At 65.4% G+C, this 56,726-nt stretch carries 52 protein-coding genes (2 of these 52 cut by a window edge); 22 read left to right on the top strand and 30 right to left on the bottom strand.

The annotated features are described in order from the left end of the window. On the bottom strand, positions 1-158 hold the start of the coding sequence (locus AB3X99_RS07800; protein ID WP_368616579.1) for a carbon starvation CstA family protein. 1,930 nt of this gene lie to the left of the window's left edge; 158 of the gene's 2,088 nt are visible here — the first part of the coding sequence; the start codon lies at positions 156-158; the stop codon falls past the left edge of the window. 340 nt (positions 159-498) lie between these two features. On the opposite strand from AB3X99_RS07800, the gene AB3X99_RS07795 reads away from it, so the two are divergent. Next, positions 499-2,001 (top strand): cache domain-containing protein, encoded by a 1,503-nt coding sequence (locus AB3X99_RS07795; protein WP_368616578.1) that lies wholly within the window; start codon positions 499-501, stop codon positions 1,999-2,001. A 2-nt stretch (positions 2,002-2,003) separates the two neighbouring features. Continuing rightward, positions 2,004-2,669 carry a response regulator transcription factor gene (locus AB3X99_RS07790; RefSeq protein ID WP_069261870.1) on the top strand — a complete coding sequence of 222 codons (666 nt, stop codon included), beginning with the start codon at positions 2,004-2,006 and terminating at the stop codon, positions 2,667-2,669. A gap of 67 nt (positions 2,670-2,736) precedes the next feature. Here the strand turns inward: AB3X99_RS07790 and AB3X99_RS07785 are convergent, their stop codons facing one another. Further along, positions 2,737-3,345 (bottom strand): phospholipid-binding protein MlaC, encoded by a 609-nt coding sequence (locus AB3X99_RS07785; protein ID WP_368616577.1) that lies wholly within the window; start codon positions 3,343-3,345, stop codon positions 2,737-2,739. Positions 3,346-3,588: 243 nt separating this feature from the next. On the opposite strand from AB3X99_RS07785, the gene AB3X99_RS07780 reads away from it, so the two are divergent. Next, complete coding sequence (locus tag AB3X99_RS07780) at positions 3,589-6,216, top strand: MMPL family transporter (RefSeq protein WP_342946836.1); 2,628 nt, start codon at positions 3,589-3,591, stop codon at positions 6,214-6,216. Then, the gene (locus tag AB3X99_RS07775) at positions 6,213-7,259 is read left to right on the top strand and encodes a VacJ family lipoprotein (protein WP_368616576.1); all 1,047 of its coding nucleotides are present in this window, start codon (positions 6,213-6,215) and stop codon (positions 7,257-7,259) included. Before AB3X99_RS07780 ends, AB3X99_RS07775 begins: the two co-directional genes overlap by 4 nt. A 103-nt stretch (positions 7,260-7,362) precedes the next feature. Here AB3X99_RS07775 and AB3X99_RS07770 read toward each other — a convergent pair whose 3' ends face one another. The 8 genes from AB3X99_RS07770 to AB3X99_RS07735 all read right to left on the bottom strand — a co-directional run bounded on the left by AB3X99_RS07770 (position 7,363) and on the right by AB3X99_RS07735 (position 15,025). After that, positions 7,363-7,848: an acyl-CoA thioesterase gene (locus AB3X99_RS07770; protein ID WP_069261559.1), complete on the bottom strand. Its 486-nt coding sequence runs from the start codon at positions 7,846-7,848 to the stop codon at positions 7,363-7,365. Positions 7,849-7,965: 117 nt separating this feature from the next. Beyond that, positions 7,966-8,631, bottom strand: coding sequence for a phosphorylase (locus AB3X99_RS07765; RefSeq protein ID WP_342947166.1), 666 nt, complete (start codon positions 8,629-8,631; stop codon positions 7,966-7,968). Between the two features lie 53 nt (positions 8,632-8,684). Next, the gene (gene shc / locus AB3X99_RS07760) at positions 8,685-10,652 is read right to left on the bottom strand and encodes a squalene--hopene cyclase (RefSeq protein WP_368616727.1); all 1,968 of its coding nucleotides are present in this window, start codon (positions 10,650-10,652) and stop codon (positions 8,685-8,687) included. A gap of 47 nt (positions 10,653-10,699) precedes the next feature. After that, positions 10,700-11,968 (bottom strand): hydroxysqualene dehydroxylase HpnE, encoded by a 1,269-nt coding sequence (hpnE, locus tag AB3X99_RS07755; RefSeq protein WP_069261558.1) that lies wholly within the window; start codon positions 11,966-11,968, stop codon positions 10,700-10,702. Beyond that, the gene (hpnD, locus tag AB3X99_RS07750) at positions 11,968-12,819 is read right to left on the bottom strand and encodes a presqualene diphosphate synthase HpnD (RefSeq protein WP_069261557.1); all 852 of its coding nucleotides are present in this window, start codon (positions 12,817-12,819) and stop codon (positions 11,968-11,970) included. Before hpnD ends, hpnE begins: the two co-directional genes overlap by 1 nt. A gap of 280 nt (positions 12,820-13,099) precedes the next feature. Next, positions 13,100-14,044, bottom strand: a complete 945-nt coding sequence (locus tag AB3X99_RS07745) for a diguanylate cyclase (protein ID WP_368616575.1) — start codon at positions 14,042-14,044, stop codon at positions 13,100-13,102. Next, positions 14,041-14,664: a chemotaxis protein CheC gene (locus AB3X99_RS07740; protein ID WP_069261555.1), complete on the bottom strand. Its 624-nt coding sequence runs from the start codon at positions 14,662-14,664 to the stop codon at positions 14,041-14,043. Before AB3X99_RS07740 ends, AB3X99_RS07745 begins: the two co-directional genes overlap by 4 nt. After that, positions 14,657-15,025 carry a response regulator gene (locus tag AB3X99_RS07735; RefSeq protein WP_028202798.1) on the bottom strand — a complete coding sequence of 123 codons (369 nt, stop codon included), beginning with the start codon at positions 15,023-15,025 and terminating at the stop codon, positions 14,657-14,659. The genes AB3X99_RS07740 and AB3X99_RS07735 overlap by 8 nt, the downstream gene beginning before the upstream one ends. A gap of 616 nt (positions 15,026-15,641) precedes the next feature. On the opposite strand from AB3X99_RS07735, the gene AB3X99_RS07730 reads away from it, so the two are divergent. Both AB3X99_RS07730 and AB3X99_RS07725 read left to right on the top strand, forming a co-directional pair. Then, positions 15,642-17,921: an ATP-binding protein gene (locus AB3X99_RS07730; protein ID WP_368616574.1), complete on the top strand. Its 2,280-nt coding sequence runs from the start codon at positions 15,642-15,644 to the stop codon at positions 17,919-17,921. A 165-nt stretch (positions 17,922-18,086) separates the two neighbouring features. Continuing rightward, the gene (locus AB3X99_RS07725; RefSeq protein WP_342946841.1) at positions 18,087-18,806 is read left to right on the top strand and encodes a hypothetical protein; all 720 of its coding nucleotides are present in this window, start codon (positions 18,087-18,089) and stop codon (positions 18,804-18,806) included. Between the two features lie 40 nt (positions 18,807-18,846). On the opposite strand, the gene AB3X99_RS07720 is transcribed toward AB3X99_RS07725, so the two are convergent. Together AB3X99_RS07720 and arsC are read right to left on the bottom strand one after the other, a co-directional pair. Continuing rightward, complete coding sequence (locus AB3X99_RS07720; protein WP_069261867.1) at positions 18,847-19,401, bottom strand: NADPH-dependent FMN reductase; 555 nt, start codon at positions 19,399-19,401, stop codon at positions 18,847-18,849. A gap of 356 nt (positions 19,402-19,757) precedes the next feature. Next, entirely contained in the window at positions 19,758-20,111 is a 354-nt protein-coding gene (arsC, locus tag AB3X99_RS07715) for an arsenate reductase (glutaredoxin) (protein WP_342946842.1), read from the bottom strand. A gap of 491 nt (positions 20,112-20,602) precedes the next feature. Between arsC and parA the strand changes: the two genes are divergently transcribed. Both parA and AB3X99_RS07705 read left to right on the top strand, forming a co-directional pair. Next, positions 20,603-21,265 carry a ParA family partition ATPase gene (parA, locus tag AB3X99_RS07710; RefSeq protein WP_042271984.1) on the top strand — a complete coding sequence of 221 codons (663 nt, stop codon included), beginning with the start codon at positions 20,603-20,605 and terminating at the stop codon, positions 21,263-21,265. Between the two features lie 24 nt (positions 21,266-21,289). After that, positions 21,290-22,369: a ParB/RepB/Spo0J family partition protein gene (locus AB3X99_RS07705; protein WP_069261551.1), complete on the top strand. Its 1,080-nt coding sequence runs from the start codon at positions 21,290-21,292 to the stop codon at positions 22,367-22,369. Positions 22,370-22,506: 137 nt separating this feature from the next. Here AB3X99_RS07705 and AB3X99_RS07700 read toward each other — a convergent pair whose 3' ends face one another. After that, the gene (locus AB3X99_RS07700) at positions 22,507-23,865 is read right to left on the bottom strand and encodes a replication initiation protein (protein ID WP_069261550.1); all 1,359 of its coding nucleotides are present in this window, start codon (positions 23,863-23,865) and stop codon (positions 22,507-22,509) included. 41 nt (positions 23,866-23,906) lie between these two features. Here AB3X99_RS07700 and AB3X99_RS07695 point away from each other — a divergent pair, with 41 nt between their 5' ends. Further along, complete coding sequence (locus AB3X99_RS07695; protein ID WP_368616573.1) at positions 23,907-24,191, top strand: hypothetical protein; 285 nt, start codon at positions 23,907-23,909, stop codon at positions 24,189-24,191. Positions 24,192-25,740: 1,549 nt separating this feature from the next. Then, on the top strand, positions 25,741-26,943 hold the full coding sequence (locus AB3X99_RS07690; protein ID WP_342946844.1) for a DNA-binding protein: 1,203 nt from the start codon (positions 25,741-25,743) through the stop codon (positions 26,941-26,943). A gap of 65 nt (positions 26,944-27,008) precedes the next feature. Here the strand turns inward: AB3X99_RS07690 and AB3X99_RS07685 are convergent, their stop codons facing one another. The 3 genes from AB3X99_RS07685 to AB3X99_RS07675 form a co-directional block, all read right to left on the bottom strand. Continuing rightward, positions 27,009-28,001: a tyrosine-type recombinase/integrase gene (locus AB3X99_RS07685; RefSeq protein ID WP_368616572.1), complete on the bottom strand. Its 993-nt coding sequence runs from the start codon at positions 27,999-28,001 to the stop codon at positions 27,009-27,011. Positions 28,002-28,054: 53 nt separating this feature from the next. After that, on the bottom strand, positions 28,055-28,462 hold the full coding sequence (locus tag AB3X99_RS07680; protein WP_069261548.1) for a DUF2471 family protein: 408 nt from the start codon (positions 28,460-28,462) through the stop codon (positions 28,055-28,057). Between the two features lie 98 nt (positions 28,463-28,560). After that, complete coding sequence (locus AB3X99_RS07675) at positions 28,561-29,214, bottom strand: helix-turn-helix domain-containing protein (protein ID WP_368616571.1); 654 nt, start codon at positions 29,212-29,214, stop codon at positions 28,561-28,563. A 163-nt stretch (positions 29,215-29,377) separates the two neighbouring features. Here AB3X99_RS07675 and AB3X99_RS07670 point away from each other — a divergent pair, with 163 nt between their 5' ends. After that, positions 29,378-30,577 carry a glycine C-acetyltransferase gene (locus tag AB3X99_RS07670; protein ID WP_069261546.1) on the top strand — a complete coding sequence of 400 codons (1,200 nt, stop codon included), beginning with the start codon at positions 29,378-29,380 and terminating at the stop codon, positions 30,575-30,577. A 17-nt stretch (positions 30,578-30,594) separates the two neighbouring features. Further along, complete coding sequence (gene tdh / locus AB3X99_RS07665; RefSeq protein ID WP_368606524.1) at positions 30,595-31,626, top strand: L-threonine 3-dehydrogenase; 1,032 nt, start codon at positions 30,595-30,597, stop codon at positions 31,624-31,626. 24 nt (positions 31,627-31,650) lie between these two features. Here tdh and AB3X99_RS07660 read toward each other — a convergent pair whose 3' ends face one another. Then, positions 31,651-32,328: a YceI family protein gene (locus AB3X99_RS07660; protein WP_368616570.1), complete on the bottom strand. Its 678-nt coding sequence runs from the start codon at positions 32,326-32,328 to the stop codon at positions 31,651-31,653. A gap of 201 nt (positions 32,329-32,529) precedes the next feature. Here AB3X99_RS07660 and AB3X99_RS07655 point away from each other — a divergent pair, with 201 nt between their 5' ends. The 6 genes from AB3X99_RS07655 (at position 32,530) to AB3X99_RS07630 (ending at position 37,237) form a co-directional block, all read left to right on the top strand. After that, on the top strand, positions 32,530-33,375 hold the full coding sequence (locus AB3X99_RS07655; RefSeq protein WP_368616569.1) for an AraC family transcriptional regulator: 846 nt from the start codon (positions 32,530-32,532) through the stop codon (positions 33,373-33,375). Between the two features lie 67 nt (positions 33,376-33,442). Beyond that, on the top strand, positions 33,443-34,417 hold the full coding sequence (locus AB3X99_RS07650) for a DMT family transporter (RefSeq protein ID WP_083244992.1): 975 nt from the start codon (positions 33,443-33,445) through the stop codon (positions 34,415-34,417). Between the two features lie 98 nt (positions 34,418-34,515). After that, complete coding sequence (locus AB3X99_RS07645; RefSeq protein WP_368606527.1) at positions 34,516-35,238, top strand: TetR/AcrR family transcriptional regulator; 723 nt, start codon at positions 34,516-34,518, stop codon at positions 35,236-35,238. Next, entirely contained in the window at positions 35,231-35,710 is a 480-nt protein-coding gene (locus AB3X99_RS07640) for a nuclear transport factor 2 family protein (protein WP_069261541.1), read from the top strand. Before AB3X99_RS07645 ends, AB3X99_RS07640 begins: the two co-directional genes overlap by 8 nt. A 187-nt stretch (positions 35,711-35,897) precedes the next feature. Further along, positions 35,898-36,470, top strand: a complete 573-nt coding sequence (locus AB3X99_RS07635) for a hypothetical protein (RefSeq protein ID WP_368606528.1) — start codon at positions 35,898-35,900, stop codon at positions 36,468-36,470. A 170-nt stretch (positions 36,471-36,640) separates the two neighbouring features. Next, the gene (locus tag AB3X99_RS07630) at positions 36,641-37,237 is read left to right on the top strand and encodes a thioredoxin fold domain-containing protein (RefSeq protein ID WP_368616568.1); all 597 of its coding nucleotides are present in this window, start codon (positions 36,641-36,643) and stop codon (positions 37,235-37,237) included. A gap of 128 nt (positions 37,238-37,365) precedes the next feature. On the opposite strand, the gene AB3X99_RS07625 is transcribed toward AB3X99_RS07630, so the two are convergent. From AB3X99_RS07625 to AB3X99_RS07580, 10 genes are all read right to left on the bottom strand, one after another. After that, complete coding sequence (locus AB3X99_RS07625) at positions 37,366-38,259, bottom strand: DUF1571 domain-containing protein (protein WP_368616567.1); 894 nt, start codon at positions 38,257-38,259, stop codon at positions 37,366-37,368. A 112-nt stretch (positions 38,260-38,371) separates the two neighbouring features. Continuing rightward, positions 38,372-39,418: an alpha/beta fold hydrolase gene (locus AB3X99_RS07620; protein WP_368616566.1), complete on the bottom strand. Its 1,047-nt coding sequence runs from the start codon at positions 39,416-39,418 to the stop codon at positions 38,372-38,374. Continuing rightward, on the bottom strand, positions 39,415-40,305 hold the full coding sequence (locus AB3X99_RS07615) for an alpha/beta fold hydrolase (protein ID WP_368616726.1): 891 nt from the start codon (positions 40,303-40,305) through the stop codon (positions 39,415-39,417). The genes AB3X99_RS07620 and AB3X99_RS07615 overlap by 4 nt, the downstream gene beginning before the upstream one ends. An 8-nt stretch (positions 40,306-40,313) precedes the next feature. Then, complete coding sequence (locus AB3X99_RS07610) at positions 40,314-41,213, bottom strand: metal-dependent hydrolase (RefSeq protein WP_368616565.1); 900 nt, start codon at positions 41,211-41,213, stop codon at positions 40,314-40,316. Positions 41,214-41,245: 32 nt separating this feature from the next. After that, positions 41,246-42,130: an SDR family NAD(P)-dependent oxidoreductase gene (locus AB3X99_RS07605; RefSeq protein ID WP_368616564.1), complete on the bottom strand. Its 885-nt coding sequence runs from the start codon at positions 42,128-42,130 to the stop codon at positions 41,246-41,248. Positions 42,131-42,162: 32 nt separating this feature from the next. Then, a complete protein-coding gene (locus AB3X99_RS07600) occupies positions 42,163-43,707 on the bottom strand; it encodes a flavin-containing monooxygenase (protein ID WP_368616563.1) in 1,545 nt (514 codons plus the stop codon). A gap of 214 nt (positions 43,708-43,921) precedes the next feature. Further along, entirely contained in the window at positions 43,922-44,869 is a 948-nt protein-coding gene (locus AB3X99_RS07595) for a MerR family transcriptional regulator (RefSeq protein ID WP_368616562.1), read from the bottom strand. 123 nt (positions 44,870-44,992) lie between these two features. After that, positions 44,993-45,817 (bottom strand): OmpW family protein, encoded by an 825-nt coding sequence (locus tag AB3X99_RS07590; protein WP_141710540.1) that lies wholly within the window; start codon positions 45,815-45,817, stop codon positions 44,993-44,995. Positions 45,818-46,025: 208 nt separating this feature from the next. Beyond that, positions 46,026-47,291: a DUF2957 domain-containing protein gene (locus AB3X99_RS07585; protein ID WP_342946856.1), complete on the bottom strand. Its 1,266-nt coding sequence runs from the start codon at positions 47,289-47,291 to the stop codon at positions 46,026-46,028. A 105-nt stretch (positions 47,292-47,396) separates the two neighbouring features. Further along, the gene (locus AB3X99_RS07580; protein WP_368616561.1) at positions 47,397-48,806 is read right to left on the bottom strand and encodes a DUF2957 domain-containing protein; all 1,410 of its coding nucleotides are present in this window, start codon (positions 48,804-48,806) and stop codon (positions 47,397-47,399) included. A 747-nt stretch (positions 48,807-49,553) separates the two neighbouring features. Between AB3X99_RS07580 and AB3X99_RS07575 the strand changes: the two genes are divergently transcribed. Then, positions 49,554-50,576, top strand: coding sequence for a hypothetical protein (locus AB3X99_RS07575; RefSeq protein WP_368616560.1), 1,023 nt, complete (start codon positions 49,554-49,556; stop codon positions 50,574-50,576). A gap of 414 nt (positions 50,577-50,990) precedes the next feature. Here AB3X99_RS07575 and AB3X99_RS07570 read toward each other — a convergent pair whose 3' ends face one another. Further along, positions 50,991-52,823, bottom strand: coding sequence for an ATP-binding cassette domain-containing protein (locus tag AB3X99_RS07570; RefSeq protein WP_256094448.1), 1,833 nt, complete (start codon positions 52,821-52,823; stop codon positions 50,991-50,993). A 32-nt stretch (positions 52,824-52,855) separates the two neighbouring features. Continuing rightward, the gene (locus tag AB3X99_RS07565; RefSeq protein ID WP_256094471.1) at positions 52,856-53,701 is read right to left on the bottom strand and encodes an extracellular solute-binding protein; all 846 of its coding nucleotides are present in this window, start codon (positions 53,699-53,701) and stop codon (positions 52,856-52,858) included. Positions 53,702-53,923: 222 nt separating this feature from the next. On the opposite strand from AB3X99_RS07565, the gene AB3X99_RS07560 reads away from it, so the two are divergent. The 3 genes from AB3X99_RS07560 (at position 53,924) to AB3X99_RS07550 (ending at position 55,446) form a co-directional block, all read left to right on the top strand. Beyond that, positions 53,924-54,352 (top strand): molybdopterin-binding protein, encoded by a 429-nt coding sequence (locus AB3X99_RS07560; protein ID WP_069261529.1) that lies wholly within the window; start codon positions 53,924-53,926, stop codon positions 54,350-54,352. 25 nt (positions 54,353-54,377) lie between these two features. After that, complete coding sequence (locus AB3X99_RS07555; protein WP_368616559.1) at positions 54,378-54,983, top strand: nitrogen fixation protein NifQ; 606 nt, start codon at positions 54,378-54,380, stop codon at positions 54,981-54,983. Between the two features lie 139 nt (positions 54,984-55,122). Continuing rightward, complete coding sequence (locus AB3X99_RS07550) at positions 55,123-55,446, top strand: winged helix-turn-helix domain-containing protein (RefSeq protein ID WP_069261862.1); 324 nt, start codon at positions 55,123-55,125, stop codon at positions 55,444-55,446. 52 nt (positions 55,447-55,498) lie between these two features. Here the strand turns inward: AB3X99_RS07550 and AB3X99_RS07545 are convergent, their stop codons facing one another. Continuing rightward, positions 55,499-56,726, bottom strand: partial view of a DUF2325 domain-containing protein gene (locus AB3X99_RS07545; RefSeq protein ID WP_368616558.1) — the 3' portion only. 92 nt of this gene lie beyond the right edge of the window; 1,228 of the gene's 1,320 nt are visible here — the last part of the coding sequence; its start codon lies off the right edge, out of view — the gene reads right to left on this strand; the stop codon is at positions 55,499-55,501.

Genomic DNA, 56,726 nt, shown 5'->3' with positions numbered 1-56,726 from the left:
CTATAGAAGCGATACGCGATCAGATAGACGCACACGGCGCAGATCACGATCCACAGTGCGCTGATTCGCTCGCCGTGCGCGAGCGCGATGGTACCGAACGCGAACGCGCCAAGCAGCGCGACCAGCGTCCAGACGACAAAACTGGATGTCCGACTCATGCGGTGTCTCCGTTATGTTTTTAGCTTTGTGTCCGGCATCGGAACCGGACCCTTGCGCGCCGTCCACAGCATCGTGGCGATGGCGGCGCATGCATGACGCATTACGCCATGTCGTGGGCGGTAGTATTCGCTTTCAGACCGTCAGCCACAACCGGACAACTACGTAAGCGCGCTACGTAGAACTACGTAGGGAAGGCAACAATTCGTTGCGCGCGCAACGATAATCGCGGGCCGCCGTGCAGGGTGTCGCGCAAGGACACTCTCTCGCGCGGCGCGTGAATTTGGCGCCTGCGCCGCGCGCGCCCGGTTATGCTTGCAGACTCAGCTTCCGAACACCGTCATGCCCGCCCCATTTTTCTTTGCCGACCGCCGCCTGAAGACGAAAATCTTCCTGCTCGCCGTCGTGCCGTTCCTCGCAGCGATTGCCGGCATCGGGATCGGTGTGCGCCAACAGGCCACGCAGCTCGCGCAAACGCAGCACGCGACGATGCAGAGCGCGTATATGTCGAGCAAGGAAATCGAGCTGCGCCACTACGTGGAGCTGGCCACGAGCGCCATCGCGCCGCTCTATGCGCCCGAGGAAAGCGCCAGCGACGCGTTGCCCGCACCCGATAGCGAAGCCGACCGCCAGCTGGCCGCGCTAGCCGTGCTGCAGAAGATGGACTTCGGCCCTGATGGCTATTTCTTCGTCTACGACATGCACGGTCGCTCGCTCATGCATCCGCGCGAGCCAGCGCTCGTCGGGCAGGATCTCTGGAATCTGCGCGACCCGCAGGGCGCGCTCACGATCCAGCAACTGATTGCCGCGGCCCAGCGCGGCGGCGGCTATGTGCGCTATATGTGGCACCGGCCGTCCACGGGCAGGCTCGCGCCCAAGCTCGGCTATGTCGTGCCGCTGCCGCGCTGGGGCTGGATGATCGGCACGGGCATCTATCTCGACGACGTCGATTCGACGCTCGCGCACATCGACGAGCGCGCCTCCGCGAATATCGAGCACACCATTCAGTGGCTCGGCGCGATCGCACTCGCGGGCGTGCTCGTGATCGCGCTCGGTGCGCTCGTGCTCAACGTGAGCGAGCACCGCAGCACCGACGCCAAACTCAAGCGCCTTGCGCAACAGGTGGTCGAGTCTCAGGAGCAGGAGCGGGCGCGGCTTTCGCGCGAACTGCACGATGGCATCAGCCAGATGCTCGTTTCGGTGAAGCTGCTGCTGGAGTCGGCGCTGGCTCGCTTCGAGCGCGGCGAAACGCGCGTGCCCGCCGCCGAAGCGTCGCTCGCCACCGGCCTCTCACGGCTGTCCGACACGCTGCGCGAAGTGCGCAGCATCTCGCACGCCCTGCGCCCCTCGATGCTCGACGACCTGGGCCTCGCCGCCGCACTGGAGCAACTCACGCGCGAGATGGCAGAGCAAACGGGCATCGAGATCGCCTTCACGCAAACCGCGCCGAAACCGGCGAGCAAAAAGGCGCAAGTTCCCGCGCTGCCGGACGCCGTCAACACCGTGCTCTTTCGCATTGCTCAGGAAGCGCTCACCAACATCGTGCGGCATGCGCAAGCGGCGCGCGCCGCGCTCACGCTGGAGGTCGCCGCGAGCGGCGTGACACTCGGCATTGCCGACAACGGCCGCGGCTTCGACGTGGCGCACGCGCTGGCCGACCCGCGCGCGGGTCTGGGCCTGCGCAACATGCGCGAGCGCCTGGAGTCGCTCGGCGGGCGCCTCGACATCACCTCGCAGCCCGGCCATACGCTCGTCACCGCGTGGGTGCCTATTGCGTCCAATGCAGCGTCCAATGCGGCGTCCAATGCAGCATCCAAAGCCGCTGTATCAGGAACACCGAAATGACGATGACGAATGCAAACGTGAACCATTCGACCAGCCCGGGCGCCAAACCCGCGCGGCTCGTCCTCGTGGACGACCATCCTCTCGTGCGCGACGGCCTGCGCGCACGGCTCGAAGCCGTGCCGGGATTCGAGGTGGCGGGCGAAGCCGGCAACGCCGATGAGGCCATCGCGCTCGCCGCGTCGCTCGAACCCGATCTCGTGCTGATGGACGTGGGCATGGCCGGCGTGAACGGCATTGCGCTCGCGGGCATTTTCCACGAGCGCTTTCCGGCCATCCGCGTGTTGATGCTGTCGATGCACGACAACGTCGAATACGTGACCGAGGCGGTGCGCGCGGGCGCAAGCGGCTACGTGCTCAAGGATTCGCCGGCCACCGAGATCATCCGCGCGATCGAGGCGGTGCTGGCCGGGCGTACGTATTTCAGCGCGGGCTTGAGTGCGCGCATGATCCAGGCGTCGGCGCGCAGCACACCCGTCGAGCGTCTCACGCCGCGCGAGCGGGACATTCTCGACGCGCTCGCGCAAGGACTCTCGAGCAAGCAGATCGCGCAGCGCGAGGGACTTTCGGTGCGCACGGTGGAAACGCACCGGCTCAACCTCAAGCGCAAGCTGGAGATCGAAGGGCAGGCGGAGTTGATCAAGTTCGCGGTGGAGCACCGCAGAAAGTGAAACGGGCGCTCCGGCTTACCCGGAGTGCCCGTCAATGCGCAATGCGTGTACAACCACCGATCGACGATCAGCTGCGCGCGTTGTGGTCGACGAGGAACTTGATGAGGCCGTCGATGCCGCCCTTGGCGATCTGGTCGGCAAATTGCGTCTGGTAGACCTGGATCAGCCAGGCGCCCATCATGTTGATGTCGTAAATCTTCCAGCCGTTGGGTGTTTGCGTGAGACGGTAGTCGATGGCGTCGTCGCCGCCGTTGCTGATCACGTGCGACTGCACCACGGTGTCTTTCGCGCCGGCACCCGTGTTCGACGGTGCGAACTTGAAGGTCACCTGGGTATCGCGAAGTTGCGACAGCGACGAGGCATACGTCTTCACGAGCAGGAGTTGAAATTGCTCATACAGCTTCTGCTGCTGTTCGGGCGTGGCCGTCGCCCAGGGTTTGCCAACGGCGATCCGCGTGGTGCGTTTGAAGTCGGTGGCGGGAACGAAATGGGTCTCGACCACCTGGGTGATCTTGTTCATGTCGCCGCCGCGGGCCTGCGGGTCGGCCTGCATCGCCTTCACGGTGCCTTCCACGGCGGCCTTGACGATGGCGTCCGGCGTGGTCTGCGCGAACGCGGCGCCCGAGACGCCCGAGAAACAGGCGGCGACGAAAAATGCGGTCAGGTAACGTTTCATACGCTCTTCTGGAACAGTGAAATTCAGGCGCCGGTACAGTGCGACTCAGTGCGTGCGGTTAAGTGCAAGTGCAATCACGTAACCTTCGCGCCGCCGGCTGAGCCAGTATAACGGCTTTGGCAGATGCGCTGCCGGGGCGCCGCCTCGAGCCCAGGTGTGCAAGACCCGCGCCGGGACGGGCGGGGCCGGTATACTTGTGCGTTTCGCGTCAAAGAACCTAATTGACAGGGCCCCCTCGCCTGTATGCTGAAGCCATTCATCATTAGCCTCGTCGCCTGGTCGGTGCGCCGCGCGGCGTGGGTGATCACATTTGCAATCGTGCTTGCCGTGCTCTCCGGCGTATACGTCGCGAGGCATTTCAAGATCAATACCGACGTCAGCGGTCTCGTCGAGAACACGGCCGAATGGGCCGCGTTGAGCGAAGCCAAGGACAAGGCGTTCCCGCAGCGCGCGAGCTCGCTGCTCGTGGTCGTCGAAGCCGACGCGCCCGAGCTCGCCGACGCCGCCGCCGACAAGCTCGCGCAAGCGCTCAAGGCCGACTCGCGCGAATTCAGCGCCGTCTCGCAGCCCGCGGGCGGCCCGTTCTTCCAGCACAACGGCCTGCTGTTCCCGTCCACGGCCACGGTGCTCTCGACCACGGGCCAGCTCGTGCAGGCGCGCCCGCTCGTGAACCAGCTCGCGAAGGATCCGAGTCTCGCGGGTCTGGCCGGCACGCTCACGACCACGCTGCAACTGCCGCTCACGATCGGCCAGATCAAGTTGCCGCAAATGGCGAATCTGCTCGGCAGCGCCGCCACCGTCGTCGACGAGGTGCTCGCCGGCAAGCCCGCGGCGTTCTCGTGGCGCGCGCTCGTCGACAAGGACGCGGCGACGAAGCCGGCGTTCGCCTTCATCACCGTGCAGCCGGTGCTTAACTTCGGCGCGCTCAAGGCAGGCGCAAACGCGTCGGAGGCGATCCGCGCGACCGCCGCCTCGCTTCATCTCGACAGCGAATTCGGCGCGCGCGTGCGCCTCACGGGCGAACAGCCGCTCGCCGACGACGAATTCGCCTCGGTGCAGGACGGCGCCGCGCTCAACGGCGTGATCACGATCATCGTCGTGCTCGCCATCCTGTGGCTCGCGCTGCGCTCGGGCAAGCTGATCGGCGCAACGCTCATCACACTCGTGGTCGGTCTGGTCATCACGGCCGCGCTCGGCCTCATGATGATCGGCTCGTTCAACATGCTCTCGGTCGCCTTCATGGTGCTGTTCGTGGGGCTAGGCGTCGACTTCGGCGTGCAGTTCGGCGTGAAGTATCGCGAGGAGCGCTTCCAGGACGAGCGGCTCGACGCCGCGCTCCTCAAGACCGCGCGGACCATCGGCGTGCCGCTCACGCTCGCGGCGATCGCCGTGGCCGAAAGTTTCTTTTCCTTCCTGCCGACCGCCTACAAGGGCCTCTCGGAACTCGGGCAGATCGCGGGCGTGGGCATGTTCGTGGCATACGTGTGCAACATGACAGTGCTGCCGGCGCTCATCCGCGTGTTCAATCCCAGGGGCGAGCGCGCCTCGCCGGGCTTCGCGTTCCTCGCGCCCGTCGACAAATGGCTCGCCGAGCATCGCAAGCCCGTGCTGATCACCACGCTCATTATCGTGGTGGGCGCGACGCCGTTGCTGCTGCATCTGCGCTTCGACTTCAATCCGTTGCATCTTAAGGATCCGCATACCGAGTCGATGGCGACGCTGCTGGCGCTCAAGAACTCGCCCGTCATCTCGATCAACGATGTGAGCGTGCTCGCGCCGTCGCTCGAAGAAGCCGACAAGATCGCCGCGCGGCTCTCGAAGCTGCCCGAAGTCGCTCGCGCCACCACGCTCAGTTCGCTGATTCCCGACGATCAGCAGCAAAAGCTCATGCTGATCTCGAGCGCCGCGCAGCAGCTTCTGCCCGCGCTCACGCAGCAGCCGTCCTCGCCCGTAACCGACGAAGTGCGCGTACAGACGCTCAAGCGCGCGGCCAACCAGCTTTCGCTCGCCGCGAGCGACCACCCGGGGCCGGGCGCGGCCGAGGCGAACCATCTGTCCGACTCGCTCAACAAACTCGCGAACGCGAGCCCGGCCACGCGCGACCGCGCGGAAACCGCCTTCAGCCTCACGCTCAGGCTCGCCTTCGCGCAGCTCGCGCGCCTGTTGCAGCCCTCGGAGATCACGCGGGAAAACCTGCCGCCCGAGATGGCGCGCGACTGGGTGGCGCCGACCGGCCAGGCGATCGTGGACGTCGCGCCGCGCGTGCCGCCGGGCGTCGATCCCAACGACGATGTGATGCTCGCGCGCTTCGCACACGCGGTGAAGGCGGCGGAGCCGAACGCGATCGGCGGCCCGATCTCGATCCTGCACTCGGCGAACGTGATCATCCTCGCGTTCTTCCAGGCAGCGGGGTGGTCGGTGCTGCTCATCACGGCGCTGCTCTGGATCACGTTGCGCAATTTCGGCGACGTGCTGCGCACGATCATTCCTCTACTGGTATCGGCGCTCGTTACGCTCGAATTGTGCGTCGTCTTCGGAATTCAGCTAAATTTCGCCAACATCATCGCGCTTCCCCTGATGCTCGGCGTCGGCGTCGCGTTCAAAATCTACTTCGTGATGGCCTGGCGCGCGGGGCAGACCGGCCTCCTGCATTCGAGCCTCACACACGCGGTGCTTTTTTCCGCCGCGACCACCGCCACGGCGTTCGGGAGCCTGTGGCTATCGCATCATCCGGGCACGTCGAGCATGGGCAAGCTGCTCGCGCTGTCCTTGTTCTGTACGCTGATAGGCGCCGTGGTCTTCCAGCCGGTGCTGATGGGCAAGCCGCGCGCAAAACGCGCGAGATCGGAAACTCAGGGGATCGACCAATGAAGAAGAATCAAGCCGCGCTCACCATGGCGGCGGCGAGCCTGGCGCTCCTCGTGACGTCGGGTTGCGCCACGGGCCCCGACCGCAAACCGGGCGATCCGTTCGAGCCCGCGAATCGCGCAATTTTCACGTTCAACGACAAACTCGATACCTACGTCGCGCAGCCGGTTGCCAAGGGCTACCAGAAGGTGACGCCGCAGCCGCTGCGTCAGGCGATCACGAACTTCTTCTCGAACATCGGGGACGTCGACAACTTCGCAAACAACGTGCTGCAGCTGAAGATCACCGACGCCGTCCAGGATCTGATGCGCATCGCGATGAACACGACCTTCGGTCTGGGCGGCCTGATCGACTTCGCGACGTTGGCGGGGCTGCCCAAGCACCATCAGGACTTCGGCCTCACGATGGGCCACTACGGCATGCCGGCCGGCCCGTATCTCGTGCTGCCGCTGTTCGGGCCCAGTTCGGTGCGCGACGGCATCGGCATGGCCGTGGACGTGAAATTCAACGTCATCAACTACTTCGAGCCGGCGGTGCGCAACCCGATGTATCTTGCGCAGTTCATCAGCGCGCGTGCGGACCTGCTCGGCGCAACCGACCTGCTCAAGCAGGCGGCACTCGACCCGTATTCGTTCGTGCGCGACGCCTACCGCCAGCAGCGCGAATCGCTGATCCGCGGCTCGCGGGGCAACAATGCGCCGCTGCCCGATTACGGCGAGCCGGGCGGCGAGGCCGCACCGAACGAGAACGGGGCACCCCATTACGAAGACCCGGGCGAGTCGGGCGGTGCAGGTGGCACGGCGGCCCCCGGCGCTTCGAACAATGGTCTGCCGAATTACGAGGATCCTGGCGAGGGGAGCGCGACGGGCGCTACCGGGGCTGCTACGACGGGTGCGGCCGCGGCTGGCGCGGGTCCGGGTGCTGCTGCGGCGGCCGGCACGGCGGGTGTAGCCGCGGCGGCCGCTTCCGCACCGGCGGGCGCATCGGCGCCTGTCGCGGCTTCGGGTGCGACGGCAGCGCCTGCGAAGCCCGCATCGGCGCCCTGAACGCAACAAAGGGCCCCCCGTTTGCGGGCGGGCGGCGTATCAATGCAAAAAACCCGGCAACCTTTCGAGGTTGCCGGGTTTTTTATCGTGTCGCGAGCACCGCTCAATGCACCGAAGCGTCCTCGCTCTCGGCCTGGCGTTCGGCCTCGTTCGCCGCCGCCAGCGCCGTGGCATCCGCCGTCGTCTGCACGGTCTGGCGATAGCGCTCGTAGGCTTCGTCGGCGTAACGGATACGCTCGCGGCCGTGCGGGGCCGGCACGCCGTCGGCGCCGAGGTTCACGAACACCATCTTTTCGATCGTCAGGATGCTCTTGCGCGTGATCTTGTTGCGCACTTCGGCGCGCAGCGTGATCGACGTCCGGCCGAAATCCGTGGCCGTGATGCCGAGCTCGATGATGTCGCCCTGACGCGCCGAGCTCACGAAGTTGATCTCCGACATGAACTTGGTCACCACGCGTTGATTGTCGAGCTGGCAGATCGCGTAGATCGCCGCTTCTTCGTCGATCCAGCGCAGCAGGCTGCCGCCGAACAGCGTGCCGTTCGGATTCAGGTCTTCAGGCTTGACCCACTTGCGAGTATGAAAATTCATGGCTGGTCACTCCCCGATATGTGATTTGTCCCCAGCTCGCAGGAACGAACCTAGGGTTAACACTCAGATGTTACCAGAGATAGGGGTTTACCCTAGTTTTTCAATAACCCGGCAGGATCATTTCGGGAAAAAAGCGCCGGCGGCCGTCAACACTTGCCGCGCGGCGCTGAGCGACTGGCGTGCCGCTTTCGCGTCCGCGGCCACGCGCAGCAGGCCGCCCAGTTGGGCCGGGTCGCGCGCCAGTTCGCGCAGGACCGGGAGCACCGCCGTCGTGCCGTCATCGCGCAAGCCGGCCATGGCCGCTTTCGGCAGGCTGCGCCACGCCGGATCGACGATCGCGCGGCACACTGCGAACGGCACGCCATGCGCGGCCGCGGCGGCGGCGGCCAGGTGCGATTCCATATCGACGGCGAGCGCTCCGCACGCGCTGAACAGCGCGGCCTTGTCCGCCGCACCGGTGAGCGGCGCGGCAACGGCTGCCTCCACGCCGCGCCGGGTTTTCGCGGCGAGCGGCGAGGCCATCAGCGCGTCGGCCATGCGTGCGCTCCAGGCGGCGTCGGTCGCGACGCGCCCGAACGGCCCTTCGATCGCTTGCGCGATCACCAGCGTGCCAGGCTCGAGATCGGGTGCAAGACCGCCCGCCGTGCCGAAGCTGACGATGGCCGCCGCGCCGTCCTCGAGCGCCGCCGCAAGCGCGCTCTGCAGCAGATCGGCGCGCGCGGCATAGACGGCGCGTACGCCATCCTGGCCTTTGCCCGCGGCAATGCTCGCCTCGAAGGCCATGCCCGTTACTGCGATCACGGGCAGGGCGCGCGCCTTGATACCAGCCGCCGCGCTCACAGACCGACCGTGACGCGCGTCACGCCCGCGCGCTTGAGGTTGCGGTAGCGCGCGAGCGCCCACAACGGGAAGAACTTGCGATAGCCGTGGTAGCGCAGATAGAACACGCGCGGAAAGCCCGTGGCCGTGAAGCGCGTTTCGTCCCAGAGGCCGTGTTCCTGCTGCGTTGTCTGCAGATACTCGATGCCGCGTGCCACCGCCGGATGATCGACCGCGCCCGCCGCCATCAGGCCGAGCAGCGCCCAGGCCGTTTGCGAAGCCGTGCTGGTGGCGCTCTCATAGCCGCGGTATTCGAGCTTGTAGCTCGTGCCGTCTTCGCCCCAGCCGCCGTCGTCGTTCTGGATCTGCACGAGCCATTGCACCGCGCGCTTCATGCGCGGGTCGTCGTGACTGAGACCGGCCGCGTTGAGCGCGCACAGCGCCGTCCACGTGCCGTAGATGTAGTTCATGCCCCAGCGACCGTACCAGCTGCCATCGGCTTCCTGCTCTTCGAGCAGATAGTTGTACGCGCGGCGCGCGTGCTCGCTCGCGGCCGGCAGCTCGCCGAGCTGCGCGAGCATCGAGAGGCAGCGGCCCGAGACGTCGGCGGTCGGCGGATCGAGCAGTGCGCCATGGTCCGAGAACGGGATGTTGTTCAGGTAGTACTGCGTGTTCTCCGGCTCGAACGCGCCCCAGCCGCCGTTGCTGCTTTGCATGCCGACCACCCATTCGCGCGCGCGGGCGATCGGGGCGTCGTAGGCATTCGTGTTGTCGAGCTTGTCCACGCGGTCCATCGCGGCCACGACCACGGCCGTGTCGTCGACATCGGGGTAGTGCGGGTTCGCGTACTGGAACGCCCAGCCGCCCGGACGCACCGCCTCGCGGCGCGAGATCCAGTCGCCGCGCACGTCGAGAATCTGCAGCGGACGCAGCCATTCGAGGCCGCGGCGCGCGGCTTCCTCCGCGCGGGCGTCGCCGGTCTCCAGCAGGGCGTGCGCCGCCAGCGACGTGTCCCACACCGGCGACAGGCAGGGCTGGACGTACGCTTCCTCCGTGTGGACCGTCACCAGCTTTTCGAGCGACTGGCGTGCGATCGCGCGGTGCGGATGATCGGCGGGATAGCCCAGCACGTCGTACATCATCACGGCGTTGGCCATGGCCGGGAAGATCGCGCCCAGACCGTCCTCGCCGTTCAGGCGCTCGTCGACGAACGCCACCGCGGCGTCGATCGCGCGCTGGCGCAGGTAGGTCGGAAAGAGCGGATCGGTCACGCGCAGCACGCCGTCCACGGCGCGGAAGAAACCGAACCAGCCCTTGCTCTGATGCGGGGAGCGGGCGTTCAGGCCCACGCTCACCGGCGCGCCGCGGAACAGCTCGTCGATGCGCACGCCGCGCGGGTTGCGCGCCACCGGGCGCTTCGCGCCCAGCACGAGCAGCGGCACGATCACCGTGCGCGCCCAGTACGACACCTTCGACAGATGGAACGGGATCCACTGCGGCAGCAACGTGATCTCGACGGGCATCATCGGGACTGCGTACCACGTCACCACGCCAAACAACGCGAGCAGGATGCGCGTGAACACGTTGACCTGCTCGGCGCCGCCCGCCGCGAGAATCGCCTCGCGCGCCCGCACCATGTGTTCGGCGTCTTCGGCGTCGCCGATCATCTTGAGTGCGAAGTAAGCCTTCACGCTTGCGCTCACGTCCATCGCGCCGTCGGTGAAGAGCGGCCAGCCGCCGTCCGGCAGCTGGATGCGGCGCAAGTAGCGCGCGATCTTCTGTTCGAGTTCGAGGTTCGCGGTTTCGCCCAGGTAATGCACGAGCAGCACGTATTCGGCCGGGATCGTGGCGTCCGCTTCGAGTTCGTAGACCCAATGGCCATCGGCGCGCTGGTCGGCGAGGATCGCATCGGTCGCGCGCACGACGGCGGCGTCGAGCATGGCGAGCGGTGCGGCCGTCTCTTCGGCAAACGTGGGGGTGGGCATCGCCACGCCCGGCGTGGCGACGCCGAGCGTGTCCTGGGATAAATCGTTCATCTACGTTCCAAATTTTCGGTCAGGAGCAGCTCGGCGGCCTTGCGGCCCGAGCGGATCGCTCCTTCGATCGTCGCGGGCAGACCGGTAGCCGTCCAGTCGCCTGCAAGCATCAGATTGTTCCAGCGCGTGCGCGTCGCGGGCCGGCGCCATTCCTCGTCGGGCACCGCGGCGAAGGTCGCGCGCGCGTCGGCGCACACGCGCCAGGCAGGCATCGGCTCGAGCGGCAGCGAGGCCGCCTCGGCCACGTCGGTCCACACGCGGCGCGCGATCTCCTCGGGGTCGAGGTCGAGCACGCCGTGCGCGTCGTGGATCGTCGCCGACAGGCGCCCCTCGGCCGTGCACAGCCAGTGGGCCGTGCCGTTGACGAGCGCCATCGGCGTCACGAGGCCCGGCGGCGCCGGCACCGCGTAGTGCACGGTGACGATCGCATTGTGGCGCTGCGGCGCCTGCAGCGCCGGCACGAGCGCCGCGGCGGCCGCGCCGGGCACGGCCAGCACCACCGCCTCGTCGGCTGCGAGCGTGATGCGCCCGTCTGGAAAATCGAGTGCGGAGACGCGGCCCGCCGCGTCGTCGTACTCAATCTCCCTGAGCGGCGAGTCGAGGCGGATCGCCGCGCCGCCGTGCTGAAGCATGCGCAAGGCCGGATCGACGAATGCGCTGGAAAGGCCCCCGCGCGCCGCCAGCGGCCGGAACGACTCGCCGCCCGCCGCGAGCGACTCGCGCAGCATCGCGCCCGCCAGCTCCGCGCTGCCCACGCGCGGCTCGACATTGAGCGCCGTGAGAAAGAACGGGTGCAGCAGCCGGTCCCACAGCACGCCTTCGCAGCGCATGGTCTGCGCCATCGTGCGGCCCGGCTTGGCGAACAGGAGCGGCAGCAGCCCCAGATAGTCCGCGGCGCGCGTACCCGGTACTCGCGAGCGCGAGTCGCCGATCCAGAACGGCATGCGCGAACGCGAGAAGCGCACCGTCCAGCGCGAGCCCGCGGCGATATCCATGAACGCGAAGCCCGGCTCGGTGGGACCGGAGAGCGCGTCGCCGGCGCCGATCGTGCGCACGTACTCCAGCGTGCGCGCATGTCCCGCCAGCACCAGATGATTGCCCGTGTCGAGCGTCGCCGAAAGCGTGCGGTCGTAGTACGAGCGGCAGCGTCCACCTGCCTGGCTGGCGGCCTCGTAGAGCGCCACCTGCACGCCGCGCCGCTGAAGCCGCACGGCCGTCGCGAGGCCCGCAAGCCCAGCGCCGATGACGTGGACTAGCCGAGGCATCAGAACAGCGCGTAACGCGCGACGATCCACATGAGCCGTGCGCGCGGCTTGCTGACTTTCGTGCGCGGCAGGTCGAAGCCGCGATCCACGGTGCGCTCGAGCAGCACGCGGTAGACGCCCGACATGATGCGCGGCGCTTTCACCTGCGCGCGCGGCGCGGCGTCCATGATCGCGTCGGCCTGCGCGAAGTGCGCGCGGGCGCGCTGCACGAGCGTCTCGCACACACGCGGCAGCGACGGATCGGCGGCGATCGTGTGCGGATTGCCCGCCGCGATCCCTTCGCGCGCGAGCAGTTCGCGCGGCAGATAGCAGCGGTTGATGTCCGCGTCTTCGTCGATGTCGCGCAGGATGTTGGTGAGCTGCAGCGCGCGCCCCAGATGGTGCGACAGCAAGCGGCCCGGCTCCTCCTGCATCCCGAAAATTCTCACCGACAGCCGGCCTGCGGCGCTCGCCACGCGGTCGCAATACAGGTCGAGCGTGTCCTCGTCGGGGGCGCAGATGTCCTCGGCGGCGTCCATGGCCATGCCGTCGATCATCGCGTGAAAATCTGCGCGCTGCAGCCCGAACGTATGGATATGGCGCGTGAGCGCCGCGAGCGAGGCGCGCGGCGTGCCCGCATAGCACGCGTCGATGTCGGCGCGCCATTGGTCGAGCCCCGCCGCGCGCTCGGCGCGGGGCAGGTCGCTGTCGGCGATGTCGTCGACAGCGCGGCAGAAGGCGTAGACCTGATACATGGCGTCGCGCTGCGCGGGGGGCAGGATCCGCATCGCCAGATAAAACGAGCTGCCCGACGAAGCGGCGGCAGCGTCGGTTTGTTGTGTATCGTCCACGACGAGATTGGAAACAGCCAAGACGATCTCCGCTGGGGGCGCCCTCACCGGGCGTTCGACTCTATTCGGGCCCGCATTGCCGCGGGTCGCCCGCGCGCGCGGACACGCGCGAGGCACCCGACCCTTAAATTGCTTGCCGGGAGGCGTGCAAGGCCGGAAACGGGCAAAAGTATATCAACCTTTGGGCAACCCGCGCAGGGCCGTCAGCGCCTGGGGACCGCAGTGGAGGCATGGCCGCGCAGCCCCGGAGCATGGGGCGATGAGCCGGATTGAGGCGGGAGCCGTTTGCGCCCGACTCGGATCAGGCGAGCGCGACCGAGCGGTTGCGCCCCTGGCGCTTCGCCGTGTAGAGGGCGGCGTCCGCCTCGTTGATCATGCCTTCGTAGTCGGGCGCACCCGTGCGCGCCGTCGCGGCGCCGACGCTGGCCGTCACGGGCACGATCACGCCTTGCACCTCGATCGGCTCGTCGCCGATCGTGCGGCGGATCTTCTCCGCGACGTAGAGCGCGTCGTCGAGCGGCGTGCACGGCAGGAGCAGCGCGAATTCCTCGCCGCCGAAGCGGCCGAACACATCCTGCTTGCGCACCACGCCCGACACGCGCTGCGCCATCGAGCGCAGCACCGTGTCGCCGGCCACATGGCCGAATTCGTCGTTGATGCGCTTGAAGTGGTCGAGGTCGAACAGCAGCATCGACAGCTCGCCGCCGTAACGCTGCCAGCGCAGGAATTCGTCGGCGAGGCGCGTTTCGAAAAAGCGCCGGTTCGCGATGCCGGTGAGACCGTCGCGGTCGGCGTATTCGCGCAGCTTCGCCACGGCGTCCTCGCGCTCGCGCTGCATGACGCTCACGTGGGTGACATCGGAGATGGTCACGCACACGGCTACTACGTCGCGCCCGCGCATGAGCGGCATGAAGGTGCAGTCTTGCTGCATGTAGTCCACACCGCCCGTGATCGGCCGGTCATGGTCGAACTGGAACAGATACGGGCGCTGCTCCCACGAGCTGAACGCAAAGCTGCCCAGCTGGAACACGCTTTCCACCTTGCGCGTGAGCCACGCGCGCGGCAGGTCCGGGAAGCGTTCGAAGATGGAGCGGCCGATCACGTCCTCGGCGGTCACGCCGCTGTGATCCTGCATGAAGCGGTTCCAGCTCAGCACGTTCATGTCGCGATCGACCACGAATATGCCGAAGCCCACCCGTTCGACAACGAGGTCCGCTAGTGTTGGCAACCCGGCTGGCTCGTTCATAGGCTATGTAACAACGCGTCGATGGCCCGGCTCACGACATGGATCGACTCCTCGGCCATCAGCATGACGAGGTGGGCGCGAAAGCGCTGGTCTTCCAGCGCGAAATTGACTTCGACGAGCAGCGCGACGTCCCAGGCGAGCAGGCCCGGCTGGAACACCTCGTCGAGCATGATCGCCTCGCCGAGCAGGCCCGGCTGCGAAAACACCGGCATGCGCCCGAGCTGGTCGAGCATCGACGACACGCACGCGCCCGTGAGCGCGTTGGCGACGTCGAACATCAGCTCTTCCTCGGTGAGGGCATCGTCGCCGATCGTCGCGTAAGGTCCGCCGACCAGGCTGCCAAGTTCGGCGATCTCGCCGCTTCGGCAGATCACCAGCGCCTCGCCCTTGATTTCCGAGCGAAAGCCCTGGCGCACGGCCGCAACCGGGCCGTCGATACCGGTCATCTCGCGTAGCGCCGCCGCGGCCTCGGAGACGGCGACCACGCGCACGCGCGGCACCGACAACTCGATGAAGGCGTTGAGCAGCGCCGACAGACGCGTCGCGGCCTGCCCCATGCCGAGATTGGCGATCTCCTGCAGCGCGTCGCGCTGGAGTTCCGTGAACACTCGATCAGGCATACAACCCGTACTCCTTCAGGATGGGCAGCAGCGCCTCCTGGGTTACCGGCTTTGCGACGAACGCCGCCGCGCCGAGTGCCTGCACGCGCTCGCGGGCACGAGGCTGGACGTCCGCGGAAACGACGATCACGAACGTGTTCAGGTCTTCGTGCTGCAACGCTTCGAGGACCTGGAAGCCCGTCAGGTCGGGCATCGTGAGGTCGAGGAACATCACAGCCGCACGACCGGCGCGGTAATGGGCAAGCGCTTCGTGTCCGTTCGACGCGTACGAAATCGCCACGTCCCAGTCCTCGGGCAGCGCCTTCGTGAGCACCTTGCGGGCTAACAGCGAGTCATCGGCGATCACGATGGGCAAGGACATGGATATGCTGAATGAGTGTGCGTTGGACGGAGTGCGTTTCGACGGATTAACGGCGGCGCGGGCAATTACTTTAGGGAGACTTCGAAGAAAAATGCAAACCGGGCCGAATAATTCGTAACGCATAAACGGACCCGCGCGGTGGCGCGACGACGCAACGCGCATGGCTGCGCCGTTGCCCAATGGCTACCGGCAACCCGTGCGCCGGTGTGAAGGCCCTCGTCTGCATGCCTGCAGCCACCCCGTAGCATGGCCATCCGCCGTAATGGCGAGCGTGGCGTTCATGCGAATGCGTTATTTATCGTGTCCGGGATTCTCGAATCAAATTGAATCAAATGCAACTCGCCGTTAATCATTCGACGAACAAAATCGACTCATTCTGGCTAATTTATGGAAATAAATTATCCATCCCTTAAATAAAGAACGTTGATTATCCCTTTGTGGTACGTTTGCGCTTCGCCGATTTTCGCGAATTCGGCATTCAGCGAGAGACAACCCCTGGCGGCCTGCCTGACCGACGATGCTTGCGGCGCACCGGGTATGCGCTGGCCGTCGGGGCGTCATCGCGGTCGTTTATCATGTCGACTGCCCCGCCGCCTTTTCCCTGCTTTTCCGTACGATGATTGCTGACCGGCCCGAGCGGCCAGACGAACGCATACCCCAGCCACCCCCTGCCGACGACGCGCCGTTTCCGGCCGCGCCGGGCCACGACTTCACGGTACGCCGGCGCACGCTGCTCGCGCTGCTCGTCGCGGCGATCGTGCTGCCGTGCCTCTACGTCGCCGCCATGGCGTACAACGACTTGCGCGCGCGCGAAGCCGACGCCACCGACACCACGCTGCGCACCGTGCGCGTGGCCGAAGAGCACGCGCTCAAGGTGTTCGACATGAACGAGGCGCTCGATGCTCGCGTAGTCGACCTCGTGCGCGATCTGAACGACGACGGCATCCGCGCCAGCGAGCCGCAGATCCACGAGAAACTCGATGCCATCGGCGGCGGTTATCCGCAAGTGGCTGCGGTGTCGATTTTCGGCACTAACGGCGACCTGCTCGCGAGCAGCCGCTATTCGCCGCCGCCGACCATGTCGATCGCCTCGCGCGACGACTTCGCCGGCATCCGCGACGGCCGCGTGCTCGACCACGTCTCGCGCGTGATGCAGGGCCAGGTGAGCGGCGAGACCGTGTTCAACATGGGCGTGGCGCGCCTCGACGAAGCCGGCGGATTCGCGGGTCTCGTCTCGGTCGCCTTGCGCCCCGGCTATTTCAGCTCGTTCTACCGCGACCTGCTCGGCTCCGGCTCGCCGATGTCGCTCGGCCTCGTGCGCAGCGACGGCACGATCCTCGCCTTCGATCCGCCCCCGCGCGTGGACGGGCCCACGATCACGCCGCACTCGCCGCTGGGCGCCGCGCTCCAGCGCGGCACGGAGTCCGGTGTCGTGCGCATGCATTCCGCGCTGCTCGGCAGCAACGTGATCCTCGCGTTCCGGCGCGTGGGCGCGTACCCCGTCTATGTGACCTGCGCGTATCGCACGCCCGCGATCTGGGCGGCGTGGTACCGGCACCTGAGCGTGCTCATCATCTCGATGTTCGTCCCGTCGATTGCCCTCTGGTGCGTGATCTGGCTGTCGCTGCGGCGCCTCGCCGCCGAAGAGGAGGCGTGGGAGCGCTGGCAGGCCGAAGCCTCGATGCGCCGCTCGATCGAATCCGCCTACCGGCAGTCGCGCAAGATGGAAGCGCTCGGCAACCTCGTGGGCAGCGTCGCGCACGACTTCAACAACCTGCTGATGATCGTCTCGGCCAACGTGCAGATCGCGCGGCGGCGCGGCGCGGCGGGTTTGGAGCGCGAACTCTCGGCGGTCGAGCGCGCGCTCAAGAGCGGCCAGTCGCTCACGCGCCAACTGCTCGGCGTGGCGCGCAAGCAGCCGCTGCGCAACGAGACGATCCACGTCGGGCGCTGGCTGCCGGCGGCCCGCGAACTGCTGCGCGCGTCGCTGGGCGCGAAAGTGTCGCTCATCGTCGAAGTCGACGACGACGTGTGGCCCGTGCTCGTCGATGTGGCCGAATTCGAGCTCGCGCTCATCAATCTCGCGGTGAACGCGCGCGACGCGATGCCCAACGGCGGCCGCTTCACGGTGCGCGCGCGCAACATCAGCTTCCGGCCCGACGAAGGCTTCCCGCTCGACGGCGACTTCGTGCACGTCACCCTCGAAGACACCGGCACCGGCATGCCGCCGGACGTGCTCGCGCGCGCGTTCGAGCCGCTCTACACGACCAAGTCGAAGGGCACGGGCACCGGCCTCGGACTGCCGCAGGTGTTTGCGTTCTGCGAGCGCACCGGCGGACTCGCCGCGATCGACAGTGCGATCGGCGCGGGCACGACGGTGCATCTGTATCTGCCGCGCTCGCTCGCCGAGCCGCCCGCGCCGCGTCCGAGCGAGCCGCGCGAGGAGAGCGCCGAGGTGCAGCATGGGCTGAACGTGCTGCTCGTGGAGGACAACGACGAAGTCGCCGCCGGCACCGAGGCGCTCCTGCAGATGATGGGCCACCGCGTGACCTGCGCGAGCGACGCGGCGAGTGCGCTGGAACGCGTCGAAGCGCCGCCTGCCGAGGGCGAGCCCACGCCGCGCTTCGACCTCGTGCTTTCCGACATCCACATGCCGGGGACGATGAACGGCATCGATCTGGCCGAGGCGCTGCAGGGGCTCGAGCCGGACCTGCCCGTGATCCTCGTGACAGGCTATGCGGAGGAGCTCGAGCGCACGCGCAATGCCGATGTGCGTGTGCTATCGAAGCCGTTCGACATCGCGCTGCTGGAGAAGATGCTCGAGGCGATTCGCGAGGACCGCCAGGCGCGCGCGAAGCGCGAACACGATGCGACGCTCCCGAGCCCGCGAGCATGACAAGTCGCAGGAACACGCTTCGCGGCACGAGGCTTGCGACAGCCAGCACGACCCGCAGAATCAGGCGGTTAGACGTCGCGCGCAGCATGCGCCAACCGATGCACGAGCAAAGCACAATCGGCGCATGATGTAAGCAGGCGTCGCCATCTGGCGAAGGAGGCTGCCATGAAACAGACCGTGACCGGCGTTTTCCAAACCTACGAGGAAGCACGCCACGCGCAGGACGCGCTGCTGCAGCGCGGCTTCGCGGCGGGCGACATCGACCTGCCGGCGCGCACCGAGGGTGTGCTGGCCGGCATCGAGCGGCTCGTGGGAAGTTTTTTCTCGTCGACGGGCGATGCGCGTCGCACCACCGAGGCCCAGACGGGCATGACGCCGCCGCCGGGCGAAGCGGTGCGCATCGGCGTGCATGTGAGCGACGAGGCGCACGCCAACCTCGCGTACGAGACGCTGCGCGAAGAGCATGCGACGGAAGTCGCGCTACGCGGCACGCCGTGGGCATGGCCCGCGACGGACCGTCCGGTCGCGCGCGAGCACTCGGCGCTCGACGAACTGGGTCTCTCCGAATTCGCCGATGCCATGCGCCGCCGTGCCGCGCAGACCGAAGCCGCGCGCGAACAAGCCTCCGTTGACCCGACCGTCGAACCCACTGTCGAACCGATGCGGCCGACGAGCGAGGCCGAAGCGACCGTGCTCACATCGGCCAGTGCACCGGGCGCTGGTGCGGTGATGGGCGCGCATCATGTGGACGTTCCTGGCGCACCCGAAGCGACGCGACCCGCAGCAGGCGTCGCGCCGCAAATTCCGGACGAATTCCTCGAATACGAGGAAGATACGCCCGAGCACCACAAGGACATGCCGGGGCAGCGCCGAACGTTGCACTGAAGCCCCTCGCGCAAATGCCGCGTGGGTTGCGTTTCAGGCGTCAGCGGCCGAGCTGGCGCTTGACCCAGGCCACGTACGTATCGACGAAGCCCTGCAGGAACTTGCGGGTGTCCTCGTTGACGATCTCGCCTTTCTCGTTAACGCGGCTCGGGTCGTGCTTGATGAACATCTCGGGCTGACCGAGCAGCGGGACGTCGAGATAGGCGAGCACGTTACGCAGATGTTGCTGCGAGAGCGCTGTGCCCGTTGCCCCCACCGACGTGCCGAGCACCGCGCCCGGCTTGCCGCGCCACGAATTCGTGCCCCACGGCCGCGAACCCCAGTCGAGTGCGTTTTTCAACCCGCCCGGAATCGAGCGGTTGTATTCGGGCGTGACGAACAGCAGGGCGTCGACCGCTTCGATCTGTTGCTTGAAGCGGCGCGCCACCTCGGGATAGTCGGCGTCGTAATCCTGGCTGTAGAGCGGCAGCACGCCGATGTCGAGATACTCGAAAGTAAAATCGGCGGGTGCGAGCGAAGTCACCGCGTGTGCGAGTTGCCGGTTGAATGAATCCTTGCGCAGACTGCCGACTACCACTGCGATCTTGTAGGCCATTTCGGTTTCCTCGGAAGCGCGCGCGAAGCGCAATGGAAGGAAACGTCATCATAGACGTATGCGCCTTCCGGCGATGCGCAGACGCTCGCTCGGGTCAGCCCGATATCGGGATCGGCGAGGCGTTGTGGATAACCGTGGGTAACGCGAATTTATCCACAGATTTTGGGCATAAGCTTGTGGACAACTTGCGCGAAGAGCCGATGAACACGGGCCTCGCGTCGGATTCGTCTGCAGGTTAGCAAAGATGCAATTTCCATGCGTGCATGGCAGGGATTGCACCTCGTCCATGCACGCGGGCGCTCGCGATTCGCTCGCTTTTGGCGCCTGAGTACCCCAACGCATGCATCCCGGCGATGTCAGCCAAACAGTGCGGCAATGTTTTCGGTCGGGCGCCCGATCACGGCGCGGCCATCGCGCACGACGATGGGTCGCTGCAGCAGAATCGGATGCCGCACAATTGCTTCGTAGAGCTGATCATCTGTAACGCCAGGCGCATCGAGGCCGAGCTCTGCGTACTCGGTTTCGCCGGTGCGAATCATGTCGAGCAGCGGGCAGCCCAGCATCGCGTGCAGCGCTTTGAGTTGGTCGACGGTGAGCGGTTGTGTCAGGTATTCAATTACCTTGACTGACTCGTTTGCCGTTGCAGTGGATACCCGTTCGTAAGCCGCGCGGGACTTGGAGCAGCGGGGGTTGTGGTAGATCGTGATCATGACGTCGCAATTGCGAGAGAGGAGTGGTGGTGGGTGAGCCTCGGTGAGACTGGGGCCTCGCTGCGATTTTACCGGGGGGCGCGCTGGCACGCGTAGGCCGCTTCTGCGGACCATTCCTGACTCTTGGTGCCGAGGTTTGCTGCCATGGGGGCGCATGTGGATTCGCGGCGAGATTTTCCGGTCGCGCTTTGTGTGCGACGGGGATAGCGATGGAGTGAGGCGCGGACTTTATGCGCATAAAGCCGTGAGTTGCGCCGATGTCATCGTCCGGTGTGCCCGTTAGCAGATCGACGCCATGCATCGAAGGCATTGCCGAGGCAGATTTCAGTGCCGCGCGCAAACGCTAGCGGCGTTCCCACGCCCCTGTGCGAGCTTTATGCGCATAAACCTTGTCCGAATGGCTAATTCGACTGCAAATTACGTCAAAAATCATTGAACTGAAAAACATTCCAGGTAAAATCCCAAGCTAATAGCAAAAAGGAGAATACCAATTGGCAGCAGAGATAATCGCAGTCACGCAGCAAAAGGGCGGGGTCGGCAAAAGCACGATCGCGATGCATCTCGGCGCGGCCTTTCACGAAAAGGGGAAGCGGGTTCTCGTCGTGGATGCCGACGGCCAAAACACGCTGGTCCATTGGGCCAGTGCGTCAGCCGATGGTGACACCGGCATCCCGTTCCCGGTCGTCAATCTTTCCGAAGCCGGTGGCCAAATCCATCGGGAGATCAAGAAGTTCGTCAACGACTACGACGTGATCGTCGTGGACTGTCCGCCGTCGATCACGGAAAAGGTCTCGGGTGTGGTGTTGCTCGCTGCGACCGTCGCCGTCATTCCGACTTCGTCTTCTCCGGCTGACTACTGGTCCAGTGTTGGTCTCGTGAAGCTCATCCAGCAGGCTCAGGTCATGAACGAAGATCTGCGCGCGGTATTTCTGCTGAACAAGACCGAGGAGAAGCGCATGCTCACCCGCGAGCTGAAGCGCGCCCTCGAAGAGCTTGGTTTCCCTCTGCTCAGAACGCAGATTCCCACACGTGAGGCGTACAAGCAGGCGATGGCCTTGGGCCAGACCGTTCTGCAAATGAACGATCGCGGCGCTCGCCTCGCCGCGGTGGAAGTGCGCGCATGCGCCGACGAGATCGCGGCCATGCTTCCCTGACTTTATGCGCATAAAGGACCCTGAATGAAACCCTCCCAATTCGCCAAAGGCTTTCAGGCTCGTCCGGATACGACGAGCAGCGAGAAGCGCACTGCGCTCGACCGTCTCAACGCCATCGACGGCCTCGTCCAGGACAAGCCAAAAACGCGCGAAGTTGCTGGGCGCTCGAGTCAGCCTGCGCTTGTGACCGGCCTTGAACCTGCCGTCGAGCCGATTCTCGACGATGCGCCTGGCCTCGAAAATGAATCGGTCGAATACCGCACCTGGCGCATCGCTCAAGGCTACCGTCCGGGGCAGATCATCGAGTTGCCGCTCAAGGACATCAAGCCGAGCCCCTTCAATCCGCGTCACTTCTATCTGAAGGCATCGATCGCTGAACTCGCTGTCAATCTTGCGAAGCAAGGGCAACAGCAGGCGATCCATGTCATTCCCGACTATGCGGCGCCGGGCAGCTACTACGTGAGCGATGGCGGCCGTCGCGTGCGGGCACTGAAAGAAGCGAACAAGGAAGTCGTCAAGGCAATCGTCGTCGACCTGCCGATCGGCATTCAGAGCTATAAACTCGGTTACGACCTGAACGTCCAGCGAGATTCGCAGACCGTTTTCGATAACGCGGTGGTGTGGAAGCGATTCATCGACGAAAAGCATTTTCTGAGTCAACGTGAACTTGCCGACCACCTCGGCCTCGACGAATCGACGGTGGCCGTTGCGCTATCGATCGGCAAGTTGCCGGAATCGGTCATGCAGGAAATGGTGGCACGCCCGGACCGCTTCGGCTCGAACATGGCCTATCAGGTCGGGCGCTATCACGGCGCGCGCGGCACCGATGCCACGCTGCGTCTCATCAACCGCATCGTGGCCGACGACCTCAGCACGCGTCAGGTAGCGGATATCGTGAAAGGCCGGGCGAGCGCGCAGGAAAGCCCGAAACCGGCTGGGCGGCAACGCTACGCACAACGGCTGGAGATCAAGCTGGACGGTGTCGCCGTGGGCGACTTGAAGTCTTATGGCGACGACCGGCTCGAGTTGCGCCTGAAGGGACTCACCAAAGATCGACGGGACGCGATTCTTCAGCAGATCGAACAGATCCTGAAAACGAAATAACCTTGGAAAATGTGTCGACGGCTGCCACGCACTGGCGGACCGTCGACGATTGAGGCACGATCGTTTCATGCCTCACAATCGCCCGAACGGTCACACCCTCACCGCCCCGCATTGCACGGACCGGCCATAACTGATGCTCAGGCAGCGCGCGTTTGGCTCAGCGTGAACGCGAGCAGATCGCCGTCGGTCGGTTCGCCCCAGGTCTTGCGCGCGAGCCAGTCGAAGAACGCCGTATCGGCCAGTTTCGATTCCAGCCCGCGACGACGCCAGTCGTCGCGCAAATGCGATCCCAGTCCCGGCAGTTCATCCGTCTCAAACGACTGACGCGCCAGTTCGCGCTCCATGTCGCCCTGCTCTTCATAGAGCGAGCGCGCTTCCTTGCGCCGATACGCCGCGTATTCATCGAGCAGCCGCGCCTTCGGATCGTCGGCTGAGACCGCTGCCGCCGCACCGCGGCCAACGGCCGGTGTGGCGCCTGCCGCGGTCTCGACCGGCGGCGCATAGCCCTTCTTCAACGCGTCCTTGAAAAGCGCCGCGGCGCTGCGCACCGGCGGCAAGCTCGTACTGCGCATGCGCTGTTCGGTCAGCTGCAACGCTGCGCGAATGCGGTTTTCCTCGCTGTCGGCGTAAAGCGACTGCGCTTCCTTGAGCGGAATTCCGATCTTGACCATGCGGTCGACGAGCGTGCTGTCGAATACATTCGGATGCTCGTCGAGCGCGAGCATCGGCTGTTTGCGCTCGGTCACGCGAAACTGGATCTCGGCGACACGGCGCCCTTCGCGATGCTCGATCAACTCGACGAAGATGTTCGTCACCGCGTTGACTTCGGCAATTGCGGGCCGCAGATAATCGCGCTTGAAATACTTGTACTCGCGTTTGGCTTCGTCGCCGGCTTCGGTGTCCGGGGTACCGGAAAGGATTGGGCGCCACCACTCCCAGGTCTCGCGCATCGTCAGATGGCTGGGGTTGGTCAGATAGCGCACGCAGATCTCGTAGAGCGCCAGCCCCGCGCTGCTGCGCAACTGACTCTGGAACTGCAGGCTCAGGCGGGCGTACTGGACCGGATCCAGCAGCTTCTTTTTGATCTTCGGCGCGAACGAGAACTCCACCCAGACGCGACGAGTTTGCGGATCCTCGAGAATTTCCGCGTCCGCAATCAGCGTGGAGATGCCCCACTTGCGGCCGGGCTTCTGGCTCGACGTGCCCTGGCTCCATTCGACCTGCACCGACACCATGCGGCGCAGGTGCTCCTTTACGAGCGCCGTATCGTTCGAATCGAACGCCGAGTTGGCGACGATGTCGGACAGTAGCGCACGGTAGGTATCGCCAGACTCGTCGGCCTGCTGGGCGACGGCCAACAGGACATTGAACAGCTTGCGGGTCAGCAGGGTGATCTTGCCGCTCTTCGGCTGGATCGCGATCGCCTCGACGGCCTTGCGCAATTCCGCCGAGCTGGGGCTTACCACATCGGTCTTTTTCACGCGCTTCGTGGCCATGCGTCGGGTCGAGAAGAGAATTTCGCGAAAGGATACCGTCTGTGGTGATAGGCGTCTATAGGGCCTCCCTCACCATTGCCGGTGATGCGCATCTCGCGCGCGCCGCTCACCGCGGCACCCTCCCGTATCGCCTCACCTTTGGTCAGATGCCCATCCAGTGGGGCGCTTTGCGTCATGCACGCTCCGGCCGGATCCCGCATTTCTGCCTGAGTACCAAAGGTCGCCATCGGCTCCCGTATTCGCTCACCTTAAATATTTTCGTGCTGACGGTGAAAAAAGTCCGTCGATGGTCGCGAAATCCTGGCAACCAACCGGTTGCCGGCTAAAAAATCCACAACGGTGCGATCGCACTGCAACAAAGCGTGGCCCGCCGCACGGACAAAACGATCGGAAAGTCCCACTTGTGGCGGCAAAAGCTGTCCGACACGGCGATCGAAGCGCCAAATCATCAGCGCGTTACGAGGGAGTGCCCCAGGTATCCCGAAAATCCTCACCTGTCGTCGCGCAGGCCAAAGTAATTGGCGCGCTCCCGAAAGCCGACGCTGCGGCTGTTACGCCGGAATTGCTCCCGAAAAATCTCACCTTTTGCATCCCGGTCCGGTTGCGCTGCACCGTCGTGGCCTCCCGGAAACCCTCACCGCTCATTGCGCCGAAAAGAAAAAATCAATGGATTCCGTAACTTATCCACATATGTGGCAGGCGGGGGAAGGCGATATCGGTTCCCGCATTCCCTCACCTCAGATCGAGACACGAGATTCAGGCATATGCGAGTTTGCCGAGAAAAACCTCCTGAATATTCTCACCCATACCGGATGACAACCGGGAGTAACACCCTCCGCGAGCCCGTATTCTCGGCGTCTGCAGCGCAGTGAACGCCAACTTTCTCCCGAAACTGCTCACCTTCGGCAGGAAATATGCCAAAAAATGCTCCCGAAAAACCTCACCTTAGCTAAAGAGCGTCGGCGGATCCTGAGACTTTCGCGGCACTGCGGCAATCTCCCGAAAATCCTCACCCTATGTCGCGTAAAGTCTTCGGGAACGTCCTTCGCGTAGCCGGAAGATCCGTGCGGCTCGATGGCAAGCCCCCGAAAAAGCTCACCTCTGGGCCCTGAAAGCGCCCATTTCGCCCGATTTCGGGCGTTGGCTCCCGAAAAACTTCACCTTCGAACTGCATTTTTTCCCGATCCTTCTCACCGCACGCATTTCAGCCCCTCGATTTAGGCAAAAAATGGCGCGAATCACCGCTCCCGAATCCCCTCACCGTTGCATTTCCCGTAACATCGGAGCCGGGCCCGGCCGTGCGTGATATGCCCGTCCGTGGCCTCCCGTATCGCCTCACCCTTGCCGGGAAGTCAAGAATCCCCCCGCTCCTGAACCCGCTCACGTCCTCTCCTGCAGTGGCTCACCGGCGTTCCCGAAGCCCGCCACCGAACTGTCCCGCAGGGGCTCACCCAAGGTCCCGTAAAGCTTCACCTGATCGGCCGGAAACCCCCGCCAGGCAAGGATTTGCCGTGGCGTTAACGTTTTTAACCGGTATCAAGGGTGTTTACTTTTATATCTCTCAAGCAAGAATCCTCCCCGCGAGCTACCCGAGATATCCACATTCCTAACCCACCACCGCGCAACCTCATCGAGGCGGCTCGCGTGAAACAACGGATCGCAGTAGAATCAGGCGAGAAATTCACGCGTTTACAAGGGCTTATGAAACAAAGTTCGATTTGTTTCACGGAAAACCCGCGCTGATCTCTTCTCGTGACGAGCTAGTTGGCCCCTTGACGGCCATCACCCTACCGCTGGCAAGCTCAGGACTCAAAAACGTAGCAAATAGAACGTAATTTGTTATTATTCGTCCACTCCACCGCCGAGAAGACGAATATGCGAGACCAGGACCGCCAGGCAATCCGCGAAGAAATCGAGGATTTGCGAAAAAACGGAGCACGCAGGCAGGAACTGTCCTTACACGCCTGCAAACGCTTGTTCTTCGATTTCGAGATCAAGCCGTCGATGGCTGCCGTCCGCGAGCTGACCCAAACCGGAAGCGCCAGCGACATCCCCAAGGATATAGAGCTTTTCTGGCAGCGCATTCGCGCGACCTCCAAAGTGCGTGTCGGCGCCGGGGCAATTCCGCCCGCACTGGAAGAGCGCGCCGGCGAGCTGCTGGGCGCGCTTTTCGAGGAAGCGCTCGCGCTCGCGGGCGAAGCCCTGCAGGCGGAACGTACGGAATTCGAAGCCGGCCGCCTCGATGCCGAGCAGGCGACCCGGGAGGCCGAGGCCCGTCGTTCAGCCGCCGATGAGATGCTGCAGCGCAGCGAAGCGCGCGTGGAAGCGGCCTATGAGCGGGTGCGCGAACTCGAAAGCCAGCTCGCCGCGGCGTCCGCGCAGGGCGTCGCAGCGCATGGCAATCGGGAAGTGCTGGTACAGCGTCTGGAGATGGAAAACGACGCCCTGCGCAAGCGGCTCGAGGCGGAGCAGACCACCAACGCGGGGCTGCGCGACCGCATCGACGGCTTGCACGAGGAAATGCGCAAGAGCACCGAGCACTACGCGCAGCAGATCAAGGACGCGCTCGCCGAGGCCGAACGGCGCGTGAAGCCTATGCTGGTCGAACTGGATTCGCTGCGCACCATGTCGTCGACGTGGCAAGCGGCCCAGCGCGATGCCAGCAAGAAGGAATTCGATTTCATCCAGCAGTTGGCGACGGCGAAGGCCCGCGCCGACCGGCTCGACGCCGTGCTGCGCGAACGGTCCGACGAAGTGGACGTGCTTACCCGGCAGGTCACCGCATTACGCGGGCAGCAGGGACTCGATACCTCGGTCGCGTCGTTGCTGTGTTCACTCGCTGCCGCGGGCCGGCTGGGCGCAGCCGAACTGGCGAGTCTCGGCACCGTGGTCGACGGTCAAGTCGCCTTGCCGGCGCGTTGTCCTAACTGTCACGAAGGGGAACCGGAGTTGTCCGAAGTGGACGATGGTTTCGAATTCACTTGCCCGGAGTGCGAGCACACCTCGGGCACGGGCGCGACGAAGCTTGCGGCGTACGCGCGCTTCATGGCCGGCAAGCATTCACACGAACAGGCTTGACGTGAGCTTTTACGGGAGGCGCGCACACGCCTCTCAAACGTTCAATCGCCGGCCGACGCGACGTTTCATGCCTCGTCGTTTTGCGCCGATACGTGCTGCGACGCCTCGCGTTCCGCCCACGTCTTCCATGCACGATGGAGCCTCCCCGCAGAGATCGGCTGCAGAAAGCCGAGCCACTGTCCTACCTGATCGATATCCACGCCGCGCTCGAACAGGTCTGCCGCGAACGTGTTACGCAAGGTCTGCGGACTCGCGCGTTCGGCGCGCGTTTTCGCCACGCCCGCCGCGTCCATCAATGCGTCGATGGCGCGCAGCACTGTGGCCTTGTGCATGGGGCGCCCTGAGGGCGAACCCGGAAACACCAGCTGCCCGGGCAGTCCGGCCAGGCGGCGCGCTTCGAGCCAGGCGCCGAGCACGTCGACGGCAAATGGCGTCAGTCGCGTGACGCGCGTAAACGCCGGATTGGCGGCTTCAATCGTGACCCACTCCGAGCCGATCGCCACACAATCGAGCGTGAGCGCGATGGCGTCTCCCGTTTTCAATCCGCCGCCCAGGAAGATGGCAACGAGCGCACGGTCGCGGCGCTCGCGCCATCGTTTCGCAGCCGATGGCTCGACGAGCGGCGAGAACAATTGGCCGATGATCGCGGCGCGCTCGGCGGGCGTCAGGAAGCCGGTTGGCTCGTTTTCGCGCGCGTTGCGCCATGCGGCTTCGCCGTCCTGGGCGATGAAGCGCGCCGGATTCGTGGAGGCGAGTTCGATTTCGCGCACGTGATCGAGCACGCGCTCGATGAGCCGCAGGTAGCGAAGCCGCTGCGGTTTTTTTATATCGAGGCTAGCGACGAATTCGGCGATCGTGCCCGTATCGACGGTCATGATCGTCTTGCGCTTGAGCGCGAGCCATTCGAGGAAGCGCCCCCATTGCACGCGATAGACCTCGGCGGACGAACGGCGCAAGTCCTGCGAGGCGAGCCAGGCGTCGAACGCCGCGACGGGGTCGCGCTGCCAGTCCTGGCGTTGCTGGTCGAAGAGGTCGCGTGAGGAAGTCGAAGACGCCATCTCTATCATTCCGTTAGTTGCGTTACACGAACATTATAGCGATAGCGCGCTGATCAGCCACCCCAAGCCCTCGCACGCCGTACCGCGTCGTGGCGTCTTGCCTGCCGGCGCGACTCTTCCGCGCCTTGTGCGGCGCGTTCGTAGGCCGACACCGCGAATGCAAATACCGCCGGCAACGCGTTGGAGTGTCCGAAGTCGACGGCCTCGTCGGTTTCTGGCCAGGCGAGGTCGCCCGGCCGCTGAAAGAGGCCAAGCATCAAGGCGTCGTGGCGGCTGGCAAAGCCGAGATCCGCGAGGGCTTCGGCCTCGATGGCATGCAGCAGGCGCCACGTTAGCGGCACCTGCCGCGCGATATAACGCTGCGCGATGTTGCGAACGATGTGTTCGAGGTCGCGTGCGGCGGCCTGAAAGCGCAAGGCCGCCAGAGCGGGCTCACGCGGTAGTTCGGTTGGGAGGGACATCGACGGCTCCAGTCGGACTTTCACTGTATAAATATACAGTAGTCGGACCGATCGCGCAGCCTCGTCCGTTCGGTCAGCGCCAGCCGTGAGGCGGGCCGTCAGCCGTGAATCACCACCAGCAGCGCGCGTGCTTCACCCTTGCCGGCGTTGCGGATCGCATGCGCCTGATCGGCAATGTAGCGCGCCGTGTCCGCGGCCTTCAGACGCTGCGTCGCGCCGGCCGCCTCCACCTCGATGCTTCCTTGCAGCACAGTGAGATGCTCGCGCGTGCCGGGTTCGTGCGCGGCCGAAACCAGCGCCCCGCCGGGCTTGAGCGTTAGCTCATACCATTCGAAGTGGCCGGCCAGCTCAATGGGTCCCCACACGCGCAACTGGTAACCCGCGTCGTGGCCGTGCAGCGTTGGGATGTCGTGCGGCCCGGCCACCGCGATCGCCTCGGGCGCCTTCGGGGCGGCGAACAGCGAATCGAGTTTGACGCCCAGCGCGTTCGTGAGCCGCCATGCCACGGCAATGGTCGGGTTCGCCTTGTCGCGCTCGATTTCCGATAGCATGGATTTTGAGACGCCCGCGGCGCGCGAGAGGTCGTCGAGCGTCATCCTGCGCTCGGTGCGCAGCCGCTGGATCTGCTCGCCCACGCGCGGCGGCGCGATGGCCGGTATGGCGGAAGCAGGTAGTACGTGAGTTGCGGCCGACGCAGGGGCGTCAGGAACGGCGCCCGCCGGGGCGGATCGCGGTTTGCGGGTGCTTGCCATTCACGGCCTCATCGATTAGAGTGCGTTCGACATATCGAACTCAGGTTCGAAATAAAGGAAATTTTCGCCAACGGCTGACGGCGACTATAGCAAACTGCAGACCAACCGCAGGCCTGTCGCAGCAAAACTGCGGCAGGCCGCAGCGATGTGAGGAGCACGATTCATGCGTACCCCGTATCTCGACCACTTGCGCGCGACGCTCGACCAGATTCGCGCCGATGGCTTCTACAAGAACGAGCGCGTGATCGCCACGCCGCAGTCGGCCGACATCCGGCTCGCAGACGGCAGCGACGTGCTCAACTTCTGCGCAAACAACTACCTCGGCCTCGCCAACGACGCGCGTCTCATCGCCGCCGCAAAGGACGGGCTCGAGCGCGATGGTTTCGGCATGGCGTCGGTGCGTTTCATCTGCGGCACGCAAAGCGTGCACAAGCAGCTCGAAAGCGCGCTCGCCACGTTTTTGCAAACCGAAGACTGCATTCTCTATTCCAGCTGTTTCGACGCGAACGGCGGTCTCTTCGAAACGCTGCTCGGCGAGGAAGACGCCATCATCAGCGACGAACTCAATCACGCAAGCATCATCGACGGCGTGCGCCTTTCGAAGGCGCGCCGCTATCGCTACAAGAACAACGATCTTTCGGATCTCGAAGCAAAGCTGAAAGAAGCGGACGAAGCCGGCGCGCGCTACAAGCTCATCGCCACCGACGGCGTGTTTTCGATGGACGGCATCATCGCCGACCTCAAGGGCATCTGCGATCTCGCGGACCGCTACGACGCGCTCGTGATGGTCGACGACTCGCACGCGGTCGGCTTCATCGGCGAGCACGGACGCGGCACGCCGGAGCACTGCGGCGTCCTGCAGCGCGTGGACATCATCACCGGCACACTCGGCAAGGCGCTGGGTGGCGCGTCGGGTGGCTATATCGCGGCGAAGCAGGAAGTCGTCGACTTGCTGCGCCAGCGCTCGCGCCCCTATCTTTTCTCGAACACGCTGACGCCGAGCATCGCGGCCGCCACGCTTGCGGTGCTCGAGTTGATTGAGAGCGACGAAGGCGCACAACTGCGCCGCCAGGTACGCGAGAACGGCGCACAGTTCCGTCGCGAAATGAGCGCGCTCGGCTTCACGCTCGTGCCCGGCGAGCACCCGATCATTCCGGTGATGCTGGGCGATGCCCAGGTCGCCTCGAAAATGGCCGACGCGCTGCTGCACGAGGGCGTCTACGTCATCGGCTTTTCGTATCCCGTCGTGCCCAAGGGCCGCGCGCGCATTCGCACGCAGATGAGCGCCGCGCACACGTCCGCACAGATCGGCCGCGCCGTCGAGGCGTTTGCGCGGGTCGGCAGGCAGCTCGGCGTGATTTGACAAGGATTGCGAATCAAATGAAAGCACTCGCCAAACTCGAACGCGCGCCCGGACTCACGCTCACGCGCGTGAAGAAGCCCGAAGTCGGCCACAACGACGTGATGATCAAGATCCGCAAGACCGCGATCTGTGGCACGGACATCCACATCTGGAAATGGGACGACTGGGCGCAGAAGACCATTCCGGTACCGATGCACGTGGGCCACGAATACGTGGGCGAGATCGTCGAAATGGGCCAGGAGGTGCGCGGCTTCCAGATTGGCGATCGCGTATCGGGCGAAGGGCACATCACCTGCGGCTTTTGCCGCAATTGCCGCGCGGGGCGGCGTCACCTGTGCCGCAACACCACGGGCGTCGGCGTGAACCGCGAAGGCGCGTTCGCCGAATACCTCGTGATTCCGGCCTTCAACGCGTTCAAGATTCCGCCCGAGATCTCCGACGATCTCGCCGCGATCTTCGATCCGTTCGGCAATGCCACGCACACGGCGCTTTCGTTCAACCTCGTGGGCGAGGACGTGCTGATTACGGGCGCGGGGCCGATCGGCATCATGGCGGTGGCGATCGCGAAGCACGTCGGGGCGCGCAACGTCGTCATCACGGACGTCAACGACTACCGGCTCGAGCTTGCGCGCAGGATGGGCGCAACGCGCGCCGTGAACGTTTCGCGCGAGTCGCTGCGCGACGTGATGAACGAACTGCACATGGCCGAAGGCTTCGACGTGGGCCTCGAAATGTCGGGTGTGCCGAGCGCGTTTACGGCGTTGCTCGAGTCGATGAACCACGGCGGCAAGGTGGCGCTGCTCGGCATCCCGCCCGCGCAAACCGCCATCGACTGGAATCAGGTCATCTTCAAGGGGCTGGAAATCAAGGGCATCTACGGCCGCGAGATGTTCGAGACCTGGTACAAGATGGTCGCGATGCTGCAGAGCGGGCTCGATCTCTCGCCCATCATCACGCACCGCTTCGGGGTGGACGACTACGAGAAGGGCTTTGCGGCCATGCTCTCGGGCGAGAGCGGCAAGGTGATTCTCGACTGGACCACGGCCTGAACGCGAATCGATTTGGTGAAGCTGTTACGGCGCTGCGCCCGGCGCCGGCTGTTCGAATTCGGCCTCGATGCGCACGTCGATCTCGTCGCCCACGGCGGGATACCAGCTCGTCAACCCGAACGCCGAGCGCTTGAAACGGCCCGATGCGGTGAAGCCTAACGTAGGCTGCTTCGTGAGCGGATTCGGCGCGTAGCCATTCAAGGTGACGTCGAGCGTCACCGGTTGCGTTACGCCGCGTATCGTGAGATTACCGGTGAGCGTGCCGCTCCCTTCGCCCGTGCGCTCGAAGTGCGTGCTCGTGAAGCGGATCTGCGCATAGCGTGCTACATCGAGCATCTGCGGTCCTTTGACCATGGTGTCGAGCGCACTGACATTGGTGTCGAGGCTCGTGGCGTCGATGGTTGCGTCGACCGCGGCCGCTTCGAGGCCGCCTGCCTGCCAGTCGAGCGTCGCCTGCGCGCGGTCGAAGCGCATGACGAAGCGCGTGTAGTGGAAGTGATCGACGTCGAACACGACGCTCCAGTGATGCGCATCCATCACGTAGTGTCCCGCCGGCACGTCGGCTTCCGTGCGGCTCACGCTGTGCGTGACCACGCGCAGCGGCGTACAAGCGGCGAGACTCGCCGCGCACAGCGCCACGCAGAAGGCGCGGCGCGAGCCGCGAACGAGGGGCGCAAGCGATACCAGCGGCCGGTCTTTCATCTCATCTCCCTTTGACTCGTCGACACCCGTAAGGACGTTTGGCGACGTGCGTTTCTTCCATCCGGTTCGCGAAGCATAACGCGACGGGGCCGGATCGCGGCGACCCGCGCAGTTTCTCGTCCAGGTCACGCGCACATTGCGCGCCGCGCGAAACTCGGGTCTCATACGCCGATTGGAGCCCGAACGAGCGGAGAGCCGACCATGCCAGCCACGAACCACGCCGTGCGTTTTCACGCCACGCTCGTGCGCGACGTCGACGCGATGACGGCCGCCACGGCGCGCGCGTTCGGGCGTCACACGCACGACCAGTACGGCATTGGCGTGATCGATCGCGGCGGCCATGTCTCGCTCAGCGATGCGGGCCAGGTCGAGGCCGTGCCGGGCGACCTCATCCTCGTCAATCCGGGCGAGGTGCACGACGGCCGCCCGCTCGACGCCGCCGGGCGCACGTGGCGCATGTTGTATTTCGAGCCGCGCTGGGTCGACGCGCTGCAAGCCGACATCACGCAAGGTGACGACGCCACTTTTGCGCTCCACGCGCCGGTGATCAGTGAACCGCGTTTGCGCGCGCTGTTCGATGCGGCTTTCACTCATATCACCGACCCACACCATGACCTCTCGCAGATGGCCTTCGACGCCGCCGCGCTCGAGATGATGACCCGGCTCGTCGAGGCGCTCGGCCACCGGCGCGTGCTCGCGCAGTGCTCACCGGCGTCGCTCGCGCGCGTGCGCGACATGATCGACACCGACCCGGCCCAACCGTTCTTACTCGCCGAACTCGCGCAGGCGGCGGGGCTGAGCCGCTTCCAGCTCCATCGCGGCTTTTTGCGTGCGTTCGGTGTCGCGCCGCACGGCTACATCCTGCATCGCCGCGTGGCGCTCGCGCGGCGCCTGCTCAAGGCGGGCCATGCCCCGGCGCAGACCGCGCTGGCCGCCGGTTTTTGCGACCAGAGCCACTTGAACCGCGCGTTCGCGCGGCAGTTCGGCGTATCGCCGGGGCGTTACCGGCTTGCGCGCGGCATGAGTCGCACGCGCATCATCCGCTGACGCACAACGATCCAAGACGGCGCGCCGTCGTGAGCCTATACAGGCGTATCACCACGAGGAGCGCTCCATGTCGAACCGATTGCCGTCGCGCGAAAACGCGCGGCGCTTGACCCTCTCCCCCCGATCCGTCGCGCAGGCGCAATTGACGGCGGCCATGCTCACCGTGGGCAGCACGGTCATTGCGAGCAAGGCCATCGGCGCCGGGCTCGATCCGCTGCCGGCCACCGCGCTGCGCTTCGGGATGGCGTTGCCGGTCTTTCTGCTGCTCATGCGTCTGACCGGTACGGCGTTTCCGCGTCCCGGCCTGCGCGACGCGCTGTTGCTCGTCTCACAGGCTGCGATCGGTAGCGTCGGATATACGGTCTTGCTGATCGCGGGCACGCAGCGTACTTCGGCGAGCGATGCCGGCATCATCCTCGGCACGCTACCGGCGGTCTGCGCGTTGACGGCGGCGCTGGTGCTCGGAGAGCGGCTGCGCGCAAGGACGCTCGTTTCGGTGACGATCGCGAGCCTCGGCGTGGCGATGATCACACTCGCGCCCGGCGAGCATCGCGATGGCGCTCGCTCGCTCACGGGCGACGCGATGATCCTTGGCGCCGTCGTGTGCGAAAGCCTGTTCGTCCTGCTGAACAAACGGCTGTCGCAACCGTGGCCGCCCCTTGCGCAGGCGAGCGCGATGACGGGCATCGGCTTCGTCGTAGCGGGCTTGTGCGCGCTGCCCGGCTGGTTTGGCGCGGCTCACACCGTGCAGTTGAACGCCTTGCTCGGCGTGGCGTATTACGCGCTCGTGCCGACGGTGGCCGGATTCTGGCTCTGGTATGCGGGCGCGGCGCGCGTGCCGGGCGGCGAGGCCGCAGTCTTTACCGCGGTGGCGCCGGTGTCGAGCGTGGCGCTGGCCACGGTGCTGCTCGGCGAGCCGCTTACGCTCACGCGCGTGCTCGGCCTCACGCTGGTCGTGGTCGCCGTGTTCGCGGTCTCAGGACGCGGGCTGTGGGATCGCGTTAGGGCGCAGCGTAGCGCGCGCGACAGCAAAGTGTCTTGACTTGGGAGAATGATCGTTCTACATTGCGGACTGGGAGAACGATCATTCTCCCGCTGATCTTCGCAATCCCGCCGCAATCGCGCCCAACGAGACTAGCCATGAGCCCGCCCGCCGTAACGAACACCGAAGCGAACGCAGACGCGCCGCAGGCCGATGCGCGCGAGCGCCTGCTCGAAGCCGCTGAGGCGCTGATCTACGCGGGCGGCATTCACGCAACGGGCGTCGATGCGATCGTTCGCGCGGCGGGGGCGGCGCGCAAGAGCTTCTACACGTATTTCGAATCGAAGGACGCGCTCGTCGCGGCTGCGCTTTCGCGGCGCGACGAGCGCTGGATGCGCTGGTTCGTCGCCGGCACGCTCGCGCGTGGACGCACGCCGCAGGCACGCCTTGTCGGCATGTTCGACGTATTGCGCGAGTGGTTCACGTCCGAAGGCTTTCACGGTTGCGCGTTTCTCAACGCCGCCGGCGAGATCGCGTCGCCTGCCGACCCCGTGCGCGTGGTCGCGCGCGAACACAAGGAGCGTCTGCTCGACTTCGTGCGCGAACAGAGCGAGGCGTGGGCCGCAATCGTCGGCGTCGATCGCCGGATCGCCGCCCGTCTCGCGCGGCAATGGCTGATCCTGATCGATGGCGCGATCGGCGTCGCGCTCGTCAGCGGCGACGCCGATGCGGCGCTCGACGCACGCGCGGCAGGCCGATCGTTGCTCGACGCCCTCGCACCGAAAAGCGGTTCCGATTCCCCAAGCCAATCCCAAAACCGATCCCCATCGCGCGCACCGCCACGGCGCGCCGCCCAACGCAAGGAGCAAGACCATGAGTGATTCGCCCGAAGTGCGTCCGCCGCTGCCGCCGTTCACGCGCGAGAGCGCCATACAGAAAGTGCGCGCAGCGGAAGACGGCTGGAACACGCGCGACCCGCAACGCGTTTCACTTGCATACACGCCGCAAAGCGTGTGGCGCAATCGCGCCGAGTTCGTGACGGGCCGCGGGGCCATCGTCGAACTTCTCACGCGCAAGTGGGCGCGCGAACTCGACTATCGCCTGATCAAGGAGCTATGGGCGTACACGGACAATCGCATCGCGGTGCGATTCGCCTATGAGTGGCACGACGATTCGGGCAGCTGGTTCCGCTCGTATGGCAACGAAAACTGGGAATTCGACGCGAACGGCCTGATGGCGCGCCGTCACGCATCGATCAACGACCTGCCGATCCGCGAGGCGGATCGTCTCTATCACTGGCCGCTCGGGCGCCGTCCCGACGATCATCCGGGCCTCTCCGACCTCGGCCTCTGACGCTTCGCTTTCATCGGGACGACTCGCTACGCTGGCACCATGCCGGCGGCGAGCGCGTTGCCCGATCCGAGCCTCGACTCCATTGCGCACGCTTCGGGTTGCGGTACAGTTCGTCATTCACCGCGAACCAGCAATCAGAAAACTGACGATCCTCAAGCGGATCGGCGCAAGAAAGGACGGAGAGCCCATGCGGTTTTGGCAGAAGCAAGGTGACGCAGCAACGATAACGACAACGGCAGCGACAAAACTGGCGAGGAAAACGAAACGCGGCGCGGCTGCAGCCCTGTCGCTCCTGCCGGTGCTGCTGTTCGGCACGGCGCAGCCGGCGCACGCGGCGAACTGGTGTAGTTCGGGCCTGTGGGTCGATGCGATGGTGGGCTCGTACCACATCCATCCCGACAAGGACTTCGAACAATTCAATCCAGGCCTCGGCATCGAATGCTGGCCCGGCGACACGTGGGCCCTTACGGCAGGCGGTTTTCGCAACTCGTTGCGCCGGCCCTCTTATTATGGCGGCGCAGTTTGGGCGCCCGAGTTTCTGCACTGGGGCTTCGTGCGGCTCGCGGCGATGGGCGGCATCATCTCCGGCTACAACTATGGCAACTGGGGCCTCGGCCACGATCATACGATCGGGCCCGTGGTCGCGCCTATCGTGATGGTCGCGTACAAGCGCGTGGGCGTGAACTTCATCGTCATTCCGCCGATACCGTCTGACGATCTGCCGTTTACCATCGGGTTTCAGTTGCGGTTCAAGTTCTAGGGTCCAACGTCCTCCCGCAAACTCTCACCTTTGCTGCTCACCTGACGCCTTTGCCATATTGGCGTCAGTGACGTGCCACGGCGTGACCCTAAGATACGAGCCTTCGCCTTACAGGCGCGAGACGCAACGCGCTATCCAAGTCAGAGGAAAGAATGAAGAAGTTCACACGCATGCTGATCGCTGCAGGCGCGCTGGCAATGAGCGCTGGTGCTACGGCCGCCGTGGCCGCTGAGCCCACCTGGTTGCCGGCAACGGCGGCTGCAAGCTTGCAGAATGCTAGTGCGATCGTCGAAGGCGCGAATGGGCCGAACGTGAAGTCGACGCTTTATGTCTTTATGGACCCAAACTGTATTTACTGTCACTTAGTGTGGAAAGCGCTGCAACCGTATGAAGCGGTCGGCCTGCAGGTGCATTGGATTCCTATGGGCTTTCTGAAGCCCGATTCGGCGGGCAAGGCGGCTGCGCTGCTGGAGGCGAAAGACGGCGCCGCGCTGCTCAAAGAGCTGGAAACGCATTACTCGGAGAAGGACGAATCGGGCGGCATCGCCCCGCTCGCGCACATCTCCGCCGCCGACAAGAACAAGCTCGACGACAACATCAAGCTCTTTCAGGACCTCGGTTTCGACGGTACGCCTACGCTTGTTTATCAGGGCTCGGGCGGACGCTGGGCCAATGTCAGCGGCTTGCCGAAGCTGGACGACTTGCCGGGCATGCTGAATCTGCCGGCGCAACCCATCACCGATGCCGAGTTGCAGAAGTATCGTTGAGCGCGCGCGGCGGTGAGTCATTCACCGCATCGTGAGTTCACCGATACAACGATAGGTGAGGAGTTCCAGGAGTCGAATGTCGTGCGCTCCTCCCGAAAAGCCTCACCTTTGTTCTCGCAGCCCAGGTTTCAGAACTTGTAATCGGGATTCTTCGGATCGAATGCTTCGTCGTCGAAGGACTTCGGCGTGATGCTGTCGATGACGATTTTCTCGAACATCTGTCCGTCGTCGCCGTAGGCTTCGACGGTGCGGAAATACGGATGCCGCAGGTCCAGCCCCAGCGTCTGCTTCTTCGCGTAGAACTGCGGCTTGCCGCTCGGCGAAACGTAGGTCAGCGCTACCACACGCACGCCGTCTATCGTTTTTACCTCGACTTGCGGCTTGTAGGACGCGCCCACTTCGACGTACTTCTTCGCGTCGGTCATGAACTGGCTCACGATGAATTCGGTGCCGAGATCCGTGATCTTGTGATTGGATTGCGAGCGCGCGAGCGTGCCGTCGAGTGCGGTCCACATCGGCATCACGCCGAGCAGGCCGCCCAGGTGTCCGTACATTTCGTCGCTGCGCTTCGAGGCGTCGTAGATCACCTCCTCGCCCGAATGATCGCCGTCGGGCAGCCATTTCGCGTAGATGCGCAGCGGCTCGTGCTCGAGCTTCACTAGCATGTGCGCGGGCTTCGCGGGCCACTTGCCGTTCAGGCGCTCCCAGCGCGACAGCACGAATTCGTATGAGGGATAGCCCGCCGGGCCGAGCTTGATGAGCGTGGGCACGACGAGCGGATCGAACGCCTCGAAGAGCGCGGTCAGTTGCGCATCGTCCATCTTCGTGAGCGTGTCGTTCTTCTGTGCGCGCTGCAGCCAGCGCACCTGTTGATCGACGCTCAGTTTTGCGACTTCGGCGGCGGACGCTGCGCTTTGCGATGCGTCGCTTGTTTGCGCGCCGTTGCCTTGCGCGAATGCCGCGCTGCTGGCGAGCGCAAGCGCCGCACACGCGATGAACGTCCGCGCTTTCTGAATTTTCATTTCCTGTCTCCCTTGATGAATGCTTGCGGCCCGCGCATTCGCACGCGGGCCGACGCATTTTTCGGCTTCGCGATTTCCTCTTCACGCAGCGCACGCCGTGTGGCGAGGCCGGCTAAGTCACAGACGGATTGCCCAACACGCCCGGTGCCGGCGAACCGATGTCCGTGCGCGACTCATCCGCCTCGATCGCGCGCGCGTGGCTCGCGTGCACTGTGCCCGAGAGCGCGGAGAGCAGCCAGTCGTAGGTCGTGGACGGCGCGGTGACGGGCAGCATATGGCCGCCGCTCACCACCTTGAGCGTCACCTGGCTCGTGAGGCGGCTGAGCGCCTCGCCGTGTCGGGTCCAGTCGAGCACGACGTCGTGACGGCCAAACAGAACATCAACGGGAACGCTCAGTTCTGCGTAGCGTTGTTCCATCTGCACGAGATCATCGGCGTCTTCAATCGCGACGAGATCGGCGGAGGCGTTGTAGAAGCCGCTGGGCCGCAAGCTCAGGAGTCCGCCGCCGCGTGTGCGGAAATCGCCCGGTACGGCCTCGGGCGCGAACACCTGCTTGAGGACCGCGGAACTGGTCGCGAGGCCGATGGGCGTAGCGAACGTGCACGCCACGAAGCGGCGCACGGCGTTCGAGCGCAGCACGAGCGCGCGGAAGGCCTTGGGCACCTCGGTCTGCACGTGCGTGAGCGGCGCGATCAGCGCGAGCCGCGAAACGGCGTGCGGATGATCGAGCGCTACGGCCAGCGCGATCGCGCCGCCGAGCGAATGCCCGACGAGCACCGGCGATTCGAGACCCAGCGCTTCGATGAAGCGCGCGACCGTGCGCGCCTGCGCGCGGATGGTCGCCGATGCGTGCGGCCCGCGTGTGGAGTAGCCGGAACCCGGGCGATCGATGAGTATCACGCGATGTTCTCGCGCGAGCGCCTGCATGGGCAGCCACGCGAAGTTGCGCATTTGTCCGCTCAGGCCGTGAATGAACACGATGGGCGGCCCACTGCCGAACTCGACGTAATGAATCCGGTCGCCGTCGATGTCGACCAATTGACCGTCCATCGGCACGGCGGCTTCGATGCGGCGCGTGGCGCGTCGCGTGAATGCGGCGAGCGCGGCGAGTGCAGCGCCGGCTGCAACGACCGCGGCAGGCAGGGCAAGTGGGTTCACTGGCGGTCCTCTGGGGGCAGGTTGGGTTCGAAGCCTTGTGCGCGTGACGAAGCGCAAGTGGCAAAACGCGTGAAGCGCGCCGCGATCTGCCGCGCCTCGCTCACCACCGCCCAATGCGGCGCGGCGATAATCTCGCGCTGATGTTGTCCAAGCCAGCGCTCGATGCCTTCGGACATGGCCGGCGTGACATAGCGGTCGAAACGCGGCACGATGAACTGTACCGGAATACGCGTGCTGCGCTCGCGCGGGCGCCGCGCACACGCAAGAAAATTCGCGCGATAGAGTTGCAGCCCGTTGAGCGCGTTGCGCAACTGCCGGGGATCAGGCTCGACGCGCACGCGCTCGGTCTTGCGCAGCCACCACGGCCACAACGCCGCGCCGCCAAGCCGCCAGGCGAGTTCGGGCACGAACGGCAGATGAAAGAACGCGATGTACCACGACTTCAGCAACTGCGCCGGGACGCGCGGCTTGAGAAAAACATGGTCGAGACACGGGCCGGATATCGAGGTGTACGAAGCAATGCGCGAAGCGTTCGCCGGATCGGTCACGGCCTCCCAGCACTGGATCGATCCCCAGTCGTGCGCCAGCAGATGAAACGGCTGCGCGCCGCAGGTGGCATTGGCGACCGCAAACAGATCGCGCGCGAGTTGCGCGAGCGCGTAGCCAGACTGCGCACGCGGCGCTTCGGAGGCCCCCATGCCGCGCACGTCGTAGGCGATCACGCGAAAGCGCGTCTCCAGTTCGCTGCGCAGCGCGCTCCAGATGCGCGCCGAGTCCGGGTAGCCGTGCACGAGCACGACGGGCGGCGCATCGTTGGGCACGCTGACGTAGACCGCGAGGCGCACGTCGTCGGACTGGACGAACACGGGTTCGGGTGCGCCGCGCATGACGTGGCTCACACCGCGCGCGGCGTTGTCGCCGGATGCAGCGGCACGCGGCGCGGGGCGGCGCGCGAGGCGTACTGCGCGTTGGTCTCGTCGATCTGCGCAACGAGGCCGTCGATGCGCGCGAGATGGCGCCGGTTGTCGTGATCCCACGGATGAAAGCCGGGCTTGAAAAAGCGCAGCCATTCGAGCGCGATGCCGGGAAACACGCCGTGACGCGGCCCGTAGAGAAACTTCACAAGTTTCCATGTGCCGCGCACCTTGCCCTGGCGTCGGCGGTGCGCGCGCAAAAGCGCCAGATGATAGTCGAGCACGATGAGCCAGAAGAGAACCGTGGTGGCGAGCATCGTACCGGTTCGCATGAAATAGCGCTTGACGCCTGGCTCGATCACGAGATTCCAGACATCGAACGAGACCGACTTGTGCTCGGTTTCCTCCAGCGCGTGCCAGAGCCACATCTGCTTGTAGCCCGCCACCGAGCCTTCGATGCGCGTGCCCGTATCGGCGAGCAGCAGGTCGGCGAGCATGGCCGTGTAGTGTTCGAGCGCCACGGTTTGCGCGAGTTGCAGCGAAGGCGGCAACACCTTGCGCGCGAAGTTGAGGATGGACCACAACCGCTTGTCGAGCTTGTGCGCAGGCAAGCCCGCCGCCTGCAGCAAGTCGTTGTATTCGACATGTTCGCGCGTGTGCATCGCCTCCTGCCCGATGAAGCCCATGACCTGCTTCTTGAGTTCGGGGTCCTCGATGCGGTCGCGATAGTGCCGCACCGAATCCATGAAGAAGCGCTCGCCCGCGGGAAAGAGCAGCGAAAGCGCGTTGAAGAAGTGGGTGACCGGCACGCCCTCGACGTGCCAGTCACAGGCCCTTTCGGGCGGTAATGCGAAGCGGATGTCGCGCCGTATCGGCATCATGTTATGGCTCCCTGTTGTGTGCCTGCTGTTATTCATTGCGTGGCGGCGGACCCGCGCGCGGCGCGGCGGCGCGCCTTCGCGGCTTCGCGCCGCGCGCTCATCACGACCAGCGCCTGGTACGCGGCGGGCAGCGTGCGCGCGAGCCAGTCGGCTGCGCGCGCGTCGCGGCCAATCAGTACGCGCCGCGCGTTGCGCCTCACGCCGTTCAGGATGATGCGGGCAGCGTCGTCGGCGGTGGTGATGAAGAACTTCTCGAAGTCGTCTTTGCCTTGCTGCTCGCTCGCCACCATAAAGCCGACCATGTTGTGCGCCACGCGGCTCGATTGCGCGATGTTCGTGCGAATGCCGCCCGGATGCACGCAGGTCGCGGACACGCCGCAGCGCATCATGTCGAGTTCCTGGCGCAGCGCTTCGGTAAAGCCGCGCACGGCATATTTGGTCGCGTTGTAGCCGCTCATGCCTGGTTGTGCGAAAAGACCGAACACGCTCGACGTATTGACGATGTGTCCGTCGCCGCTCGCCTTCAGATGCGGCAGAAATGCCTTCGTGCCATGCACGACGCCCCAGAAGTTGATATTCACGATCCACTCGAGGTCGCTGTACGCCATGCCTTCGATGGTGCTCGACAGCGCGACTGCCGCGTTGTTGAAGACCAGGTTGATGCCGCCGTGCGTGGCGACTGTTTCGTCGGCCCACGCGAATACGGCGTCGCGCTCGCTCACGTCGAGCACGCGCGTGCTCACGCGTACTGAAGGGGCAAGCGCGCCCACGATGCGAGCGGTCTCCTCGAGCGCCGGGGCGTTCCGGTCGGCGAGCGCGAGATGGCAGCCGGCACCGGCAAGCTGGAGCGCGAGCGCGCGGCCCATGCCCGAACCGGCTCCGGTAATGGCGGCGACCTTGTTGTCAAAGCGTTTCATGGGCGGGCTCCGGGTGGGGCGATTGCGCCTGTTCAGGCGGCCTCGGTGGGTTGCGTGGCCACGGCGAGCGGCGCTTCGTGCTGTGCGGCATGCGGCGCGCGATAGACCTGGTAATCGGCGAGGGAGAAGTGCGCGGTGGCGCGGCGAAAGCGCCAGGTGAAACCGGGCCACAGTGTCGTGTTCCTGCCGTTGCGCGGGTCGAGGTACCAGCTCTTGCAGCCGCCCACCGACCAGATCGCGCGGCCAAGCTTGTTCTGGATGCGCTCGTTGTAGCGCGCTTCCACATAGGGCCGCACGTCGATCGAATCGGCGCCGTCGCGCTTCATGGCGGCGAGCGCGCCAAGCACATACTCGATCTGCGATTCGATCATGAACACCATCGAGTTGTGGCCGAGGCCGGTGTTCGGGCCGACCAGCATGAAAAAGTTCGGATAACCAGGCAGACTCGTGCCGAGGTAGGCATGTGCGCCGTTGCGCCAGGTCTTGACGATATCGATGCCGCCGCGGCCCACGATCGTGCCCGGCGGGAATGGATCGGCCACCTGAAAGCCGGTGCCGTAGATCAGGCAATCGACCTCGTGATGCACGCCGTCGGCGGTCACGACGCCGGTGCGGTCCACGCGCTCGATTGCGTTCGTCACCACCTGCACGTTCTTGCGTGAGAGCGCCGGATAGTAGTCGTTCGATATGAGCACGCGCTTGCAGCCGATCGTGTAGTCGGGCGTCACGGCCGCGCGCAGTTCAGGATCGGGCACCTGGTGGCGGATATGGCGCAACGCCAGCTTCTGCACGTTCTTCATGAGCGCGGGATGCACCGCGAAGCCGAGCACGCGCGTTTCGAGCATCCAGTAAAGGCCCGCGCGAGCGAGCGCCTGCGTGATGGGCAGCGTGCGGAACAGCCATTGTTCGAAGCCCGAAATGGCGCGGTCGGGCTTGGGCATGATCCACGGCGGCGTGCGCTGGAAGAGCGAGAGTTGCGCCACGCGCGGCGCGATCTGCGGCACGAACTGAATAGCGCTTGCCCCCGTGCCGATCACGGCGACGCGCTTGCCTTCGAGCGCATAGTCGTGGTCCCAGTGCTGCGAGTGGAAGGCCTTGCCTTCGAAGGTGTCGAGTCCCGCAATCGCCGGCAACGCGGGGCGCGAAAGGCCGCCCATGCCCGAAATCAGCACGCGCGCGGTGAGGCGCCGGCCATTGGCGAACGCAAGGCGCCAGCAGTGTGCGGCTTCGTCCCATGTCGCGTTCGTGAGTTCGTGCCCGAAGTTGAGCCACGGGAAAAGCCGGAAGCGCTCGACGCAGCGATTCAGATAGGCGCGAATCTCGGGCTGCGGCGCGAACATGCGGGTCCAGCGCGGATTGGGTGCGAACGAAAACGAGTACACGTGCGATTGCACGTCGCAGGCGCAACCGGGGTAATGGTTGTCGCGCCAGGTGCCGCCCACGGAGTCAGCCTTCTCGAACACCGCGAAGTCCTGGTTGCCGCTTTGCAGCAGGCGGATCGCCATGCCCAGGCCGGCAAAACCAGTGCCGATGATGGCGATGTCGATCGCGTCGCCGGTACGGGCGGGTGCGTTCATCCGGAGCGTCTCCCTGTTGTCGATCCATCTATGACTGTGACATTGCTGGATGTAAACATAGTGCGATCGACGCCAATGCGCAAGGGGCTAGATTCAGCGCTCTAACACATCAACCACAGTAGGGGCGCAAGGGGACGCCAGCGCGCGAAAGGCCGCCTGGCGGGGCCTTTCACGCGCTCGGGGAAGCGGAAACGAGGAGAGACGACGCGCGCGTTTAACGCTTCTTGAGCGCGGTTTTCTTCGCGGGGCGAGCCAGTTTTGCGGCAGCCGGCGCGCGCGCGGCGCTCTTGCGAGGCGCGGCTTTGGGCGCGCGCTGCTTCGCGGCGCTGGCAGGCGCGGAAGCGGGCGAAGGCGCGGCCTCGCTTGCACGCTCGCGGCCGAGCGTCTTGTCGAGGATCGTCGCGACCCGGCCGCCGAGGTAGTCGCTCGACTGCGCTTCGAGCGCGCGCAGGATCTCGTGCTCGACGAACACCGTGGAAAGCGGGCGCAGCCGCCAGATCGCGTCGACGAGCGCGGGCATGTCCGTGGCGGGCGGCAGCGCGCCCTGATCGTAGCGATCCAGATGGCGCACGACCATTTCCACCAGCACGCGCGCGATGGCGTCGAAATGCGGACGCGTTTCTTCGAGCACGTCGAGCAGTTCGCGTGCGGGAATGCCCTCGCGCACGGTGGCGGCCGCGGCGTCGAGCATGCCCGGATTGCGCGAGACGAACGACAGCCCCTGGCGTTCGAGCAGCCCGAGGTCCGCGAGACGCGAAAGGCTGCTCGGCGCCTGCGGCCCGAACAGCTTGATGAGCTGCGGCAGCGAATACGTTTTTGGCCGCGCGTGCGACCACGGACCGCCGATCGCATTCTCCAGGCCGAGGATCGAGCGCAGGTCGCCGCCGTCGTCGATCGCCAGGATGAGATCCTGAATGTTGGCGAGCGTGTAGCCGCGCGCCAGCAGGTGGTTGATGAGCTTGAGCCGCGCGACGTGCGAATCGTTGTAAATGCCGACACGCCCGCGCTTCTCGGGCGGCATGAGCAGGTCGCGGTCCTGATAGGCGCGCACGTTGCGCACCGTCGTGCCCGCCACGCGAGCGAGTTCGTCGACGGTGTATTCGCTGTCGGTGACACGCTCGGGCGCGGAATCGGTCACGGGGGCTTTGGGCGTTTTCGGCATGCCGCGATTTTAGCGCGAGCGGCCCGGCCCACGCGAGCGCACGGGAGGGTGCATGTTTTGACGCGGGCGTTCTCGCCCTTACGCGCATGCGCCTCCTCGCCGTTGCGCCGGCACGACGCGCCCTTAGAAGCGGTAAGAAAGCGCGAGGAACGAGATGATCGGATCAGCTTTGAGGTCGGCCCGGCTCACGCCGAGCTCGCTGCCGTCCGCTGCCTTGACGATCACCGAGGACGTCGTCTTCAGCGGAATATAGGTGACCGACGCAACGATCCCCAGATGCTTCGTGACGTTGTAGGTGGCCCCGAGATTGAAAACCGGCGACCACGACGACGACGCCTTCGCGCTGATCTGCGTTTGCCCCGACTTGCCGGCGCCCGCTGCGAGCACGGAGCCGAGATCGTCCTGGGTGGCCTTCACGAAGTTCGGATTGAGCTGGATGTCCGAGAACCAGTTGTACGACACGCCGATGCCGAGGAACGGGCGGAATTTCGCATCGGCGTCGCGAAAGTAATACTGGAAGATCAGCGCCGGGCTCCATTGGCGCACGCTGCCGACAATGGGGTTCGTCGCCGGATCGCTGAGGTTCTGGCTACCGAGCGCGCCCGCCGGGCCTGGCGGCTTGATCGTGCCGTGACCATAGAGCTTGAACGTGGGCGGCACGCCCGCCACCGAGGTAAGCGCGATATGGTCCGTGAAGAAGTGGCTGATGACGAGGCCGACCGTATCCGCATTCGATGCCGAAAGCCCCGTGCCCGCCGAAGTGAACGAACTGGGCAGCCGCAGCGGCGTGTTGATCGGCACGGGCGCGACGTCCGTGGTGAGCGGCGTGCTCGAATGCTGCGTCGTGACGTGAAACCAGCCGAGTGCGACGACGTTGTCGCCGGCGTGCTGTGCATACGCACTCGCCGTCAGCCCGGCGGTCAGCGCCGCCACTGCAATGCGTTTCATCATGTCCCTCCCAGGAACGGGTGCGCCTTACCCGCGCGCGGGACGGCTCGATGCATGCTTCGGGATGTCCGGCATGCGTCGTCCGCCTTTGCTGCGCGCGCCTTTGTGGCCCGGCCGCCGCCGCGTTGCGCGACGGCCGGGAGTGGCCACCTCGTGAATGGCGCGGTTTGCCGCGCCGGTTATTGTTCGATACGTTGCTTCGTCGTCCTTACTGAACGAACGCGCCAGCCGTGAAGTACGGGTCCGACGGCGTCGTCATGTCGAGGTAGCCGAACACGCCGCCCGTGAAGATCATCTTGCCGGTGGGTGTCGAGCCGGTGGAGGCGCCCACATGCGTGGTCGTCACCGTGCCCGGTACGGTCTGGGTGAAGTTCAAATCGAGGGCAGTGGCGAGCGCGGCCTGCGAGGCGTTGAACGGATCGAGCAGCGTGGCCTGCGTGCCTTCCAGCGCGAGCGTGCGATAGTCGAACTGGCTGTCCACGCCGATGTATTCGCCGTTCTGCGAGCCCTGCGCGATAGCCGTTTGCGGCGCGAGCACGGAGATGCCCGATTCGTCGTCGGCCACCGGGCCCGTGGCGCCGCTTTGCGGATCGACGCCAACCTGCGGATACGCCACGCCGGTGCGGACGAGCACGGGCACGAGCTGGCCGCGCAACTTGCCGACGATCATGAAGCCCTTGCCGGCCGGCTCCGTGGTGACGAGCGTCGGCTTCACCTGCCCCTGGAAGTGATCGGTTTCGAACGCGCCGCTGCCATCGGCCGACTGCGCGAAATTCGTGCCGGGCTGCTGGCATTTGCCGGCGTTCACGCCCGTGTTGTCGCATTCGGTCCAGGTGCCGTTGGCGTTGATCGTGATCTTTGCGTCGACCGCTGCGGGCTGGAAATTCTGCGAAGGCACCTGGTGATAGCCGAGCTGGCTGTACGTGCCGGCGACATTCGCGAGATTCGTTTCGATCGCGGAGAAGCCGATGAACGGGTAGTACGGGAACGTCGTGTCCGGCACGACGCCAATACCGCCGGAGCCCTTGTACGCGATCTCGGCGCCCGGAATCGTGCCGCCGGCCACGCCTTCGCCGATGAAGACGCGCGCCGGGCGGTTGGGGTCGAGACTCGCGCCATTCAGGCGGAACGCGCACTGGTTGAGCTTCGCCGTGGGGAGCCCGGTTTCCGCCGTCAGCGTGCCGGTGGCGACCTGGCCTTTGCGCGTGGGCGTCACGGTGCCGGTGGTCTGCGGGATCGGCGACTCGACATAAGTGATCTGCCAGGTCATTTTGGCCGTGTCGAGCTGCAGCTTGACGAGTTCGCCGTCGCCGCCGCCACCGGTATATACCGTGTTGTAGTCGAGCGAGGTGGGGCAAAGCGCTGCTTCCACGAGCGGAGGGCTACTGCTGCTGCCGTTGCCGCCACCGCATGCGCTGAGCGCTGCGATCATCGGTGCGGCAATCGAGAGCGCCGCAAAAAGTTTCCATTTCATACCGCGTCTCCAGAGTCTTGTTGTTGGCGAGAGCGACCGACAGTCATTCGCAGTGCGAAATTAAGGCGGTCGTGAACGATCAGGATGCCGCGACCGCCTGATGAACTACTGTGGCTGGATCAGTGCACCGACACCGAAGTAAGGCTGATTGGGCGTGGCGCTGTTCGCCGAACTGGCCGTGACGCCGCCGTTCTCTTCGCCGTTGATGAAGATGCCGTAAAGGCCGCCCACCGCAATCAGATTGCCCGCTTTGCCCTGGGTATCGGTTACGCCGATCAGGCCGGGGTGCGTCTGCGTGTAATCGAGCGTGAACTGGCTCTGCGTCGTCATCGTCGAGGGCTTGAGGAAGCCGGCTTGCTGGCCGTTGATGAGCGTTGCCGTGTAGGCGAAATTCGAGTCCGCGCCAATGTAGCTACCGTCGAACGCGCCCGACGTGAGCGTCGTCGCGGGCGCGAGCAGGGCGATGCCGGACTCGTCGTCCACGGCGATCTGATTGCTCAGGCTGATGGTTTCGTTCACGTAGCCGGTGCGTACGACCACGGGCACGATGGCCCCCTTGAGCTTGCCGAGGATGAGGTGCCCGGCGCCGCCCTGGCGGCTGACGATGACGTTGTTGCCGAGGTTCAAGGGGAACGGCAACGGTGTGGGCGTCTCGATCTGCGGTGCGTCGGTACTGTCGAAATAGCTGCCGCTCGTGCTCGCCGTCCATGCGTTCGCAGCGGTTGCGCAACTCGTGTTGGTCGCGCCAGCCGGCACGCTGCAATTGCCGCTTGCGTCGTACTGCTCCTGCGTCACCTTTGCCGCCGGCGCGAAACTGCTGGAAGGCAGGATGTGATAGAGCAGCGCGTTATACGAGCCTTTGAGGTCGGCGAGGCTCGTGCTGACCGACGAAAAGCCGATGAACGGATAGAAGTCGAACGTGCGCGGCGCCACCCCGCTGAAGAGCAGATTTGCAGTGGTGTCGCCGTCGATGTTCACGGTCGCGCCCGGAATGCCGCCGCCCGCCACGCCAAAGCCAACATAGATCGTGGGCGGATTGTTGGCGTTGTACGCCGTTGTGTAGGGGCTGCCGTTGATCGTGCCCGTGCCCGCCTGAAGCTGGAACGCACACGTGATCTGCGCGGCGGTCGGCAGCGAGCCCGCGGGCGGATGCTGCACGGCGCCCGTGATGGTGAGACCCGCACGCGTGTTCTGCACCGAACTCGCGGCCACGGGAATGGGCGAGGCGAGGAACGTGAGCTTGTACGTCATCTTCGTCGGGTCGATGTTCAGGCTCACGACCTCGCCACTGCCTGCACCGCCCAGATACGTGTTCGCCGCGATGTCCGCCGCGGCGGGACACAACGCCGTGGCGGTCGGTGCGCTGCTGGGCGGACCCTGGTTCGCGCATGACGAACCCGAGCATTGCGCCGGGGTGATGGGTGCCGGATTGCTGGCGGTACCTCCGCCGCAGGCGACCAGCAAAGGGGTCGCGGCCGCGGCCAGCATCAAGCTGCTGCGGACAATGCTCTCCATGATTTGTCTGCCTCCCTGTGTCGTATTTATGCGCAGAAGATTGGATCATGACATTGGCCACTGTCAATTGAACGAACCGTCTAAAACGCGTGACGAGGTCGCTCTTGCTTGATGCTTCGCGGTTTGCGCACCCAGCAAGCGGGGTTTTTCCCGAGGCCGTCGTGCACGCGCCGTGCACCCCCGCGCAATTGGCATGCCTGAAACGCCTCGTTGACATGTCATCGCGATTCGTTGCGTCCGCGACGGTCCCTGAAAGGCAGAGGAAAGCTGAGGATGGGATCACGTTAGCGAGGCAATTGATTCGGATTGCAGATCAAGACAGCGCGTGCTGTCTGATGGTGAGGATATTCGGGAGCCGTCATCGCGCCGCCATGCTCGACGGTGAGTGCATACGGCAACGGCCGGGATGAAGCACTGCACAAACCTGCGTAGCAAGGTGGGCGCTCCAAAGAAAACCAAAGGTGAGCGTGTGCGGGAGCGCAAGTTCACTGCGGTGTGCGCCGCACGGGTTTTCGTTGCACCGTTGCGCATATCGGCGGCCAGGTTCAGGTCTATGTGGCGCACGTCACGCAACTCAAAGGTGAGTGTTTCCGGGAACATGAACGCAACGTGAGGCGTTGCTGCGTTGCGGCAGTATCGCCGCGGCCGGGTCGTGATTCGCGGTATAGTCATTCGCGACAAGAGGCCTCGTTGTGCGCCCTGCGCTTCACCGCCGCCGCGTCCGAGCGGTCTGCAACGGAGTTATCGATGGGTATCCTGGAAAGGCTTTGGCCGCGCGCCCGCGCGAAGCAGGCGCCGCAATCGCCGCAAATCCAGACGCTGATCGAGCGTCTGCTCGTGCTCAGCCCTACGCTCAAGCTCGTGCCCGAGTGGCGCGAGCGGCTCGCCCCCGCGCTCGCGCAATCGGTCGCGTACGTGCGCGAGGTCGTGGACCGCATGCCACCCGCGCGCGAAGCGAGCGCCGCCACCTGGTCGAGCGACCCCTATATCCACGCGTTTTTCGCTGCGCCCGACGAGGTCGGCCATGTGCTGAGCCGCTCGCCTGAACTGCATGCCTGGTTCGAGGCTCATCCACTTGCGCGCGAGACTTACGCGGTGCTCGGCATGGCCCTGAACGAGCGGCGTGCCTTCGGTGCCGAGCAGCATGGCGACGAGGTGCACACCGATGTCATGCAGACGACGCTGAGCTTCGACGACCATCAGGTGCGTGTATGCGGCGAAACCGAGAGCGACCTTCGCGAGCAGATCGTGCAGCGCGTGGTCGAGCAGATCGCCCTGGAAGGCCTCGAGCAGATCGGCGCCGACGAGTCGCGCCGCGACGTGCTGGAACAGGAGCGTGCGCTGCTCAGGACGCGCCTGCAACTGCTCACGCGCCACGGCGCGGGGACGCAACGCATGCTCGGCGAGCACGCCGTGCCAAACGTCGCCGAAGTGGCGAAGGTCGAGGCGCAGATTGCGCAGAACGAGAGCGAGATTGCCGCACTCGGCCTCAAGAGCGAAGCGCTCGAACACCAGCTCACGGTGATCTGCAGGGTGCTCGCGAATCCCGCGCAATACACGAACGTCGAAATGCGCGAGATCTGCCTGAGTCCGATGAATGTCCTGCTCGCAAACGGCGGCCCGGGCAACAGCGCCTCGATCACGTTCCCGCTCGCGCGGCTGCCGTCGAGCCCGCAAGGTCTGCGCGCCTTCTCTCTGGTGCGCTTCGCGCGCACCGACCTGCAACCGTTGCCGCGTGTGCTCGTGGAAGACAGCCGCTTCATGATCTGAGCGTGGCGTCGCGGTCATAGGTGAGAAGATCCGGGAGCCGCGCGCGTGGCATTGCGACGGTTCGTGAACGAAGCGTGCCGAAATCACCGTCGCGCGTGATCGGCAGCGGAAGTTTCGTGATCCCGATGGACAGGAGAACCTGGTTCCGGCGCGCAAGATTTTCCTGGTAGTCCCAGGTTAAGGGATGCGAATATTGCCGACTACCAGGTGTTGGCAGTCGAAACCTTGCGTGTCCGAGCGCGAGACGCCGAAAGGTGAGCGTTTTCGGGAACCGTGAGCAACGGTGCGAAATGGCGCATCGGATCGCTAACCGCTTATGCAAAAAGCCCCTTTAACAGGGGCTATTTTGTCATCAGCGGCGACACCGCTGCTGGTATGTCGCCGCGAAAGGTGAGTGTTTTCAGGAGTGGTGAATCAGGCGCCCTGCGACGCCGGCCAGGCGAGCACGCCGTTCGCGTCGATCGAGAAGCGCAGCTCGCTGGCATGCGATGCCGGCGCATCTTCTGCGGCGATATCGAAGGTTTCTCCGGCGATCTCGACGGTAACGTAGCGGTCTCCGTGACGCAGCGACGTGCCGGCAATACGCCCTTGCCACGCGCCTTCCTGCGTCGCGACGAGCGCGCGCGGCGAGACCCGCCACATCACGCGCGTGCCCACCGCAAGCGATGGATCGGCGCAGGGCAGGCGCAGTCCCGCCGGCGTTTCGATCGTGCCACCGGCACGCACGATCCCCTCGCCGACGTTGTGCAGGCCGAGCAGTTCGGCCACGCGCAGCGTGGCGGGCCGCCGGAACACGTCGGCCACGGCGCCCGCCTGCAGCACGCAGCCCTGTTCGATCACGAGCACTTCGTCGGCGAGCAGCGCCGCCTCGTCGGGGTCGTGCGTGACGATCACCGTCACTGCGCCTACTTCGCGTTGCAGCGCCCGCAACGACTGCTGTAGACGGCGGCGGCGCGGCGTGTCGAGCGCAGCGAACGGTTCGTCGAACAGCAGCAGTTGCGTGTGCCGCGTGAGCGCGCGCGCGAGCGCCACGCGCTGGCGCTGGCCGAACGAGAGCTGCCGCGGCAGGCGTTCGGTGAGCGTGTCGAGGCCGAGGTGCGCGAGCCAGTAGCGGGCGCTGGCCGCGTCGGCATCGACAGGAAACGCGAGTTGCTGCGCCACTGTCATGTGCGGGAAGAGCCCGTAATCCTGCGGCATGTAGCCGATCTGGCGGCGCTCGGGCGGTAGCGCGCCGAGGTCGGTTGCCCCGAGCGTGACAGAGCCCGCGTCGTTGCGCTCGAGCCCGGCGATGATGCGCAGCGCGAGCGACTTGCCCGAGCCCGAAGGGCCGATGATCGCGAGCCGGCGCGTTTGCGGCTGCCACGCCACATCGAGCGTGAACGCGCCGAGATGCCGGCGCGCCGCGAAGGCAAGACGCAGGCCGGCGTTTTCGGCCGCGGTGGCGGCCGGCGTGATACTGGTGAGTTCGTCGCCGTTGTCCAGGCTCACCGCCGGCGTCGGGCGTGCGCCGCGGCTATAGACGGAGAGCACCGCACAGATGATCGCAATGCCGAGCGTGGGCAGCAGGAGCGGCATCATCGCGGGCAAGCCCTGGCCGCCGAACACGACGTAGGTATACACAGGCAGCGAATACGGGTGATACGCGACCATCACGGTCGCGCCGAATTCGCCGAACGCGCGCAGCCAGGCGAGCGCGAGCCCCGCGCGGATAGCGGGCCACGCAATGGGCAGCGTGACACGAAAGAAACGGCTGGCGGCGTGATGGCCGAGCGTGGCGGCAACGTCGTCGTAGACGGGATCGACGGCGCTGAACGCCGAGCGTGCCGCGACGATCAGGAAGGGCGCCGCCACGAAGGTCTCGGCGAGCACGATGCCCGTGAAAGAGTCGGTGAGCGAGCCGCCGAAGAGCTGGCCAATGCCGCTATACGGCCCGATGAGAAACAGCAGCAGCACACCGCTCGTGAGCGGCGGCAACGCGAGCGGCAACTGCACGACGAAGCCGAGCAAGGCAATGCCGCGCGCGCGCGAACGCGCGAGCCAATAGCCGAGCGGCACGCCGCCCACCAGGATGACGAGTGCGGCCACGCTCGCGCTCGCGACCGACACGCCGACCGCCGACCAGGTGGCGTGCCAGTCGACGCCGGCCCAGTCCGCCTGCCCGATCTGCGGAATGCTCGCAACGAACGGCGCGCACAGGTAGACCGCGAGCAGCGCGCCGAGCCACCAGAGCGGCTGGGAGCGTTTCACGGCAACCTGTTCGGCACGTTGCGCGGCTTGTGTCATTGCTGTGCGGCGTCGATTACGGCTTGCACCGACGGCGGGATCGCCTGGATCTGACCGTTGACGGCAGGCCTGGTCACATCCACGCCGTGCTCGGCGAGCAGCTTGCGGCCTTCCGCCGAAAGCAGGAAGTTCACGAAGCGCGCGGCGCCGGCGCTGTTGGGGGCGTCGTTGAGAATCGTGAGCGTGTAGTTCGCCTTGATCTTCAGTTCGGGCGCGGGGTGGATCGCCGGAATCTTCAGGTCGGACGTTTCGGTCGAGTAGAAGAAGCCAGCGTCGAGCTGACCCGATTGCAGACGGCCAACGAGCGTTTCTTCCGGCAGCACCTGCTCGGGATTCTCCGGCGTGCCAAGTGTTTTCTGCACGAGATCAGGCTGGTTGTACGCCTGCGCGGCCTTCGTCATGAGTTCGACGGTGAACGCGCCCTTCGGGTCGAGCTTCGGATCAGTGCGGCCGAGGCGGATGCCCGGTTCCTGCAGGACCTGATCCCACTGCTTCGTTTTGAAGTCGGCGGCGAAACGGCTCTTCGGGTTATAGCCGATCAGGAGCGGCGATTCGGCGAAATTCACGTACCACGTGACGTGATTGCCGCTGGCCTCGCCCATGAGGCTCGTGTTGACCTTCGGGCTCGCGCTGATGAACACATCGCCGCGGCGCAGCTTGCCCTTGATCTCATTGGCGATCTTGTTCGAGCCGGCTGCGTAGCCCTTGAAATGCAGGCCCGTTTCCTTTTCGAACGCGGGGCCCACGCTCTTTTCCATGAGGTTCACGAGCGAGCCTGCATAGAGCACGTTGACATCGGATTCGTCGGCGAATGCGTTGGCGCTCGCACCCATCGCGCCCATCACACCGCTCATCACGACGACTGAGGCCGCCAGCTTGCGGATAAACATGTTCGACACCCCGTTCGTTATAAAGGCCCATATATTACGATGGACTGCTGTATTCATGTGCTTGCGACATTCGCTATTTTGGCGATCCATGCCTGTGCGCGTCACAGTGACACGGCTAAACTGAGGCTCCGGTTCTTTGCCGTTTCATTGTTCTGTTCAATTGTGGAGGTCCTTATGCGTACCAGCGCCCGCAACCATTTCTCCGGCCAGATCAGCGCGGTCAAGGCCGGCGCTGTCAACGACGAAGTCACGCTGCGCGCCGACGGCGGCCTCGAGATCGTCGCGATCATTACGCATGGCAGCGCCGCTTCGCTGGGTCTCGCCGCTGGCAAGCCGGCCTTCGCGCTTGTGAAGGCATCGTCGGTGATCCTCATGGTCGACGGCGATGCGAGCAAGGTGTCCACGCGCAATGTGGTGGCGGGCACGGTTTCGTCGGTCACGAAGGGCGCGGTGAACGCGGAAGTCGTGCTCGCAGCCCCGGGCGGTGCGCAGATCGCGGCCATCGTAACGAACGACAGCGTCGATCGTCTCGGCCTCGCGGCGGGCAAGCAGGCTGCGGCGCTTTTCAAGGCATCGAGCGTGATCGTCGGCGTAGACGGTTGATGCGCTCCAAACTCGCGTGAATGCCATGACACACGGTAGACAGGACTCCGGCGCGCCGCCGCGCGATGTCGATGCGCTGGCCGCCGCGCGCTGCGATGCCCTGACGGGGGCGCCGGAGGCGCCGCGCACGCCCGACGCCTGGCTCTTCGCGCGGCTCGTTGCGGCGCGCGAGGTGCGCGGCGAATTGCCGTTGCTCGGTCTAACGCGCGCGCAGTTCGACGCGCTCGGTGCGCGGCACTTCGTGTGTGCGGTGACGAGTGAAGCTCTGCACACGCACGTGATGGCCGATGCGTCGCATGCTGCATTCGCCACCGCAATGCATGACTTTCTCGTTGCGCTTGCCGCGCCGCAAGCCGACCCCGACGACGTGCGTTGCCTCGCCGCGATCGTTGCCCACGCGTGCCTGCGTCCCGATCATCTGTGGCGCGATCTCGGCCTGCGTGGCCGCGATGACGTGACAGGCATGCTGGAGCGCTTCTTTCCCGAGGTCGTGGCGCGCAACGTGGAAGGCTTGCGCTGGAAGAAGCTGCTGGCGCGTGAACTCGCGCTGGCGTTGGGCGCCACGCCAGGCCCTGCGCCCGGTTGCCCCGGCTGCGAGGACTTCGGCTTCTGCTTTCCCGCCGGGCGTTAGCCATGCAGAGGGGAACGGCGCGTAGCACGCATCGTGTATGCTTGCGCGCATGACCAAGTCCCCCAACGATCAACCGCGCGCAGACGCTCCCGCGCCCGCCCAGGCGCAGAAACCGGGCCGACCCGAGGTGCGTTTTCGCATGCGCATCCTTCAGGATGGCACGATCGCGCTCGGTCCAGGCAAGGTGTCGCTGCTCGAAGCCGTCCGCGAACATGGCTCGATCTCGGCTGCGGCGCGCAGCATGAACATGTCGTACCGCCGCGCGTGGCTGCTGATGGATGAACTCAACCGCGCGCTGGAGTCGCCGGCCACGGTTTCGGAGCATGGCGGGCAGAGCGGCGGCGGTAGCATGCTGACGCCGGTGGGCGAAGAGATCGTGCGCCTGTATCGCAGCATCGAGGCGCGTGCGGCGGCGGTCTGCGAGGCCGAGATCGAAGCCCTCGTCAAACTCGTGAAATCCTGACGCGATGTGACGTGATGTGCCGCGGCGGCGCACTGCCGCCAACGCCAGGCGCCTAGCCGTGGCGCAGGCAGAAAGGCGAGACGGGTACCGCCGCGAGCGTGGGCGGCGCGTTCGCATGGAGCCGCATCATCAACTCGACGAAGCTGGCGAGACTCGCCGTTCGCAATGGGTGCCACGTGACCTGGTGCCGTTCGCACACGCGCCTGAGCGTGCTCATCGAATCGTGGTCGATGCAGTCGACGGGAAACACCGCGAGATCCGCGTTGGCGAGGGCTGCGGCGAGCAGGCCCTTGCGATCTTCCACACCGCCGTCGTGCACGGTCAGCTCGCCTCCCGCCGACTCCACCCAGCGCCTGAGCGCGTGATTCGAACCCGGCCTGCCACCCACGTAGACGATCCGGCGGCCCTTTAACGCATCCTCGGGAAGCGCGCGTTGGGCTTGCGGATCTTCGTGCGCTTGCGTGGTCTGCTCCATCGCGTGGACTTCGGCGCGCAAGGCGTCGATCAGCGCGTGGGCTTCGTCGAGCTGCGCGCGTAGCGTGTGGAGTGCGGCGGCATCGGCATTCGCGCGCTGCTCCGCGATCTCGCGGCGGCTCGTGTGCAGCGCGACCCGCGCGTCGCGTGCCGCGAGCGCTTCCTGCAGCGCCTCGAGTTGCGCGTGCTGCGGCGTGCTTTCGCGCTGCGCCGTCAGCTGTGCGGTTTGCGCATCGAGGGCTTGGCGTGCGGCGTCGCGCTCACGGCTCATCTCGTGCAGGCGCGCCTGCTGGCGCTCGATCTTGGCCCGGAGTTCGGCGTTTTCCGCTTCCAGCGCCACGAGGCGGCGCAAGTCCGCGCGATTGGCCGCGCCAACCAGGTGCGAGAGCATGTGCAGCTCGCCGAACGCGGCCTGGCGCACTTCCATCGTCGTGGCCGGATGTGTCATCACCGCCCAGTACGCGGGCGGGATGTCGCCGTTCGCGAGCGCGTCGTTCCAGAGCGCGAGCACGGCCTGCGTGTCGCGCGCACTGGCGAATCGGCGCACCGCGCCTGCATAGCGGGTGTCGAGAGCCTTTTGCAATGCCTTGCCGCCTGCGCCGCCTTCGATCGCCAGTTCGACCGCGGCGTGATGGATCTCGAGATCGCTCGCGCGCTGGGCGTCGAGCCGGGTGAATTTCGGGACGAGCTTGCGCAGCTCGTGCGTGCTCAGGCAGGTGCCGATGATGGAGCAATGCAGATGGGCGTCGAGTTCGACGAGGCGCGTGCGCTGACGCGCGCGGGCGAGTTCGGCTTGCGAAGGGCCG

This window comes from Paraburkholderia sp. BR10882 (assembly GCF_040948855.1).
GTDB classification, from domain to species: Bacteria; Pseudomonadota; Gammaproteobacteria; order Burkholderiales; family Burkholderiaceae; genus Paraburkholderia; species Paraburkholderia nodosa_A.
This window is presented reverse-complemented; position numbering and strand designations above follow the sequence as displayed.

Bases quoted from the DNA above. Each gene is read 5' to 3' on its own strand.
- AB3X99_RS07795 (WP_368616578.1), top strand. From the start codon at position 499: ATGCCCGCCCCATTTTTCTTTGCCGACCGCCGCCTGAAGACGAAAATC.
- AB3X99_RS07790 (WP_069261870.1), top strand. From the start codon at position 2,004: ATGACGAATGCAAACGTGAACCATTCGACCAGCCCGGGCGCCAAACCC.
- AB3X99_RS07785 (WP_368616577.1), bottom strand. From the start codon at position 3,345: ATGAAACGTTACCTGACCGCATTTTTCGTCGCCGCCTGTTTCTCGGGC.
- AB3X99_RS07780 (WP_342946836.1), top strand. From the start codon at position 3,589: ATGCTGAAGCCATTCATCATTAGCCTCGTCGCCTGGTCGGTGCGCCGC.
- AB3X99_RS07775 (WP_368616576.1), top strand. From the start codon at position 6,213: ATGAAGAAGAATCAAGCCGCGCTCACCATGGCGGCGGCGAGCCTGGCG.
- AB3X99_RS07770 (WP_069261559.1), bottom strand. From the start codon at position 7,848: ATGAATTTTCATACTCGCAAGTGGGTCAAGCCTGAAGACCTGAATCCG.
- AB3X99_RS07765 (WP_342947166.1), bottom strand. From the start codon at position 8,631: ATGGCCTTCGAGGCGAGCATTGCCGCGGGCAAAGGCCAGGATGGCGTA.
- shc (WP_368616727.1), bottom strand. From the start codon at position 10,652: ATGCCCACCCCCACGTTTGCCGAAGAGACGGCCGCACCGCTCGCCATG.
- hpnE (WP_069261558.1), bottom strand. From the start codon at position 11,968: ATGCCTCGGCTAGTCCACGTCATCGGCGCTGGGCTTGCGGGCCTCGCG.
- AB3X99_RS07745 (WP_368616575.1), bottom strand. From the start codon at position 14,044: ATGAACGAGCCAGCCGGGTTGCCAACACTAGCGGACCTCGTTGTCGAA.
- AB3X99_RS07740 (WP_069261555.1), bottom strand. From the start codon at position 14,664: ATGCCTGATCGAGTGTTCACGGAACTCCAGCGCGACGCGCTGCAGGAG.
- AB3X99_RS07735 (WP_028202798.1), bottom strand. From the start codon at position 15,025: ATGTCCTTGCCCATCGTGATCGCCGATGACTCGCTGTTAGCCCGCAAG.
- AB3X99_RS07730 (WP_368616574.1), top strand. From the start codon at position 15,642: ATGATTGCTGACCGGCCCGAGCGGCCAGACGAACGCATACCCCAGCCA.
- AB3X99_RS07725 (WP_342946841.1), top strand. From the start codon at position 18,087: ATGAAACAGACCGTGACCGGCGTTTTCCAAACCTACGAGGAAGCACGC.
- AB3X99_RS07720 (WP_069261867.1), bottom strand. From the start codon at position 19,401: ATGGCCTACAAGATCGCAGTGGTAGTCGGCAGTCTGCGCAAGGATTCA.
- arsC (WP_342946842.1), bottom strand. From the start codon at position 20,111: ATGATCACGATCTACCACAACCCCCGCTGCTCCAAGTCCCGCGCGGCT.
- AB3X99_RS07705 (WP_069261551.1), top strand. From the start codon at position 21,290: ATGAAACCCTCCCAATTCGCCAAAGGCTTTCAGGCTCGTCCGGATACG.
- AB3X99_RS07700 (WP_069261550.1), bottom strand. From the start codon at position 23,865: ATGGCCACGAAGCGCGTGAAAAAGACCGATGTGGTAAGCCCCAGCTCG.
- AB3X99_RS07690 (WP_342946844.1), top strand. From the start codon at position 25,741: ATGCGAGACCAGGACCGCCAGGCAATCCGCGAAGAAATCGAGGATTTG.
- AB3X99_RS07685 (WP_368616572.1), bottom strand. From the start codon at position 28,001: ATGGCGTCTTCGACTTCCTCACGCGACCTCTTCGACCAGCAACGCCAG.
- AB3X99_RS07680 (WP_069261548.1), bottom strand. From the start codon at position 28,462: ATGTCCCTCCCAACCGAACTACCGCGTGAGCCCGCTCTGGCGGCCTTG.
- AB3X99_RS07675 (WP_368616571.1), bottom strand. From the start codon at position 29,214: ATGGCAAGCACCCGCAAACCGCGATCCGCCCCGGCGGGCGCCGTTCCT.
- AB3X99_RS07670 (WP_069261546.1), top strand. From the start codon at position 29,378: ATGCGTACCCCGTATCTCGACCACTTGCGCGCGACGCTCGACCAGATT.
- tdh (WP_368606524.1), top strand. From the start codon at position 30,595: ATGAAAGCACTCGCCAAACTCGAACGCGCGCCCGGACTCACGCTCACG.
- AB3X99_RS07660 (WP_368616570.1), bottom strand. From the start codon at position 32,328: ATGAAAGACCGGCCGCTGGTATCGCTTGCGCCCCTCGTTCGCGGCTCG.
- AB3X99_RS07655 (WP_368616569.1), top strand. From the start codon at position 32,530: ATGCCAGCCACGAACCACGCCGTGCGTTTTCACGCCACGCTCGTGCGC.
- AB3X99_RS07650 (WP_083244992.1), top strand. From the start codon at position 33,443: ATGTCGAACCGATTGCCGTCGCGCGAAAACGCGCGGCGCTTGACCCTC.
- AB3X99_RS07645 (WP_368606527.1), top strand. From the start codon at position 34,516: ATGAGCCCGCCCGCCGTAACGAACACCGAAGCGAACGCAGACGCGCCG.
- AB3X99_RS07640 (WP_069261541.1), top strand. From the start codon at position 35,231: ATGAGTGATTCGCCCGAAGTGCGTCCGCCGCTGCCGCCGTTCACGCGC.
- AB3X99_RS07635 (WP_368606528.1), top strand. From the start codon at position 35,898: ATGCGGTTTTGGCAGAAGCAAGGTGACGCAGCAACGATAACGACAACG.
- AB3X99_RS07630 (WP_368616568.1), top strand. From the start codon at position 36,641: ATGCTGATCGCTGCAGGCGCGCTGGCAATGAGCGCTGGTGCTACGGCC.
- AB3X99_RS07625 (WP_368616567.1), bottom strand. From the start codon at position 38,259: ATGAAAATTCAGAAAGCGCGGACGTTCATCGCGTGTGCGGCGCTTGCG.
- AB3X99_RS07615 (WP_368616726.1), bottom strand. From the start codon at position 40,305: ATGCGCGGCGCACCCGAACCCGTGTTCGTCCAGTCCGACGACGTGCGC.
- AB3X99_RS07610 (WP_368616565.1), bottom strand. From the start codon at position 41,213: ATGATGCCGATACGGCGCGACATCCGCTTCGCATTACCGCCCGAAAGG.
- AB3X99_RS07605 (WP_368616564.1), bottom strand. From the start codon at position 42,130: ATGAAACGCTTTGACAACAAGGTCGCCGCCATTACCGGAGCCGGTTCG.
- AB3X99_RS07600 (WP_368616563.1), bottom strand. From the start codon at position 43,707: ATGAACGCACCCGCCCGTACCGGCGACGCGATCGACATCGCCATCATC.
- AB3X99_RS07595 (WP_368616562.1), bottom strand. From the start codon at position 44,869: ATGCCGAAAACGCCCAAAGCCCCCGTGACCGATTCCGCGCCCGAGCGT.
- AB3X99_RS07590 (WP_141710540.1), bottom strand. From the start codon at position 45,817: ATGAAACGCATTGCAGTGGCGGCGCTGACCGCCGGGCTGACGGCGAGT.
- AB3X99_RS07585 (WP_342946856.1), bottom strand. From the start codon at position 47,291: ATGAAATGGAAACTTTTTGCGGCGCTCTCGATTGCCGCACCGATGATC.
- AB3X99_RS07580 (WP_368616561.1), bottom strand. From the start codon at position 48,806: ATGGAGAGCATTGTCCGCAGCAGCTTGATGCTGGCCGCGGCCGCGACC.
- AB3X99_RS07575 (WP_368616560.1), top strand. From the start codon at position 49,554: ATGGGTATCCTGGAAAGGCTTTGGCCGCGCGCCCGCGCGAAGCAGGCG.
- AB3X99_RS07565 (WP_256094471.1), bottom strand. From the start codon at position 53,701: ATGGGCGCGATGGGTGCGAGCGCCAACGCATTCGCCGACGAATCCGAT.
- AB3X99_RS07560 (WP_069261529.1), top strand. From the start codon at position 53,924: ATGCGTACCAGCGCCCGCAACCATTTCTCCGGCCAGATCAGCGCGGTC.
- AB3X99_RS07555 (WP_368616559.1), top strand. From the start codon at position 54,378: ATGACACACGGTAGACAGGACTCCGGCGCGCCGCCGCGCGATGTCGAT.
- AB3X99_RS07550 (WP_069261862.1), top strand. From the start codon at position 55,123: ATGCGCATCCTTCAGGATGGCACGATCGCGCTCGGTCCAGGCAAGGTG.